44 protein-coding genes (1 of these 44 running past the window's edge) are annotated in these 57,671 nt (G+C 44.7%); 27 read left to right on the top strand and 17 right to left on the bottom strand.

Annotated elements, in window-relative coordinates; all coding sequences use genetic code 11:
- The 15 genes from rocF to F9K33_02965 form a co-directional block, all read left to right on the top strand.
- Positions 1–333, top strand: the final stretch of a protein-coding gene (rocF, locus tag F9K33_03035) for an arginase (protein ID KAB2881003.1). The gene continues 576 nt to the left of window position 1, outside the view; 333 of the gene's 909 nt are visible here — the last part of the coding sequence; its start codon lies off the left edge, out of view; it ends in the stop codon at positions 331–333.
- A 26-nt stretch (positions 334–359) separates the two neighbouring features.
- Positions 360–3,038, top strand: a complete 2,679-nt coding sequence (locus F9K33_03030; GenBank protein KAB2880949.1) for a hypothetical protein — start codon at positions 360–362, stop codon at positions 3,036–3,038.
- 17 nt (positions 3,039–3,055) lie between these two features.
- The gene (locus F9K33_03025; protein ID KAB2880948.1) at positions 3,056–3,631 is read left to right on the top strand and encodes an orotate phosphoribosyltransferase; all 576 of its coding nucleotides are present in this window, start codon (positions 3,056–3,058) and stop codon (positions 3,629–3,631) included.
- A 63-nt stretch (positions 3,632–3,694) separates the two neighbouring features.
- Positions 3,695–4,474 (top strand): MBL fold metallo-hydrolase, encoded by a 780-nt coding sequence (locus F9K33_03020; protein KAB2880947.1) that lies wholly within the window; start codon positions 3,695–3,697, stop codon positions 4,472–4,474.
- Between the two features lie 183 nt (positions 4,475–4,657).
- Positions 4,658–6,472 (top strand): hypothetical protein, encoded by a 1,815-nt coding sequence (locus F9K33_03015; GenBank protein KAB2880946.1) that lies wholly within the window; start codon positions 4,658–4,660, stop codon positions 6,470–6,472.
- Positions 6,462–7,055, top strand: a complete 594-nt coding sequence (locus tag F9K33_03010) for a DNA-3-methyladenine glycosylase (protein KAB2880945.1) — start codon at positions 6,462–6,464, stop codon at positions 7,053–7,055. The genes F9K33_03015 and F9K33_03010 overlap by 11 nt, the downstream gene beginning before the upstream one ends.
- 96 nt (positions 7,056–7,151) lie before the next feature.
- Entirely contained in the window at positions 7,152–9,851 is a 2,700-nt protein-coding gene (locus F9K33_03005; GenBank protein ID KAB2880944.1) for a valine--tRNA ligase, read from the top strand.
- Positions 9,852–9,921: 70 nt separating this feature from the next.
- On the top strand, positions 9,922–10,794 hold the full coding sequence (locus F9K33_03000) for a homocysteine S-methyltransferase family protein (protein KAB2880943.1): 873 nt from the start codon (positions 9,922–9,924) through the stop codon (positions 10,792–10,794).
- Between the two features lie 246 nt (positions 10,795–11,040).
- Positions 11,041–12,381, top strand: a complete 1,341-nt coding sequence (locus tag F9K33_02995; protein KAB2880942.1) for an NADP-specific glutamate dehydrogenase — start codon at positions 11,041–11,043, stop codon at positions 12,379–12,381.
- 237 nt (positions 12,382–12,618) lie between these two features.
- Positions 12,619–15,531, top strand: coding sequence for a response regulator (locus tag F9K33_02990; GenBank protein ID KAB2881002.1), 2,913 nt, complete (start codon positions 12,619–12,621; stop codon positions 15,529–15,531).
- Between the two features lie 550 nt (positions 15,532–16,081).
- Complete coding sequence (locus F9K33_02985) at positions 16,082–17,293, top strand: hypothetical protein (GenBank protein ID KAB2880941.1); 1,212 nt, start codon at positions 16,082–16,084, stop codon at positions 17,291–17,293.
- Positions 17,294–17,592: 299 nt separating this feature from the next.
- Positions 17,593–18,444, top strand: coding sequence for an NAD(P)H-dependent oxidoreductase subunit E (locus F9K33_02980; GenBank protein KAB2880940.1), 852 nt, complete (start codon positions 17,593–17,595; stop codon positions 18,442–18,444).
- 41 nt (positions 18,445–18,485) lie between these two features.
- The gene (locus F9K33_02975; protein ID KAB2880939.1) at positions 18,486–21,668 is read left to right on the top strand and encodes an NAD(P)-binding protein; all 3,183 of its coding nucleotides are present in this window, start codon (positions 18,486–18,488) and stop codon (positions 21,666–21,668) included.
- Positions 21,665–22,342, top strand: coding sequence for a 2Fe-2S iron-sulfur cluster binding domain-containing protein (locus tag F9K33_02970; GenBank protein KAB2880938.1), 678 nt, complete (start codon positions 21,665–21,667; stop codon positions 22,340–22,342). Before F9K33_02975 ends, F9K33_02970 begins: the two co-directional genes overlap by 4 nt.
- 19 nt (positions 22,343–22,361) lie before the next feature.
- Positions 22,362–23,942, top strand: coding sequence for an FMN-binding glutamate synthase family protein (locus F9K33_02965; GenBank protein KAB2880937.1), 1,581 nt, complete (start codon positions 22,362–22,364; stop codon positions 23,940–23,942).
- 155 nt (positions 23,943–24,097) lie between these two features.
- Here F9K33_02965 and ypdA read toward each other — a convergent pair whose 3' ends face one another.
- Genes ypdA through F9K33_02950 form a run of 3 tightly spaced genes read right to left on the bottom strand, consistent with a single transcriptional unit; the run spans position 24,098 to position 27,665 of the window.
- Complete coding sequence (gene ypdA, locus F9K33_02960; protein KAB2880936.1) at positions 24,098–25,096, bottom strand: YpdA family putative bacillithiol disulfide reductase; 999 nt, start codon at positions 25,094–25,096, stop codon at positions 24,098–24,100.
- Entirely contained in the window at positions 25,071–26,924 is a 1,854-nt protein-coding gene (locus F9K33_02955) for a DNA primase (GenBank protein ID KAB2880935.1), read from the bottom strand. The genes ypdA and F9K33_02955 overlap by 26 nt, the downstream gene beginning before the upstream one ends.
- Positions 26,925–26,948: 24 nt before the next feature.
- Complete coding sequence (locus tag F9K33_02950; GenBank protein ID KAB2880934.1) at positions 26,949–27,665, bottom strand: hypothetical protein; 717 nt, start codon at positions 27,663–27,665, stop codon at positions 26,949–26,951.
- Between the two features lie 240 nt (positions 27,666–27,905).
- Here F9K33_02950 and hisN point away from each other — a divergent pair, with 240 nt between their 5' ends.
- The 8 genes from hisN (at position 27,906) to F9K33_02910 (ending at position 36,346) form a co-directional block, all read left to right on the top strand.
- The gene (hisN, locus tag F9K33_02945) at positions 27,906–28,709 is read left to right on the top strand and encodes a histidinol-phosphatase (GenBank protein ID KAB2880933.1); all 804 of its coding nucleotides are present in this window, start codon (positions 27,906–27,908) and stop codon (positions 28,707–28,709) included.
- Positions 28,710–28,746: 37 nt separating this feature from the next.
- A complete protein-coding gene (locus F9K33_02940; protein ID KAB2880932.1) occupies positions 28,747–30,108 on the top strand; it encodes a PFL family protein in 1,362 nt (453 codons plus the stop codon).
- Positions 30,109–30,268: 160 nt separating this feature from the next.
- Entirely contained in the window at positions 30,269–31,549 is a 1,281-nt protein-coding gene (locus F9K33_02935; protein ID KAB2881001.1) for a Glu/Leu/Phe/Val dehydrogenase, read from the top strand.
- An 18-nt stretch (positions 31,550–31,567) separates the two neighbouring features.
- Positions 31,568–32,290, top strand: a complete 723-nt coding sequence (locus F9K33_02930) for a response regulator (protein ID KAB2880931.1) — start codon at positions 31,568–31,570, stop codon at positions 32,288–32,290.
- A gap of 196 nt (positions 32,291–32,486) precedes the next feature.
- Entirely contained in the window at positions 32,487–33,218 is a 732-nt protein-coding gene (locus F9K33_02925; GenBank protein KAB2880930.1) for a response regulator, read from the top strand.
- A gap of 42 nt (positions 33,219–33,260) precedes the next feature.
- Positions 33,261–34,343 (top strand): response regulator, encoded by a 1,083-nt coding sequence (locus F9K33_02920; GenBank protein ID KAB2880929.1) that lies wholly within the window; start codon positions 33,261–33,263, stop codon positions 34,341–34,343.
- A gap of 141 nt (positions 34,344–34,484) precedes the next feature.
- Positions 34,485–35,387 (top strand): 50S ribosomal protein L11 methyltransferase, encoded by a 903-nt coding sequence (locus F9K33_02915; protein ID KAB2880928.1) that lies wholly within the window; start codon positions 34,485–34,487, stop codon positions 35,385–35,387.
- Positions 35,388–35,395: 8 nt separating this feature from the next.
- Positions 35,396–36,346: a Ppx/GppA family phosphatase gene (locus F9K33_02910; protein ID KAB2880927.1), complete on the top strand. Its 951-nt coding sequence runs from the start codon at positions 35,396–35,398 to the stop codon at positions 36,344–36,346.
- 33 nt (positions 36,347–36,379) lie between these two features.
- On the opposite strand, the gene F9K33_02905 is transcribed toward F9K33_02910, so the two are convergent.
- Together F9K33_02905 and F9K33_02900 are read right to left on the bottom strand one after the other, a co-directional pair.
- Positions 36,380–38,203 carry a peptidase gene (locus F9K33_02905; protein ID KAB2880926.1) on the bottom strand — a complete coding sequence of 608 codons (1,824 nt, stop codon included), beginning with the start codon at positions 38,201–38,203 and terminating at the stop codon, positions 36,380–36,382.
- A gap of 108 nt (positions 38,204–38,311) precedes the next feature.
- Positions 38,312–40,165 carry a peptidase gene (locus F9K33_02900; GenBank protein KAB2880925.1) on the bottom strand — a complete coding sequence of 618 codons (1,854 nt, stop codon included), beginning with the start codon at positions 40,163–40,165 and terminating at the stop codon, positions 38,312–38,314.
- A 370-nt stretch (positions 40,166–40,535) separates the two neighbouring features.
- Between F9K33_02900 and F9K33_02895 the strand changes: the two genes are divergently transcribed.
- The 4 genes from F9K33_02895 (at position 40,536) to F9K33_02880 (ending at position 46,613) form a co-directional block, all read left to right on the top strand.
- Positions 40,536–42,206 (top strand): sodium:calcium symporter, encoded by a 1,671-nt coding sequence (locus F9K33_02895; GenBank protein KAB2880924.1) that lies wholly within the window; start codon positions 40,536–40,538, stop codon positions 42,204–42,206.
- Positions 42,207–42,399: 193 nt separating this feature from the next.
- Positions 42,400–43,272 carry an ABC transporter permease gene (locus F9K33_02890; protein KAB2880923.1) on the top strand — a complete coding sequence of 291 codons (873 nt, stop codon included), beginning with the start codon at positions 42,400–42,402 and terminating at the stop codon, positions 43,270–43,272.
- 71 nt (positions 43,273–43,343) lie between these two features.
- Complete coding sequence (locus F9K33_02885) at positions 43,344–45,497, top strand: S46 family peptidase (protein ID KAB2880922.1); 2,154 nt, start codon at positions 43,344–43,346, stop codon at positions 45,495–45,497.
- A 60-nt stretch (positions 45,498–45,557) separates the two neighbouring features.
- Entirely contained in the window at positions 45,558–46,613 is a 1,056-nt protein-coding gene (locus tag F9K33_02880; GenBank protein ID KAB2880921.1) for a YifB family Mg chelatase-like AAA ATPase, read from the top strand.
- Here the strand turns inward: F9K33_02880 and F9K33_02875 are convergent.
- The 12 genes from F9K33_02875 to F9K33_02820 form a co-directional block, all read right to left on the bottom strand.
- Positions 46,585–48,084: a recombinase family protein gene (locus F9K33_02875; GenBank protein ID KAB2880920.1), complete on the bottom strand. Its 1,500-nt coding sequence runs from the start codon at positions 48,082–48,084 to the stop codon at positions 46,585–46,587. The genes F9K33_02880 and F9K33_02875 overlap by 29 nt on opposite strands.
- Before the next feature lie 161 nt (positions 48,085–48,245).
- Positions 48,246–48,650, bottom strand: coding sequence for an NUDIX hydrolase (locus F9K33_02870; GenBank protein KAB2880919.1), 405 nt, complete (start codon positions 48,648–48,650; stop codon positions 48,246–48,248).
- Entirely contained in the window at positions 48,637–49,569 is a 933-nt protein-coding gene (locus tag F9K33_02865) for an NUDIX hydrolase (protein ID KAB2880918.1), read from the bottom strand. Before F9K33_02865 ends, F9K33_02870 begins: the two co-directional genes overlap by 14 nt.
- A 70-nt stretch (positions 49,570–49,639) precedes the next feature.
- Positions 49,640–50,044 carry a hypothetical protein gene (locus F9K33_02860; GenBank protein KAB2880917.1) on the bottom strand — a complete coding sequence of 135 codons (405 nt, stop codon included), beginning with the start codon at positions 50,042–50,044 and terminating at the stop codon, positions 49,640–49,642.
- A 97-nt stretch (positions 50,045–50,141) separates the two neighbouring features.
- Positions 50,142–51,197 (bottom strand): DUF2235 domain-containing protein, encoded by a 1,056-nt coding sequence (locus F9K33_02855; protein ID KAB2880916.1) that lies wholly within the window; start codon positions 51,195–51,197, stop codon positions 50,142–50,144.
- A 65-nt stretch (positions 51,198–51,262) separates the two neighbouring features.
- Positions 51,263–51,466, bottom strand: a complete 204-nt coding sequence (locus tag F9K33_02850; GenBank protein KAB2880915.1) for a YjzC family protein — start codon at positions 51,464–51,466, stop codon at positions 51,263–51,265.
- Between the two features lie 22 nt (positions 51,467–51,488).
- Positions 51,489–52,415, bottom strand: coding sequence for a hypothetical protein (locus F9K33_02845; GenBank protein ID KAB2880914.1), 927 nt, complete (start codon positions 52,413–52,415; stop codon positions 51,489–51,491).
- 36 nt (positions 52,416–52,451) lie between these two features.
- Positions 52,452–53,069, bottom strand: a complete 618-nt coding sequence (locus F9K33_02840; protein ID KAB2880913.1) for a hypothetical protein — start codon at positions 53,067–53,069, stop codon at positions 52,452–52,454.
- Between the two features lie 73 nt (positions 53,070–53,142).
- Positions 53,143–53,721, bottom strand: a complete 579-nt coding sequence (locus tag F9K33_02835) for a TIR domain-containing protein (protein KAB2880912.1) — start codon at positions 53,719–53,721, stop codon at positions 53,143–53,145.
- Between the two features lie 2 nt (positions 53,722–53,723).
- On the bottom strand, positions 53,724–54,113 hold the full coding sequence (locus F9K33_02830) for a TIR domain-containing protein (protein KAB2880911.1): 390 nt from the start codon (positions 54,111–54,113) through the stop codon (positions 53,724–53,726).
- Positions 54,110–54,571 carry a DUF4231 domain-containing protein gene (locus F9K33_02825; GenBank protein ID KAB2880910.1) on the bottom strand — a complete coding sequence of 154 codons (462 nt, stop codon included), beginning with the start codon at positions 54,569–54,571 and terminating at the stop codon, positions 54,110–54,112. Before F9K33_02825 ends, F9K33_02830 begins: the two co-directional genes overlap by 4 nt.
- Positions 54,572–54,591: 20 nt before the next feature.
- Positions 54,592–57,132, bottom strand: coding sequence for an AAA family ATPase (locus F9K33_02820; protein ID KAB2880909.1), 2,541 nt, complete (start codon positions 57,130–57,132; stop codon positions 54,592–54,594).
- Positions 57,133–57,671: the final 539 nt, after the last annotated feature.

Raw genomic sequence — 57,671 nt, 5'->3', positions numbered from 1 at the left:
GTGACCGTTTTTACCATGCGGGATATTGACGAACAAGGTATTCATGACATTATTGAAAAGGCCATTCAAATCGCATCCGGGGACACGGCCGGTATCCATCTTAGTTTTGATGCCGACAGCATTGATCCGTCGGTAGCACCCGGAGTCGGAACTCCGGTTCATGGAGGCCTGACCTACCGCGAGGCGCATTATGTGATGGAATCGCTGCATAATTGTAAACGCGTAGTATCTGCCGAATTTGTCGAAGCCAATCCGATTCTCGATACGAAAAATCAAACCGCCAAGATCGGGGTAGAGCTTATGGCTTCGTTTTTCGGAAAAAGAATCATCTAACTTGCAAAGAGAGGACTCTGTTGAATATGCATCGCTTTTATCCGCAGTTGCTCATTATTATTTTAATTCCATTCTTGATTCTTGGTTCATTAGCGCGCGCTGAAGATGATATTCGTTTTTATGGCGATAAAAACGGATATGATGAACAGTTGTTGATAAACCATCTATCTCTTTCGGAGCAGCGACTGCTGCTTGATCTGTCCGGTGAATGGACCATCACCATCGACGGCGTTACCCGTTCGATCAATGTTCCCAGTAATTACGATTACGAAGGGAAAGTGATTTACAGAAAAACATTTACTCCGGGGCCCGAATTCAGAAACAAGCACTTTCGTTTGGTCAGCTTTGGCATCAACTTTCGTTCCGAGATACGCATCAACGGCGACTTTATCGCCAATGTCAACAGCGCTTATCTGCATACGGAAATAGATCTTGATGAAACGCTGATCCATGCGGAAGAACCCAACACGATCGAAATTGTCGTAGACAGCCGTTTGGACTCGCGCACGGGTATACCGCGTTATGCCAGAACGCTCCAACCAAAATTATACGGCGGGATTTTCAGAGAAATATTTCTCATCGCGACGCCTAAATTAGCTATAAGCAAATATCATGTTGCATACGAAATCGCAGCGGATCAAAGAAGCTGCGATATGGTTTTGAATTTACAATTGCGCAATTATGATTTTGGCTTTCAGATCAAGGACACATCCGGAGTCGCGGGAATTATTAATAAAAACGAGAATGTCCGTTATCTTATAGAAATATTTAATGAAGAAGACCCTGAACCTGTTTATACGAATCGATACAAACGCTACCGTAATGTCTGGGAAATACCGAAGATTAGAGAATTGAATCAGGAAAATGTGGTTTCGGTTACGAATTTTACAAATTTTGACACTCGTTTTACCATAGAGAAACCTATTTTTTGGGCGACGGTAAATCCTTACCGTTATCGACTCATTATTTCCATCATGATCGGAAATGAGATGGTGGATCAGGTTTCCACGCAGCTCGGAATTGCCAGGTCCGAGGCGCATGAGCAGTATTTGTTATTTAACGCACAGCCTTTAAGTATCAAAGGCGTGGTTTATTATGAAGATTTTCCAGGAACGGGAAACAGCATCCCTTATGCGGTGATGGAGCAGGATATTCAGAAGATCAAGAAAATGGGAGCCAATACTATTTACTTTAAGCATCATCCGCCGCATCCCTATTTTATAGAACTATGCAACCGATATGGCATGTACCTTATGTACGAAGCGCCGCTGCATAGTCTGACTACTAATGTCATTCAGCAGCCGGCCTATGTGGAAGACCTGAAGAGCTATTTCAAGTCCATGATTCAGTATGACCGGATGAACCCGTGTATTATTGCATGGGGCGTGGGCAGCGCATCGGATCACAGTCAGAAGGCGTCGTTGGATTATTTCTCAACTCTGACCCAATGGATACGAACGCTGGATGATCGTCCTATTTTTTACACTTCGGTACTTGGCAGCCAGGACACGTATCTCGATAATGTCGATATTATCAATTTGGATATTCGCGGAAATAATCCTCTCTGGATCAATTCATTTATCAACAGAAGCTTATCGCGATGGCCCAACCGTGCAGTGATCTGCTTGTATGGAGCTCAGATATTTTCTAACAATCAGAACGGCTACAGCGACCCGATGTCGACCAAGTTCCAGGCCAAACACATAGTGGATATGTACAAGAAACTTGATGAATGGAAAGTTGCGGGCGGACTCATTCGTTCCTATAATGACTTTTCCGTGAACCGGCCTTATGTTCACGCTAATCCGCATTACGACGCGACTATTTACACTTCCGGCCTTGTCACCTATGACCGCAAAGATCGATTTGCTTATGACATTGCCAAATCGGTTTACAGTGATGACAAGTTCGATGCCATCGCAATAGGGTCGTATCAGACCATTTATCCCAAAACATATCCGTTAATGGGCCTTCTGCTTGTTATCGTATTTATAAGTTTTTACCGTCAAAGCGGAAAATTCAAGAACAGTGTTTTCAGATCGATCACGAAAATTTTAAGTTTTTACAGCGATATTCGTGAAAGCCGTGTTATCACGGTATGGCCGGCGCTTGTGATCGGATTTCTCAGCAGTCTTGCGCTGGCTTCTCATCTATCGATTCTTTTTTACGAATTGCGCCGACATCAGATATTTGACGAAGTGATGGCCAACGGGATCGTGGCCGATACATTGAAAGGCTGGATAGACGGACTGGCATGGAGCCCGGAAGCGTTTGTATTTCAGTTTTGGTTCATTTTTTGTTTTGCGTTCCTGATCATTTCTGTTATTATCAAACTGCTTAGTTTTGTTTTTTTAAAACCGCTGTCATTCCAGCAGTCGCTCATCGCGGGTTTGTGGAGCAGTTCTCATTATTTATTCCTGATACCCTGCGTGATCCTCTTTCAGCGCTTAATGAAAGTCGACGTTTTTCTTTATCTTTCCATTTGGATTTCTTTTGCCATGATCCTCTGGCACTGCGTTCGTCTGATGCGTATTCTCAAAATTCTCTACGATGTTTCGTGGTTAAAAGTAGTCGTGGTGTATGGCGGCTTATGGCTGATCTTGATTTTTACGTCAAGTTATTCATACTCCAAGAAATACGATTTTTTCAATATTATGGAATACGTAAAAGAAATTCACGACAGCAAAAATTATTCTTATGAATAACCGGAGGATCGTCGGCGTTGAATGATAACGAAGTACTCGATATTTTCCGTAAAAGCGGCGCTCTACTGGAAGGGCATTTCATCCTGACGTCGGGCGCGCACAGTCCTAATTATTTTCAATGCGCCAAGGTATTGCAGTACCCGAATTGGGCGCAGATCTTGTGCGCGGAGATCGCAATGTTCTTCAAAGACCACAAAATTCATGCGGTTGCGGCACCGGCGGTTGGCGGCATCATTGTCGGCCATGAAGTAGCGCGGACATTGAATGCGCGGTGTGTTTTTTCGGAACGGGAAAACGGCGTAATGAGTTTTCGGCGCGGTTTTGAGATCAAACGCGATGAAAACGTGCTGGTGGTTGAGGATGTGGTCACGACGGGCGGTTCGATCAAAGAGGTCGTGCAGTTATGCCGCGACGCCAATGCCAACGTGATCGGCGTGGGATTTTTGGTCGACCGAAGTAACGGAAAAGTGGAATTCGGCGTGCCGAAATATTCTCTCGTGTCCGTGGACGTTGTAAAATACGAACCGCGGGAATGTCCGCTATGTAAAAATGGCGAACTTCCGGCCGTCAAACCCGGCAGCCGCACGCTATAAATGAAAAATGTTAAATATTTTTGCATGTGAATTTTTAGATGATCAATTTTTCTATTAAACATTATGCCGTCTGATTTTTATATCTGCGTTCTCGGAAGCGGAAGCAAAGGAAACTGCGTTTATCTCCGCGCGGGCGGTGTGCATTTTCTGGTTGACGCCGGGCTGCGTTACAATGAAGTCGAAAATCGCCTGCGCGACATTGACGTGAGCACAAAAGACATTCAGCATGTATTCATCACGCATGAACATATTGACCATATCAGCGGTTTGAAGAAATTTGCCAAGAATAATACAGCGACGGTTCATGTAAACGCGCAGACCTATCTCCGTGTGAGTTCGGAGCTTCCAGCGCATTATCCTGTAAATGTATTTGACACGGCGTTCGAAATTAACGACATTAGAGTAACGCCTTTTGCGGTCTCACATGATGCCGTTGATCCAATGGCATTCAGTTTCAGCTTTTTAGAAAAAAAAATCAGCGTTGTGACCGATACGGGATACGCCACCAACTTGGTTAAGGAACAGATCAAGAACAGCGATGTTATGGTATTGGAATGTAACCACGATGAAGAAATGCTGAAAAAAGGCATTTATCCGTGGCCCTTGAAACAACGCATCGCAGGCAAACTTGGACATCTTTCCAATTTACAAGCTGCGCAAACGCTGGCCGAAGTTACGAGCGTGCGGTTACGGCATGTTTTTCTGGCCCATTTAAGCGCAGAAAACAATTCGCCGAAACTGGCATTGGAAACCGTCGGGTCGCATTTTTCTAATTTACAATTAAATTGTCCCGCGTTGATCATGACACATCAGAGTAGGGTTAGTGAATTAGTTTCTATCTGATAATTTCTCTTTATTTTAAGAGCCTATCGGGTTTACTCACATACGTCATGGCGGGCCCTTCGGCAGGCCTCAGGACAAGCTTGTCGAACCATGGCAAAGTATAGTAAATTCAGCCTTCGATTTTGCTCAGGCTTTCTTATTATGAGCCAACCCGATAAGCATGTTATTTTATTATAGGTATTCATGGACGAATCATTATTACAAACTCAGGAAGAACTTTCTGCATTGCGCGCGCAGGCCGATGCGTTGGAGCAAACGGATGCGAAGCTGTCGAAATCCGAAAGCGCGGCTCTGAAAGAAATTCTAACCAAATACTACCGCTTGCCGCTGCCGTATCAACTCGACGTTTACCGAAACTTTCTGGATCAGCCGGTTGAATTACGAATGACCATCCAGAACGATACCTTCTGGACCCGCGTCGGACGTTACATTCAGGTGCTTGATTTCAGCGAGCTGGAAAGACTAAAATTTGCCCGCGATTCGGAATGCCAGAATCTCATGGTATTTTTGTTGTTTGAAAAAAACCTTGAGGTATTGGACGCTGTCTTCAATAATCCAAGGCTTCCGACAAAAGTTCTGATGGATTATATCAATCTGATCAAGGAACGCGACATCGATCGTGAAGACGATAAGATATTAAAAACGGCGCAACGTGTGATGAAACGCCGCAGCCGGCGCATTGTCAAGGCGAGGGAAATTCACGGGTTGGCTTTCCAGAGCCTGAGTATTGAAAATGCGGCCATTTTGTTTTCGTATCTTATTGACGAAGATCCGCAGATCCGACAAGCTGCCGCCAATGTTATTTCCATGATGTCGATCAAATTTCTGCAAAAAATAATTAAAAGCGATGAATTTGCAGATTTAATGCGGCAGAGGCAACCGACGCTTTTGGGCAACGAGTTTTTTGATATCATGCAGTCCGCCGTCAAGATCATTCTTACTTCCAAAGACACCAGCAAAATGATGGAAGAGGAAGAAGAAATTGAAATTGAAGCGGATTTGACCGCCGACCTAAATGAGAGAAAACTTAAGACCCTCGAAAAGAGTAAAGACGATCCGTCTGACTTTTTCAATTTGAGTGTGATCGTGTACATGCATTTGGAAAATGATGAAGCGGTCAGCGATATTGCGCAGGACGTTTTGTCATTGGATGATATATTTGATTTGCTGAGCGACGATTCTACTCCGCGCCATGTTTCGGTAACGATTTTGAAGATGCTGGAAAGGCATCCGAACAAACAAATTCAGGCGCGGGCGCAGGAAATTCGGATCAAAGGAGCCGAAAAGCTGAATAAAAAAATGAAAGAAATCGAAGTCAGCATCAATGCGTATTTCGATGTCATTTTTCAATCGCTCAATTATTCAAAAATTAACAATGAAAAAGAAGCGGCGCAGAACCTTCGCATTGCGTTAAACTATCTTCAGCAGTTTGCCCAGGAATCCAATGACCTGGAGCAGAGCGCGGTGACGGTGACGCAGGGCGTGCTGCGAAAAGCGATCGAACATTTTGATCACTCTGTTACAGACCTGTACGGAGACACGAAAAAAGAAGTTTTCAGTGAAATTGAAGAAATTCAAGGCATGGTGCAGCATATTTTGGATTTGAAAAATTTCAAATTCGAAGAGGAGAATCAAAAAGCCGAAGACGTCGATGAGGAAATACTGAATAAAGCCGTCATGATATGGCGCGCCACCATCAGCGTATTTCTGGGACGTGTCAAGGACCTCGAGGAAATGCTTCGCATGAAATGGACGAAACTCATCAGTGAAACTAATTCCAAACAGAAAATGGAAGCCATTGAAAGCGAATTATATGAAGCCTTTGGCGAAATTGAAGCTGCGCATAAAAACGACGTGGAGTGTAAGTTAAAGATACCGTGCCGTGAATGTAAGCGCCGCGGATGCGCGTCGGAGCGCTTTCTGCACCAGGTCGATTTTCTTCTCGACGAGATCAACGTTAATTTCGGTAAGCAAAAATCCGCCAATCATGCCCGCTAAGCTCCCCCGTTCTTTTTATAGCCGCCCTACTCTTGATGTGGCGCCGGACCTGCTTGGGAAAATTCTTGTTCGCATCAAAGGTAAAACGGTAACCTCCGGACGTATTGTAGAGGTTGAAGCCTATCGTAATGCCGACGACCCGGCGTCGCACGCGCATCCGGGAAAAACGCCGCGCAATATCCTCATGTTCGGCGAGGCAGGGCACGCGTACGTTTATTTTATTTACGGCATGTATTTTTGCGTGAATGTAGTGACGGAAAGGACCGGCACTGCCGGGGCTTGCCTGATCCGGGCATTGGAACCTTTGGACGGAATCGGCGTTATGAAAAAGCGGCGCCATATTGAAAAAACAATAGACCTCGCAAACGGGCCTGGAAAATTATGCCAAGCGATGTCAATCAATCTCGCTTTGAATGGGGAAGATTATTTGGGGAACACTTTGTTCATTGTTGATGACGGTTACGCCGGTTTCAGAATCAAAAGATCCCCTCGCATCGGCATTCAATATGCTGTTGACAAACGCTGGCGTTTCTTTATTCATGGCAACAGTTATGTGACTAAAAACAAGTTTAATGCTTTGTAAGCTGGAAAGCCAAACCGAACATCCTGTTTGAAAATGAAAAAACTTTTTTTATATTGCGCCTCGATTAGAAGGGAACTGATTTATAACGGAGAATGAATGAGCGATTTGATCAAAAATACAACACAAGAGATTCCGAAAGCATACGATCCCAAAACGGTGGAAGATAAATGGTATGCCTATTGGATGAAGCACCGTCTGTTTCACGCCGAAGTGAATAAGAATAAAAAGCCGTTCACGATTGTCATTCCGCCGCCGAATGTAACCGGGGCATTGCATATCGGCCATGCGTATAATAATTCCGTGCAGGATATTTACGTTCGCTTCAAACGTATGCAGGGGTTCGAAACGTTATGGTCACCGGGAACGGATCACGCGGGTATTGCGACGCAGACCGTCGTGGAGAAACAACTAAAATCCGAAGGAAAAGACCGGCGGCAAATGGGACGCGACGCGTTTGTCGGTGAGGTTTGGAAACATAAAGAAATTTACCGTGCGCGTATCATCGGGCAATTGCAGAAAATGGGATGTTCCTGTGACTGGGACAGGGAATGGTTTACGATGGATGAAACGTTGTCCGATGCCGTGCTGGAAGTATTTGTTCATTTCTACGAAAAAGGATGGATTTATAAAGGAAATTATATTGTCAACTGGTGCCCGTTTTCCCAATCCGCTATTTCCGATGAGGAAGTGGAATATAAAGAGGTGAATGGGAAACTCTGGCATTTCAAATATCCTGTGAAAGACTCCGACGAATTTATGATCGTGGCAACCACGCGCCCGGAAACCATGCTCGGCGATACCGGCGTGGCTGTTCATCCCGACGATGAACGCTACAAACATCTGAATGGAAAAAAAGTTATTCTTCCAATTGTAGGTCGGGAGATACCTATTTTTGCCGATGCCTACGTAGATAAAGAATTTGGAACCGGAGCCGTTAAGGTAACGCCATCGCATGATCCGAACGATTTTCAAATGGGCAAACGTCATCAGTTAGAGTTTGTTAACATCATGAATGTGGATGCGTCGCTGAATAAAAATGTTCCGGAACGGTTTCAAGGCCTCGATCGTTTTACCGCGCGTAAAAAAGTCGTAGAGGAAATGCAGCAACTCGGTTTTCTCGAAAAGATCGAGGATCATCTTAACCGTGTCGGTTATTCTCAGAGGGGAAATGTTCCAATCGAGCCGCTGGTATCGGAACAATGGTTTCTCAAAATGGATGAACTCGCCAGACCGGCGCTGGAGGCGGTTCAAAACGGCGAGATCAAAATTCATCCGGAGAAATGGATAAAGACGTACGAACATTGGATGACATCCATTCGCGACTGGTGTATCTCGCGTCAACTTTGGTGGGGGCACAGAATTCCTGCGTACTATTTGCCTTCGGGAGAAATGGTTGTGGCCAAATCGAGAGAAGATGCCGCCGAAAAATTTAGAATTAAGAATTTAAAATTCAAAATCGAAGACATCCGTCAGGATGACGACGTACTGGACACATGGTTTTCTTCCTGGTTAGTGCCGTTTTCCTCCATGGGTTGGCCTAAAAAAACAGAAAATCTGGATTATTTTTATCCGACCAATTTGCTTGTGACCGGCCCGGATATCATTTTTTTCTGGGTGGCGCGCATGATCATGGCAGGACTGGAGTTCACGAAGAAACCGCCTTTCACGCAGGTTTATTTTAACGGCATTGTACGTGATGAAAAAGGGCGTAAGATGAGCAAATCGCTCGGCAACGGCATCGACCCGATCGCGGTGATCAATACCTATTCTGCTGATGCGTTGCGTTTTACACTCGTTGACTTGAGCGCAGAAGGGCAGGATATTAATTTAAGTGAAAAGCAGTTTGAGATCGGAAGAAATTTTTCAAACAAAGTATGGAACTCATTTCGATTTATCGCAATGCAGATGGAAAATTGCCCGCAGGCGAAACCGCAATTACCCGACGCATCCAAGATCACGGAACTGGCGGATCATTGGATATTGAGCCGATACAATCGGGCAGTTGCCGGCATAACGGATGGATTGGAAAATTACAAATTGCATGAGGCCATGAATTCCGTTTATCAGTTTTTTTGGAATGATTACTGCGACTGGTATCTCGAAATGATCAAAGAACGAATGTATAACGGTTCCGAAGAAGTAAAAATTCAGACACTGTCCACTGCGCTGTATCTCATGGAAGGAATCATGAAACTCATGCATCCGATCGTTCCTTTTATTAGCGAGGAAATTTGGCAGCGATTGGCGCCGCGAAAAGACGGTGAAAGCATCATGACGCAAGCATGGGAAAAGACCGATTCAAAACGAGTGAATTCGGCGGTAGAAAAAGAATTCGAACAGATTCAAAATATTATTGTGTCGATTCGTAATATCCGTTCCGAAATGAATATTTCACCTGCAAAAAAAACCGATGCGTTCATCGTAACCGATGATGACCAAATGACCGCGCTGCTGCATAGCGCAGATTCATACATCAAGAATCTTGCGCGTGTGGAGAATATGACCACGGTGGCAACACTTCAAAAACCAAAAAATTCCGCCAGCGCGGTGGTGGCGGGTGTGGAATTGTACATTCCGCTCGAGGGTATAATTGACGCCGAAGCGGAACGCGCGAGATTGAGCAAGGAGATTGCCCGGTTGGAAAATCAGGTAGAAGGCATCTCAAGAAAACTTGATAACGCGGATTTTGTTGCCAAGGCTCCGCCACAGGTGATTGAAAAAGAAAAAGCAAAATTACGGAATTTCCGCGAAACGATAAAAACGTTACGCGGAAGTTTAGAACAGTTTAAGAGTTAATGCCACGGCTCCTCCCCCTAATTCGATAGAGATGTGAATACGTTTTATTCATATCAAATCTTATCAATTTATGACCTTTTCAGAGCGACTCTCTCAGCCATCCATTATTATTCTTGACGGCGCGACGGGTAGTGAACTCGAGGCGCGTGGAGTCAAGACCCTATTGCCTTTGTGGTCAACGGTCGCTTTGCTGAGCCGCGAAGGGAGGCAAATTCTGCGATCGATTCATCGCGATTACATTCGCGCGGGAGCGGAAATCATTACCGCAAACACGTTTCGCACCAATTACCGCGCGTTAAAAAAGGAAAGCATGGAGCCGCGCGCCTTTGATTTGACGCGTATCGCCGTTGATGAAGTTCGATTTGCCCGGGAAGAATCAAAAGTAACCTCACCGGTTCTTATCGCCGGTTCCGTTGCGCCCGTGGAGGATTGTTACTCGCCGGAACTTGTTCCAACAAACGAAGAACTTTTCGACGAGCAACGCCGGCACATTGATAATTTATATAATTCCGGTGTGGATATTTTTTTAATTGAAACGATGAACACGATTCGCGAAGCGGTCATCGCGCTGGAGTATGCGAAACAGACGGAGTTGCCCGTTCTGGTTAGTTTCATCTGCAAAGACCCGGAACATCTGCTGAGCGGTGAGTCTTTAGAAAACGCAGTTGAAAGCTGTGAACTCTTCAAGCCCGATGTCATTTTAATCAATTGCGTTGAAGTAAATTTGATGGAAAGAAATTTGGAAGCGCTTCGAAGTCTGACGAGTTTACCTATCGGCGGGTATGCGAACATTCTCAAAAAAGGATATACGGCGGAATCTGATGTAACGGCGCAGGATTATGCAAAACGTGTCAAAGACTGGATCAACCGCTTTCAAATGAAAGTCGTCGGCGGATGCTGTGGAACAACACCGAAACATATTCAGTGTCTTATAGAAGCATAGTCACTTTCCCGCGGATGGCGCAAATTTACGCAGATAATCCTATTGAGTAGTCAATGTAAAATAATTTAAGTGTTGAAATTCTCCACATAATACATTTTCTAATTAGATCCGTTAATATTTGTTTTTTTTATAGATAGAATTATTTTAGGAACATGACAAAAATCATTTACAAGTGACTAACTTATGCTTAAATTGCCACCACTTAGACTGATACGCTAACTTACAATAAAAATAAACGAGGCATTTATGTCTGATTACACGAAAAAAATAATTACACATGTAAAGGCAAAAAATCCATCAGAACCCGAATTTCATCAGGCAGTTGAAGAAGTCGTCGAATCGCTGGACTTAGTTTTAGAAAGACATCCGGAATACCGTTCCGCCAAAATTTTGGAAAGAATGGTCGAGCCGGAACGCGTCGTAATGTTCCGAGTTCCATGGGTTGACGATCAGGGAGAAATTCAGGTCAATCGCGGATTCCGTATTCAAATGAACAGCGCGATCGGGCCATATAAAGGCGGCTTGCGTTTTCACGCATCGGTTACATTAGGAATTTTAAAATTTTTGGCATTTGAACAGGTTTTCAAAAACGCACTGACTACGCTCCCGATGGGCGGCGGTAAAGGCGGATCGGATTTTGATCCTAAAGGTAAGAGCGATAACGAAGTGATGCGTTTTTGCCAAAGTTTTATGACGGAACTTCATCGTCACATTGGCCCGAATGTGGACGTACCTGCGGGCGATATCGGCGTGGGTGGGCGCGAAATCGGATTTCTTTTCGGACAATATAAGCGCCTGACACGCGATTTCTCCGGTGTTTTGACGGGTAAAGGATTGAACTGGGGCGGCTCACTGATTCGTCCGGAAGCAACCGGTTTCGGCGTAACGTATTTTGCGGAAGAAATGCTGAAGACTAAAGGTCAATCGCTGGCAGGTAAAATTGTCGCAGTCTCAGGATTTGGCAACGTTGCCTGGGGTGCCGCGAAAAAAGTTACTGAACTCGGCGGGAAAGTGGTCACGCTCTCAGGCCCCGACGGATTTATTTATGACAAAGACGGAATCAAAGGCGAGAAGATCGATTACATGCTTCAGATGCGCGCCAGCGGAAACGACCGTGTGAAAGATTATGCGGATAAATTTAAAACGGAATTTTTTGCAGGCAAACGTCCATGGAGCGTCAAAGTGGACGTTGCTCTGCCCTGCGCCACCCAGAATGAATTGGATGAAAACGATGCAAAAGAATTGGTAAAGAACGGATGCAAATGCGTTGCAGAAGGCGCGAATATGCCGACAACCATTGCGGGCTTCAAAGTATTTACCGATGCGGGAATCCTTTATGCTCCCGGCAAGGCTTCCAATGCGGGCGGCGTAGCCACATCAGGACTTGAAATGTCGCAGAACAGCATGCGCCTGCCGTGGTCGGCTGAAGAAGTGGACCATCGCTTACACGAGATCATGAGGAATATTCATCAAACCTGCGTCGATACCGCTGCGAAATACGGCACGCCGGGCAACTATGTGAATGGCGCGAATATCGCGGGATTTCTCAAGGTAGCCGATTCGATGCTGGATCAGGGTCTTGTATAATTTCGATTTTCATACAGATTGCATTAATGATCGGAGCGCCAAAACGCTCCGATTTTTTTTCTCAAAAAAAAGAAACTATTGCGCGAAAGAAGAACATCAGTTACTTTTATTTTCAAATTGTGAGTAAACCGGGAATGCATAAAAAATAATATGTACCGCGATCTTAGCTCAAATAACTTGGATCACAGCCCGCAGAGCGGAGGCTACAGCACGCGTATTCACCGTTTTCAAAAACTGATGCGCTTTAAAGTACGGGATATCCTGCTCGTGTCAAGTTTGTACGACTCGTACTTATTCGAAGAAGACGGACGCCTGTTCGAATTGATCTACAACGAATATCAAGGCCTCAATCTCAGCCATGCGCCGGAGATCACGCACGCATTAAACGGCAAAGAAGCGTTGGAACTGTTGAGTGAGGAAAATCGATTTGATCTGATCATCACATCGATGCATATCGAAGATATGCATGTGGTTAAACTGGCTAAAATGATCCGCGAGGCCGGTTTTTCAGCGCCGATCATTTTACTGGCGTATGATAACCGTGAACGTAAGGAACTGGTATCTAATTTCGACACATCGATCTTTGAAAATATTTTTATCTGGCAGGGTGATTACCGTTTACTCATCGCGATTATCAAATTGGTTGAAGACAGAGCCAATGTCGAGCACGATACGCAGACTATCGGCGTTCAAACGATCATTCTGGTGGAGGACAACGTTAAATTTTTTTCATCTTATCTTCCGCTGATCTACAAAGAGATACTCAAACAATCGCAGGAATTAATATCCGAAGGTGTTAATCTGAGCCATAAATCCTTACGTATGCGGGCGCGCCCGAAAATACTTTTATGCACCAACTACGAAGATGCGTGGGCATGTTTTGAAAAATATCAGGAAAACGTGCTGGGCATCATTTCCGATATCAATTTCAAACGTAACGGGGTCAAGGATCCCCTGGGCGGTATTTCATTCGCAATCAACGTGCGTGAGAAACATCCGGATATTCCAATTCTTCTCCAATCAAGCAATGCGGGATTTGCCGAGCGAGCGCAGGAGATTGGATGCGCTTTTATTCAGAAAGGTTCGCCGCGGCTTCTGCACGAACTGCGGAGTTTTATGGTCAACAACTTCGGTTTCGGTGACTTTGTTTTTCGACTTCCTGACGGAACGGAAGTCGGCCGCGCGCATAATCTGAAAGAGCTGGGAGAACAACTCTGCACGGTTCCTGAGGAAAGTATTCGATATCACGCCGACCGTAACCATTTTTCAAACTGGTTAAAAGCGCGCACGGAATTCTGGCTTGCACAGAAATTAAAGCCGCGAACCGTATCAGAATTCAATTCTATCAATGACCTGCGTGAAGTGCTGATCAATTCCTTACGATTGTATTTGGATCTACGCAAGCGCGGAGTCATGACCGATTTTTCAAAAGAAACTTTTGATATTCGAAATGGGTTTGCGCGAATCGGCGGCGGATCTATCGGCGGTAAAGCTCGAGGTTTAGGCTTTGCCAATGTATTAATTAATAATTACGATGTATATGAAAAATTTGAAGACACCCATATCACCGTTCCGTCTGCCGTCGTCATCGGAACGGATGTGTTTGATCAGTTTTTGCATGAAAATAATCTTGAAAGTTTTGCGCTCCAGTCTAATGACGATGTGGAGACCAATCGACGCTTTGTCGAGGCAAAAAAATTTCCGAGAGAGGTCATTCGGAAATTAAAAGACTATCTGGAGTTGGTCAAAGAACCTCTCGCTGTGCGTTCTTCCAGTCTATTGGAAGATTCACAATACCAGCCGTTTGCCGGGGTCTATGAAACGTTCATGATTCCTAACAACGATAAGAGCCTAAAGATTCGTCTTGATGAATTGCTGGACAGTATCAAACGTGTTTATGCCTCGACCTTTTATAGGGCTGCCAAGGATTATATGAAAGTCACTGCGCATCGTCTGGAAGAAGAAAAAATGGCGGTTATCGTTCAGCGGATGGTTGGATCGCATAACAACGGCCGATTTTATCCTACTTTTGCCGGTGTAGCCAAGTCATACAATTTCTATCCTGTGCCCCCCCAAAAGGCAGAAGACGGAATTGTGCTTTTAGCTTTAGGATTAGGTAAGACGGTTGTTGAGGGAGGGAATACCGTGAGATTTTGCCCCAAATATCCACGGCACCTGCTTCAATTTTTTTCTACCAAGGAAACGATCAAAAACGCCCAGCATGATTTTTTTGCGCTGAATATGAATTATCGCCTATCTAAAAATGTCATCGAAACGCATGACTTACTTGTTCAGCGATTTGATCTCACCGAGGCTGAAAAAGACGGTACGTTACACTGGGCAGGCTCAACTTACTCTCCCGAAAACGAAATGGTATATGACGGTATTTCGAGAGCGGGGACTCGCGTTGTCACGTTTGCACCTGTTTTGAAACACAAAATTTTTCCATTGCCTGAAATATTAGACCTTTTGTTAGAATTAGGAAGTTGGGGCGTTGGAACGCCCGTTGAAATCGAATTTGCGGTGAACATGAATGTGGCATCCGGCGCGCCCAAAGAATTTTGCGTTTTGCAGTTGCGGCCGTTGGTATTGAGCCAGGAATCGGAAGAATTAAATGTCGATAATTCCAGTTCGGACCAACTGGTGTGTTACAGTCAGCATGCGTTGGGCAATGGGGCTATCGACGATATATTTGACATCGTGGTCGTCGACATTGAAAAATTTGACAGGTCGAAAAGTCAGGAAACGGCCGAAGAGGTTGGAAAATTAAACGCAAAATTGCTTTCGCTTAAACGGCCTTATATTCTCATCGGCGTGGGACGCTGGGGTTCACTTGATCATTGGTTGGGGATTCCTGTGACGTGGGATCAGATTTCCGGAGCCAGCGCAATTGTAGAATCCGGGTTCAAAGATTTTGACGTGACGCCTTCGCAGGGTTCTCATTTTTTTCAAAATATTACGTCATTTAGAATTGGTTATTTTACGGTCAATTCTTTTTTGCACGAGGGGTTCATTAACTGGGATTGGCTGACACAGCAAAATGCAGTGGAAGAATTGCAGTATACGCGTCATTTGCAGTTTGATTCTCCGATTGTTGTTCGGATCAACGGGCATCAAAACAAAGGAGTCATCCTAAAACCGGAAATCTGAGCACACGTTTCCATAAAACCAGCCTTAATAAAAAACGATTATCATTTTATTTGCTTTTAAATTAAAATGATAATATATTCACATGAGTAAACACTTGCTTCCTGAAACGGCCCTGTTTCCGGGAATATCCTCATGCTGGATAGTGGATTACAAATCACCTACCTGAATCAATCTCTCCCTTTTATTTGTGCGCCCGCCTTCGGCGTAGATGGCAAATTCGACAGTTACGTCAGAGTTGGGCGCAATACCTTTTCGCAAGTTGAGATGGCCAAGAGAACGCCATCCATGATGAAAATAAAGAAAAGAATATAAATTGTAATTGAAGCAAATGAAATTGAAAAACTGTATTTATCTATCAATAGTATGTGATATGATTGATACCAAATATTATTTGTTGAGCAGACAAAGTCTGATATCGATTACAGAATATATATATTCTGAGGAAGAGGAAAATTCATCTGAAAAGAATAAAGGTTTCAAATTATATTCAAGTTAGCATGAGCTTATCAACAAAAAATAAACTCTTATCAATTAATGAAAGGAGTGCAAGATGAGCATACCTTCTTCTGGAGTCATCAATCCTTTTGCGATGGCAGAGGCTCTCGAGGGCAAAAAAATACGTTGGGCCGATAATCCTCAACCGCAGCTTGAAAAGGCATTTGGTATGCCGATTTCACAGCTGCTAAAACCTACAAAGGGTAGTCCGATATACGCTGGGCTAAATGTCTCCAAAACCAATGTAAAATTTAATTCGCCATTTAAAGATTTAAAATCCCTTGATGAAGACAGTGCTTTCCAAAAAATAAAGCAGGGTAAAATTCATGGCCTTTCATCCAAGTGGGTTTCATCACTTCCTGATAAAAAACAAAAAAGGCTCTTACATCTTTTCCGTGCTACACAATTTGCTGAATCCTCTCCTACCCCCCCGCCCCCTTTTGTTTGGAAAGATCCAGGTAGCTTTTATGGTTCTGGAGGAAGTAGTGACAAAGAAGTTACGGACCCTGTGCAAGGTGCTATAGGGGACTGCTACTTCATTTCCGCGATGTGTTCTGTCGTATGGGTTAAAAAATCAAAAATTTATCGTCAAACGGTAAGTTCAAATCCGGATAAAAATAAGGTAAAGTTCTATGCTGGCAGCAATCCAGTTTATATAACTTGCACTGAAAAGGTTCCAGTTGCGATAGCAACTGATTCTCTTGTGTATGCTCGATCTTACGATAACGATGAATTCTATCCCTCCTTCTATGAAAAAGCATATGCAAAATGGAAAAATAATACTAGCTCCGATTATCCCGATTATTCAGTAATTCATGGCGGTAGCCCTGGGGGAGCCCTCACAGAGCTTACAGGGGTTAGTAATAAGGCATATAACACAAATACTGCTACTCCACATAATGTTACTACGCAGATAATGGTAAGATGTGATCCAATGACTAAAAAAACACTTGTACCGATTACTGCGACAACATTTCCCTCTGGGAGTGATTATGGTGGTACGAATGGCATCTACGCATGGCATGCGTATTCTGTACTGGGTTGGATGAAGGAAGATTCTAATTTCTATATAATTCTGAGGAACCCCTGGGGCAAAGCAGGTGCCAAGAAATATCGTCCTAGTGCAACTAAATGGACACTTACTACTCCAGATCCGAACGATACTGAAACGGTAATTGAACTAAATAAGAATGGAATCTTTGGATTGCGTGAAGATAAGTTTAACGAGTGGTTCTCATGCATTGAATATACAACTAAAGCAATCTAATCTTAGATCCGATTAATAACTCGGATGGTTAATCTAAAGGAACTACCTCGAGGCAGGTAAGGGGTAGTTCCAAATGTAATTAAAGAGGTTCTATCTAACGGTATTGTAAATAAGTTGCGACTATTTGAGACCATGAATCAATGTCCATCCCACGGAAGATACTGCAATCTAAACTTGAGAAAAAGTACAGACACACAACAACGTATAAATACTCCGCTGACGCTTCGGGCTTCGCCACATTTTGCTTTCACGACGCTCCAGCAAAACGTTATTTATATGCGAACCGATAGAGGTACACCATGAACACCGATGAAATTATTCCGGTTATTCAGAAATTCCAGGAGCGCCGTGGAGGATTGATCTCGATACTTGAAGAAATACAATCCAAATACGGCTATCTACCTGAAGATGCATTACGCCAAGTGGCCGATAAAACCAATCACGACATGGTGGATATCTACGGCGTGGCGACGTTCTACCGAGCTTTTCGCCTGAAGCCGCGGGGACAGCACCTCGCATCCGTATGTCTTGGCACCGCTTGCCACGTCAGAGGTGGCCCCGGCATTGTCGAAGAATTTGAATCACGATTGAAAGTAAAAGGCACGGGTCAGACAACAACGGATAAAGAGTTCACACTCGAAACGGTCAGATGTCTGGGAGCCTGCGCGCTGGCGCCTATCGTGGTCGTGGATGGGCATTACTTTCCGAACGTTAACACTTCGCAGGTTGATGAGATCATTTCAAAAACCAGGAACGGACTGGATAAAGTTACCGTTGATCACGATGAAAGAATATTTCCCTTAGAAGTTAATTGTCCGCTGTGTAACCACAGTCTTGCAGATCATAAACATCTGATTGACGGCCATCCGTCGATTCGTTTGACCGTTTCTTATAGAGCTGAACATGGCTGGGTTAGACTGTCCTCGCTCTACGGAAGCTACACCATCGAGTCGGGTATTGAAATTCCAATAGACGCCGTAGTGCATTTTTTCTGTCCTCATTGTCATGCTGAACTGATCGGCGCATGGAATTGTGTAGTCTGTGATGCCCCCATGGTTCCAATGATCGTACGCGGAGGCGGCATAGTACAGATTTGTTCACGACGAGGTTGCAAAAGCCACTTGTTGGACCTGGAAGGGAAACCAGGATAAGTCAAGATTTGAATATTCCAAGATTATAACGGAAATCACTTATGGAAAAGATCAATTCAATTCGATCACTTAGGGAATACCGAGAACAATTAATAAATCACAGAAATCCAGAACTTCCAACCATAATCATCCCCGCAGGAACATGCGGCCAGGCGAGCGGGGCCAATGATCTCATTCGCATCGCCAAACGGGAGATCCTTTCCAGAGGCCTTCAATCAAAAGTCTACCTCAGGGTAACCGGATGTCACGGATACTGCCAGATGGAGCCGTCCGTACTGGTCGAACCGCGCGGCACGTTGTATCCAAGATTGCGCGGCGAGCACATGGTGCGTATAGTGGAAGCTGTCGAAGCCGGTCGAATTCTCGAGGACTTGCTGTACAAAGATTCCGCAACCGGAGAACTCACCGAACTGCAGCGGGATATTCCTTTTTTTAAAAAACAGACTCGCACTATTCTTTCCAGGAATGAGGCTGTAGATCCCATTAAGATTACCTCTTACATCGAAGCGGGCGGGTATGCCGCCCTTGAGATTGCCCTGGAGCGGGGTGATGCGTCATGGGTAGTGAATGAGGTGAAAGTATCCGGGCTTCGCGGACGCGGCGGGGCCGGGTTTCCAACAGGCTTAAAATGGGAAATGATGGCGGCACAGAAGAGTGCCGCTGGAAAATTCCTCGTCTGCAATGCGGACGAAGGAGACCCTGGCGCATACATGGATCGCAGCGTGCTGGAAGGCAATCCTCACAGTATCATCGAGGGTATGATCATCGGCGCTTACGCAACCGGTGCTACGGAAGGTGTCGTTTATGTTCGTCATGAATATCCGCTGGCCATCAAGCATCTGACGATTGCTCTGCGGCAGGCTCGCGAACTCGGACTGCTTGGATCGAACATTCTTGGAACCGGGTTTTCATTTGATATCGGAATTATTAAGGGCGCCGGTGCCTTTGTTTGCGGTGAGGAAACGGCTCTCATAAGATCCATCGAAGGAAAAACAGGTGAACCGCGCCAACGGCCACCTTACCCAGTACATCGGGGAATACAGAAAAAACCTACGGCCATCAACAATGTCGAGACTTGGGCTAATATCCCCGTGCTGATCGGCTTATCCGGAGATGAATACGCACGAATCGGCACGAAGAAAAACTCCGGTACCAAGATTTTCAGCTTGGTAGGTAAGGTCAGGAACACTGGGCTTGTGGAGATCCCGATGGGAGCGACGATTAACACGATTGTAAACGATATCGGCGGCGGTCCAGTCAGCCACGCAAAGATCAAAGCGGTCCAAACCGGCGGACCTTCGGGCGGATGCATTCCTGCGAATATGTTTGATCTGCCTATCGATTATGACAGCCTGAGCGCCGCAGGATCCATTATGGGTTCCGGTGGCATGATCGTGATGGATGACAATACGTGTATGGTGGATGTCGCAAAATATTTTATGAGCTTTCTGAAAGATGAATCCTGCGGCAAATGCTTCACATGCCGCAAGGGTACCCAACGTATGTTCGAAATTCTTGAGGATATTTCCAACGGCACCGGGAATGAAAAGACATTGTTGCTGCTCGATGAATTGGCTCAAGTTGTGAGGGATACCTCCATGTGCGGATTAGGCCAATCTGCACCTAATCCGGTGCTCAGTGCGCTGCGATATTTTCGTGAGGAATTCAGACGGCATCTTTTTGATAAACGGTGCGATGCTTTTGTGTGCAAAGGGTTGGTCGGCGCTCCGTGCGCAGCCGCATGTCCGGTTGGAACGGAGGCATGGAGGTACATTGCCCACATCGAGCGCGGAGAATTTGAAGAGGCTTATCAAGTGATTCGTGAAGCGAATCCATTTCCATCGGTTTGCGCCCGTGTTTGTAACCACCCCTGTGAGGATCGATGTAAGGCCGGCACGAATGGCGGCCAACCGATCGCCGTCCGCGCTCTGAAACGATTCATTACCGATCGTATCGATCCCTCCGTTTATCGCCGGCCGGTCCGCGAAACTTCTTCGGTTGGTCTTGGACCTGTAGCTGTTGTAGGTGCAGGGCCTGCGGGACTTACGGCGGCGCATTTTCTCTCGTTGAAGGGTTATGAAGTTACCGTATTCGAATCCGACGCTCAACCCGGAGGCATGCTCTTCAGCGCAATACCGTCTTATCGGCTTCCGCATAATATCATCAAAAAAGAAATCCAATCCCTTTTGGACGAGAACATCACCATCACATGCAACACAACGCTTGGGCGCGACATTACACTTGATAGTCTTTTTGCTGATGGCTACAAAGCGATCTTTGTTGCCATCGGGGCGCACAAAAGCCTGCGGCTGCAATTGAAGGGAGAAGAGTTGCCGGGTGTATATCCCTCCATCCAATTTTTAAAAGCATTCAATCTCAACGGCGAGCAACTCGCCAAAGGATGCGTCGGCGTGATCGGCGGAGGCAACTCGGCGGTGGATGCGGCGCGCATTGCCATTCGGCAGCCGGGGGTGGTAAGTGTGACCATTTATTATCGCCGAACGCTCGAAGAAATGCCCGCATTCGCCGAAGAAGTGGAAGCTGCGCTGCAGGAAGGCATCGTGATCGAGACGCTGATGTCTCCAACCGGAATTCTTTCCAGGAATAACCACTTATCCGGAATCGAGTGTATAAAGAATGAATTGGGCGAATTGGACGCCACCGGTCGCCGTCGCCCGGTCGCAATTCCCGGAAGTCAGGAAGTGATCAATCTCGACACGTTGATTGTTGCGATCAGTGAAGGTTCCGATACGGATTGCGTTACCGTTGCAGGAGCCAATCGGCTCGACATTGACAGCAAAAGGAACACGGTCATCGCCGATCCCAACACTTTATGCACCAACCGCGAGGGAGTTTTCGCCGGGGGCGATGTGATCACCGGTCCCAATACGGTAGTTGACGCCATTGCTGCAGGGAAGAAAGCCGCCATCATGATCGATCGTTATTTATGCGGCGAAACACTCCGTCAGCCGGCCGTACATAAATTACCTAAACAATATCTCGCTCCATCTAACATCAATGGCTCTCATCTATCAACTAAGCGGGCGGATGTTCCGAGGATACCGGTTTACCAAAGAACCCGGTGCTTCGAAGAAGTGGAAAAGACGATTTCTCCCGAAGAGGCGGCCAATGAAGCCCGGCGCTGTCTTAGATGTGATCTGGAGTTTACGCAGAAGAATCACGATAAACACGAACTTCAAGAGATAAAGGAACAACTTATATGATCACGCTGAATATCAACGGATTACGGGTCAGTGTGGAGGAAGGATCGACGCTGCTCGAAGCGGCGCGGTTTATCGGTTTTCCCATTCCGACGCTTTGTCACATGGATGGGCTAACGCCTTACGGGGCATGCCGGCTTTGCGTCGTGGAGATCGGTGAGGGTTTAAAATCAAAACTGGTTTCGTCTTGCACTTATCCTGCCGAAGAAGGATTAAAAGTGCGTACCGCTTCCGAACGGGTCATGCGCTCCAGGAGAATGGTGATCGAACTTCTGCTGGCAACCTGTCCGCAGTCCAAGACCATTCAGGATATAGCTGCGCAGTTTGATGTGCGTCAGCAGAGATTCCGGCAGGAACATGAAGACTGCATTCTGTGCGGGCTCTGCGTTCGAATCTGCAAAGAACAAATGAATGCAGGCGCTATAGGCTTTCATGGACGAGGCGACCACCGAAGCATCGGAACTCCCTTCGACATCAAATCGGAGAAGTGCCGTACGTGCGGAGCCTGCATTTATGCTTGTCCTGCATGCCAGTTGCGGTGTACCTATACCCAGCCGGAACTTGCGGTGTGCGGCGGCTGCGCTAATATCAGCCCGCCTTGCCTGGAAAAAGATATCTTTCACGACATGATGTGTTATATGAATCCGTGCGCTGCCTGTGAAATCAAACGAGATTAAATGAAAAGGAGATCCAGCCATGTCACTCTCAAGAATTAACGCGACCGCTGCTACACTTACAAAGAATCGAACGGACGGTTCGGTAGTACCTACTTCAGGTATGTGTGTTACTTGTGTAGACGGATGTATAGGAATGTGCGAAATCGGAAAGTCGGCCTACCGGGGCCATGAATGCATTTATCCGCAACCGTTCGGAGTCATTACAACCGCCGGAGAAAAAGCCTATCCAGTCGACTATTCTCACTTTAACATCATGGGCACGGCAGTCGGCGCACACGGCATCGAGGCGGACAGCGACAAGGCCATATTCCCGAACGTCAACCTGGAAGTTCGTATTGGACATGATAAAGGACTGAAGTTCCGCTATCCGTGGATCATTCCCGGTATAGGATCGACTGACATTGCAAAAAACAACTGGGAAGGGCTCGCTATTGGATCCGCTATTTCCGGAACAGGTCTTACGATTGGCGAAAACGTCGTAGGGATGGATATGGAGGCTGTGATTTCCAATGGCAAAGTAATTGACACCATGGACTTAAAACGTCGTGTGAATCTGTACAAGGACCATATGCGTGATGGATACGGAGCCATTATCGTTCAGGCCAATGTTGAAGATACCCGGCTTGGCGTGCAGGAATATGCGATCGATAAACTAGGTGTTCAGGTTGTCGAATTAAAATGGGGACAAGGCGCAAAAGATATCGGCGGCGAAGTAAAGATCAAGAGCTTAAAAAAAGCCCAGGCACTTTATGAGCGAGGATATGTCGTACTTCCAAACCCCATGGATGAGAATATAATCAAAGCGTTTGAGCGCGGCGCGTTCAAGGAGTTCGAGCGCCACTCGCGCGTCGGGATGGTGACGGAAGAATCCTTTGCGAAGAGGATTGAAGAATTACGTAAAGCCGGTGCGAAGTACATTTTTCTCAAGACCGGTGCGTATCGGCCGGCCGATCTGGCCCGCGCAGTGAAGTTCACTTCTAAATATAAACTTGATCTGCTGACGGTAGATGGCGCGGGCGGAGGTACCGGAATGAGCCCTTGGCGGATGATGAACGAGTGGGGCGTGCCGCCCGTGGAACTGCACTCGCTTCTTTATTCCTATGTACTGCAACTGTCCAAGAAAAAGCTGCATGTTCCCGCGTTGGCGGTTGCCGGAGGATTTGTATTTGAAGATCAGATTTTCAAGGGATTGTCCCTTGGCGCTCCGTTTGTAAAATTAGTCGGTATGGCGCGCGCGCCCATTGCGGCGGCCATGGTCGGGAAGACCATCGGTTATGCCATTGCAGAGGATGAATTACCCGTTTATGTCGAACGATTTGGCAACACCAAAGATGAAATATTCGTAACGGCCAGCATGTTACGCCAGGAACTTGGCAACGATGAATTCGAGAAAGTACCGGCCGGCGCGCTGGGATTATATACCTACTATGAACGGCTTGCGCAAGGGTTACGTCAACTCATGGCCGGCAGCAGGAAATTTACCCTTGATCACATCACACGTGATGATATTGCATGCCTTACAAAAGAATCTGCGGAAATGACCGGAATTCGATACGTCATGGATGTGGACAAGGAGGAAGTGGAAACCATATTGGCTTGAAAGGATCTACATAAAAAATAGAAATTCCAAATCACAATAATATTAAATCCAAATAGATTCAAATTTCTGAAATTAAGTCAAATCGGTTTGGCAATTTGTGTTTGTTCATGACAACCCCCTAGCCCCCTTGGCTAAGGGGGAATAATACGCGAATACTACATAATTCTTTTTGCAATCTGTTCTGCAATGATCTTCCCGTGAAATCTCCCGTTTTCAATAAATAATTTATTGGTGTTAATTCCCGCCGAGACGGACCCCGCCACATACAACCCTTCTACATTTGTTTCAAGCGTCTCCGTATGATGTTGTGGAACAAACGTTACCGGATCCACGGCGATATTACAGGACTTCAGAAATGCGGCATTGGGGCGGTAGCCCGTCAATGCAAATACAAAATCATTTTTTATTTCCAACGAATCGTTTGTATACAAATTTCGGATTGAAACGGCCGTTTTCGTAATACCGGTTACGATGGAATTGAGATGCAGCTTTATAACGCCTTCCTTCACGCGATTTTGAATGTCCGGCAGTATCCAGTATTTAACGCTTTCTTTGATTTCGGCTCTTCGATGAACCATGGTCACGCGCGCGCCATAACGAAATAATTCCAATGCGGCGATGCAAGCGGAATTTTTCCCTCCGATGATCAAAACATCTTTATCAAAAAAAGGATGCGGATCGGTATAGTAATGTGAGACCTTTGAAAGCTGTTCACCCGGAATGTTCAGCGCGTTGGGCTGATCATAGTATCCGGTAGAAATAATAACAAACCGTGAGCGATAATTGGAAACTTCACCGTGCTGGTTTTGCGTTTGTATTGCGAACTCGTTTCCATTCTTTTCAATGGACACCACTTTTTCGAACGTATGAATATTGAGGCCATGATGCTGAACGACTCGTTTGTAATAATTCAGTCCTTCCTCGCGCGTCGGTTTAGGGTTTGTTGTCGAAAAAGGAATATCCCCGATCTCCAATAGATCCGACGTAGTAAAAAAAATCATATTTGATGGAAAATGATAGATCGAATTAGTCAGCGATCCTTTTTCGATCGTAAGCGCGTTCAAGCCGGTTTTTTTACATTCGACGGCGCAGGAAAGACCGGTCGGGCCCGCGCCAATGATGATGACGTCAAAAAGGGGTGTGGCTGTGTTCAAACGTTATTCTCTCCTGTGCAGGCGTGTCGCGAACGGTGATGAGTTGTTTTTTTGTTTTCAGATTGAATATCTGTTTGATAAGCAGGCTCGACACTTCCTCAAGCTGTGTCGTGTCCTCATTCTGTTCCTCCATCGTTTTTATAGTTTCGCGAAGAGCGGTCAATTTTGTTTCCAATTGAGCGTACTGAATAGTTGCAACGCAGTCGTGCATGTCGAATTCCAGCAACTCATCCATGCTCAAACGCAGTATCGCTTTTTGAATATCTTCCGGAAATGAATTAACCACATCCGACTCACTATAGGATTCGTTTAGATTCCATTGAGTATAAATAAACTGAACGACTTTTTGGATTGCAGAGTTCTGAAAATCATCCGGCCTTAGGAATGAAAAAATTTTTTCTGCTCCCGGTAAACCTCCATCCAAAAGCAATTTCAACAAACCGCGTTCTGCTCTTATGATGTTTACAGGCAATTTTTCCCGATCGGGAGATTTTGTATGCGCCGTCGTTATGGCGCTGCGTAAGGAATCATGGCCTTTGGAAACTTTTTTCAGTTCCTGATATATCAGCGATTCATTAACCCGAAGTTTTTCTGCGATCTCGGATGCGAATAAACTGACTTTGATCGGGTCGCGTATGTTGGCGGTCACATTGATCAATTCCCGCGCGGCAAAAGTTCGTCCGTTAACCGTGTCGAGCTTCTTATCCTTATGCCATTGTTCGATTCGAAAATCAATGTACTGTTTTCCCTGTTTGATCAGTTCGCGAAACGCTTCGGCGCCCTTTGCGCGAACGAAAGTATCCGGATCGTGTTCTTTCGACAGAACCACGATCTTCACTTCGAGGCCCGCTTGCAGCATGATTGCGCCGCCGCGTTCCGCCGCATGAATGCCGGCATCATCTCCGTCGTAGATCAGCGTCACGTTTTGTGTGTAACGTTTGATCAGATTGGCCTGATCCATGGTGAATGCCGTTCCGCTCGACGCGGCCGCGTTGGTAATACCGAACTGATGAAGCGACATGCAGTCGGCGTATCCTTCGACGATGATGATCTCGTCCTGTTTTCGGATCGTTTCTTTAGCCTGGAACAACCCGTACAGGACTTTTCCTTTTTGATAAATCGGATGTTCCGGCGAGTTTACGTATTTCGGTGAAGTTGGTTCCTGACGCAGAATCCGTCCGCCAAACGCCATCACGCGGCCTGTTGCGCTGAATATCGGAAACATGATCCGGTGGCGAAACCGGTCGTAATATCCGCCGTCGTTTTTTTTCATAATCAGTCCCGCTTTTTCCAATGACGGCATGTCGAGCGACTGGGATTTAGCAAAAGTGAACAAAGAATCCCATGTATCGGGTGCGTAGCCCACGCCGAATGATTTCAGAACGGGCTCGCTGAATCCACGCTGATTCAAATACTCCCGCGCGATCGTACCGACCGAACTTTGAAGCTGATCGTAAAAAAACCGCGCCGCCGCTTTGTGAACATAGAACAGCGTTTCAATTTCCGATTTATCTTTTTCATCCTCGTCGGAAGCAAAACGCGGCAATTCTATATTATACCGGTCCGCCAGAAACCGGATCGCCTCGGGATAATTGATCTTCTCATAATTCTTGATAAATGCAATCGCATCGCCGCCCACGCTGCAGCCGAAACAATAGAAAATTTGTTTGTCCGGACTGACGGTAAACGACGGCGTTTTTTCATTATGAAACGGACAGAGCCCGACGTAATTACGCCCGCGCAGTTTGATCGCAACATACTGCGATACCACTTCCACAATATCTGCGGCTTGCTTGATCTCGTCTATTTTAGATTGAGGGATTTTCATTTGGTAGTATTAAATATTTATGGATCACATTATGAACGTCATAAAGGCATAGTGTACGGCAACAATCATATCTGTCGAATTTACTGGAATTTGATTCTGCAAATGACTTACCAGCATAAGTTCCATAATACTTCCGCTGATGATCGGTATACGCAGATTATCGCTGGTGCGCATCGGAAGCAGTTCAATTACTGCCGCCGCCAAAGCGCCCGTGAGTCGTATCGACATCGGAATATAATTGAAAAAAAATCCGATTCCGACCGCGATGATCAAAAAAGCTAAAGTTCCTTCGAGCGTTTTGTTGAACAGTTTTGTTCTGCCGAATGTTTTTCCGATGATCGCCGCGAAACCGTCGCCGAAAATTAAAAAAAGCAAACAAAGGATCGCGATCTCTTTGTGAAAAACAAGGATCACGAGAAAAGAGGAAATCAGTAAATAGGTTGCACCGGAATAATGAAACGATTCTGTATCGCGGAGCATAGAGCCGAATATTTTATGAAAGAAACGGTTGATCGAAGTGTGGGCCAAACGCGCATATTCGATCAAAACGGCAAATCCAAGTAACGCGCCTATAGTCCACAATGCCGTAGCATAATCCGTAAGGTAATATCCGATAGGAATTGCTGCCGATAAGAAATGAAATCCTTTCCGCTTGATCTCATTGATCAGATTCGAATCGGCATTTTCCATTGTGGACGCCGGTTTCGCGGGAACGGTTATTATTTCGGGTTCTAAACTCATGAACTTTATTTTTTTGAATTCGTCCCAATATAAACCTGGTATGGCTGGAATGCAAAAGCTAAATTGTGATGCGGATTGTGAATTCATGGGAATTTTTACCGAAAAGCTCGTAGGGATAAAGCCTGATTTCCTCCGCGATTTTTGCGTCCTTTGCGGTTAAGGTATTTTCCGCGGAACTTCTTAATTGATTATCATAACGAAGATCAATAAATTGCGCCAGAGTTTTTACACGACATACCTATGCCCGAAAACACCGTTCTTAAGGATCTGCTTGAAGCTGCTTCGGAAGCGGCTTATCAGGCGGGGAAAATTACTTTAAGTTATTTTCAAACCGCGCATATTGAAGTGGAGACCAAGGCGGACGACTCGCCGGTGACGCTGGCTGACAAAAAAGCGGAACAATTCATAAGGCAGTTTATCCAGACGCGTTTTCCGTATCATGCAATGCTCGGAGAGGAATTTGGCGAGATTCCTGGAACGTCGCCGTATCGCTGGATCATAGACCCCATCGACGGAACAAAATCTTTTATTCACGGCGTTCCGCTTTACGGTACCATGATCGGGATCGAAGACCGGCGTATCGAAGACGCAGTGGCGGGCGTCGTTTATTTTCCGGCGCTCAACGAATTGTACTCTGCGGCAAAAGGGCTCGGCGCTTATTGCAATGGGAGGCGGATACAGGTTTCTTCAGTGCAGAAGTTAAAAGATGCGGTAGTATTGGTCACGGATATGACGCAGGCATACGATCATCCAAAAGCGGAGTGCTATGACGCCATTCAAAGAGGGTCGAAGTTTGTTCGCACCTGGGGCGATTGTTACGGACACATGCTGGTGGCTGCGGGGCGCGCGGAGATCATGCTTGATCCGAAAATGCATTTATGGGATGTTGCCGCGCTGAAACCGATCATCGAAGAGGCCGGAGGAAAATTTTTTGATTGGAATGGGACAAACGGATTGTATATTGACGATGCGCTCGCATGTAATGCGGAGCTGGAGCATGAGGTCGTAGAGTTATTGGATATTCAAAATTTGTCAGATTTCTGAAATCCGGCAAATTTAACGTTTAATTTTGGAGTAAAGTATGCCATTTGAAATTCAGGAAATTCTTGAAACCGTTCGAATGACCGAGGTCGAACATTTTGACATTCGAACGACGACGATGGGCATCAGTTTACGCGATTGCGCGCGCGGCTCGGCTCAGACCACGATCCAGGCAATTTACGACAAGATATGTAAGTGCGCTGAAAAGCATGTTGCGACGGCACGCGAGGTGGAATTGAAATACGGTATCGCCATTGCCAATAAACGCGTATCCATCACGCCGGTATCCATTCCGTGCGATTCGTTTACAACGAATGAATTTGTTTTGCTCGCGCGTAAACTCGATGAGGCCGCGGCCGTGATCGGCGTTGATTTTCTTGCCGGTTTTTCAGCGCTGGTTCAAAAAGGATTTACCAGAGGCGATAAGGCTTTTATCGACTCGATACCGGAAGCTATCGGCACGACGAAACGCGTCTGCTCGTCCGTTAATATCGGTTCCACTAAAGCTGGGATCAATATGGATGCCGTCATCGCTATCGCTAAAGTAGTCAAGGATCTGGCCGAACGAACGGCGTCGGAAGGCGCGATCGGATGCGCAAAGTTCGTTGTTTTCTGTAATGCGGTAGAGGACAACCCGTTCGTAGCCGGCGCGTTTCACGGTGTCAGCGAAGGCGAAGTCGTGGTCAACGTCGGCATCAGCGGACCCGGCGTGGTTCTGACTGCGATCAAAGAAGCGCCCGATGCGGATCTGGGCGAATTGTCGGAAATTATCAAACGCATGACATTTAAGATCACTCGCGCGGGAGAATTGATCGGGCGGGAAGTTGCAAAAATGCAGCATGTCGATTTTGGGATTGTGGATCTTTCACTTGCGCCGACGCCTGCGGCGGGTGACAGCATTGCGGATATTTTGGTTGAAATGGGTCTAGAGGACGTAGGCGCCTGCGGTACTACGGCGGCTCTTGCAATGCTGAATGACGCGGTGAAAAAGGGCGGGTTAATGGCGTCGTCTTATGTCGGCGGATTGAGCGGAGCGTTTATTCCGGTGAGCGAAGATCAAGGCATGATCGCGGCGGTTGAAAAAGGAAATTTAACCATGGAAAAGCTGGAAGCGATGACCTGCGTTTGTTCCGTCGGCCTTGACATGGTGGCCGTTCCCGGCGACACGCCATGGGAAAACATCGCGGGACTGATCGCGGATGAAGCGGCTATCGGCATGATCAATAATAAGACCACGGCAGTCCGGATTATTCCGGTTCCGGGCAAGAAAGTCGGAGATTCCGTGGATTACGGCGGATTGCTCGGCCGGGCGCCGATCATGGCATTACGGACGCTCTCTCCGAAAAAATTCATCACCCGCGGAGGACGTATTCCCGCGCCGACCGGCGGGTTGACCAACTAAAATACTTCTGCAGGCGTTAAATTCGCATTACACCTTCCGAAAAAAAAATTGATTTTAAAATCAATTCTTAATATGTTCAAAACGCCCGTATTATATTGATTCCGACGACAGTTGCGGCGGTATCCTGAAGGTATTATTAATGATTGCAACGGAGAAGCTCATGGCGCAAGACGCGCAGGCTCCTGTAATAGCGGGCGATGATAAGCCGTTTGAATCCATGATGCGGCGGTTTGATATAGCCGCAGATATTCTGGAATTGGATCCTGGAATTTATGAATATTTGAAGACGCCGGAGAAACAGGTAATCATTTCCATTCCGATCGCCATGGATGACGGCAGCATTCAGGTGTTCAAAGGATATCGCGTCATTCACAGCACGGTTCGCGGCCCGTCGAAAGGCGGCATTCGCGTAACAAATACAGTGAACCTGAACGAAGTAAAGGCCTTGGCGGGTTGGATGACGTGGAAATGCGCCGTAGTTAATATTCCGTTCGGCGGAGCGAAAGGCGGCATTAAATGCGACCCGTCTCGCCTCACGGAAACGCAATATGAAAAAATTATCCGCCGGTATACGGCGAATTTAAGTGAAATTTTCGGGCCGGATAAAGACGTTCCTGCGCCGGATGTCAATACCGGTGAACGCGAAATGGGTTGGCTGATGGATACGTACAGCATGCACGTGCGACATACAGAGACCGCGGTCGTGACCGGTAAACCGGTGATCATGGGCGGATCGCACGGACGACGGGAAGCAACGGGGCGCGGCGTGATGATTGTTACGCTCGCTGCGATGAGAAAGTTGAATCTGGATCCGAAAAAGTCAACGGTCGTTGTGCAGGGGTTCGGCAATGTCGGATCGGTTGCAGCCCAATTGCTTCAAACCCAAGGTTGTAAAATCATCGGTATCAGCGACGTGACCGGAGCATATTATAATAAACAAGGGATTGATATTTCTGATGCCTTGGCGTTTGCAGCAAAAAATAAACGCACGCTGGCCGGATATACAAAAGCGGAAAAAATCACGAACGCGGAATTACTGGAACTCGAATGCGACGTACTGATCCCGGCCGCGCTGGAAGATCAGATCAAAAAGCATAATGCAAAAAACATTAAGGCGAAAATCGTCTGTGAAGGAGCTAACGGGCCCACCAGCGCATTGGCAGATCCGATCTTACAGGAAAAAGGAATCATGGTCATTCCGGATATTCTGGCGAATGCCGGGGGCGTGACCGTGTCGTACTTTGAATGGGTTCAGGATCGTATGGGATTTTTCTGGACAGAGCAAGAGGTTAATGAACGGCTTGAAAGAATCATGGCGGAAAGTTTTGAAGCGGTGTATGCCACCGCGATGACGCACAAACAACCGCTGCGGATCGGTGCGTATGTCTTGGGAATTGATCGCGTAGCACAAGTATTGAAATTGCGCGGAATTTACGCGTAAGGTAATAAGGAAAGTAGTATGCCAAAAAAGATTTTAATCGTGGATGATAATAAAACCGTTCGCACCCTGCTGAGCATAAACCTTCGAAAGGAAAATTTTGAAGTTCTCGAAGCGGAAAACGGCGTGGAAGGACTTGAAGTTGTCAATGAACAATTACCCGATCTCGTGATCTCCGATATCATTATGCCGCAGATGGACGGATTTGAATTTTGCAAACAGGTTCGCACCACCTCCAAAGTTCCGATGGTTCCCTTTATGTTCCTGACCTCGATCGATCAGGTTGCCACCGAGTTACGCGGGCTACGCACCGGCGCGGATGATTATCTGATCAAGTCAAATATCAAAAAAGAAGAACTGGTCGGCAAAGTTCAGGCGATGCTCAATAAAGCGAATGAGTACAAGCAAGCAGAGCAGGAAATTCAGGACGGGTTATACGGGAAATTCAGCGATTTGAGCCTTATCGACGTTCTTCAGTTGCTCATCATGAATAAAAAAACGGGCATTCTCACGATCACCCGTGACGGTGAAAAGGCGGAATTGTATTTTGATGACGGTAGAATGCTTCACGCGGAGTACAAAAAATTTGTAGGCGAAGAAGCGGTGTACAATTTAGGCGAATGGAAAGAAGGCGTATTCCGTTTTGAACGAACGGACGTAAATGTGTCGCCGACTATTCACACGGTGACTATGAACTTATTGATGGAATATTGTCGCATCACCGACGAACAGAAAACAAGATAGGATTAATTTTTCGTGCATGTCCGGTTGACTCACAAATGGAAAAGATAGGTTCAGCCCGAGCGCAGTCGAAGGCTGATTTTACTATTTGTCATGGTTCGACAAGCTTGTCTTGAGCCCTGTCGAAGGGCTCACCATGAAGTAGGTGGGTAAAGCGGATAAGCGCATTCATTTTTCATACGTTGTATAAGGCCTTCATATGGTAGAAACAAAAAAAAGCCCCTGTAAAATCCTGATTGTGGATTCCGATGATTCGACGCGCGCGCTGCTAAAAGAGAATCTCGCAAAAGAAGATTACATAGTTTTTGATTCCGGCAACGGAAACGTTGCGTTTGATATTGTGAATCGTGAAAAGCCCGATCTCGTGATCAGTGATATTTTTCTTCCGGAAATGAACGGGTTTGAATTATGTCAGCGAATCCGGGATACCAGCAATATCCCAACCGTGCCGTTCATTTTTTTTACGGCTATTGACGACATGCTCACGGAGATACGCGCCTTTCGGGCAGGCGCCAATGAGTACATGGTCAAACGTAATACCAAACGACAGGATCTCCTGGTACGGATTGACGGCATGCTCAGCAATGTTAATGCATTTGAAAAAGAAAAAGCGACACTGCGCGAAGGGTTTCTTGGAAAATTGGGCGATGTCAGCGTAATTGATATTCTGCAACTGCTTTGTAATACCAATAAGACGGGAAATCTGCTGATCTCCGACGGAACGGTCGAAGGCAACGTGTATTTTATGAAAGGCCGTATTTTTTACGCCGAGCTTGGCCAGGTTAAAGGCGAAGATGCAATTTACGACATGATCTTTTGGGAGGACGGGTTTTTCAGATTTAATCAGGGAGAAATTCCGCGTCAGGATATTATTGCGTCGCCGACCAATAAGATTCTCAGCAAATGCCAGCGGTTGCTTGGCAAAGCCTGATTTTCTATCTACGCTTTTCTTAACATCCGAGGTTCTGAATTCATGGTTACAAAAGATACCGTACTTGTGGTCGATGACGAATTTGACGCCATTGATCCGCTGATAAAAGCTTTGAAGCATGACGGATTTGAAGTGCATTATGCCGCCGACGGCATTCAGGCATTGGATCTGGTAAAAAAAATTCCGTTCAACCTGATTCTGATGGACATTATGATGCCGCGACTGAACGGATACGAAACGCTGGAAAGATTGCGGGAAGACGAAGAGACGGCGTATATTCCGGTTATTTTTGTGACCGGGCATTTTAACGCGGAGGAGATCGTGAAAGGGCTCGGTTCCGGAGCTGTTGACGCCATCAGCAAACCGTTCCATATTTCGGAAGTTATCATGCGGAGCAAAGTTCGTATGGCGGAAGCAAAACTGAAACGGCGTTACACCGCGGTCACCCATTTTTTTTCGGAAGCTCAGGAAAAGGAACAAAGCCGCCGCACCGGATTGTTTGAATTTTACGATCACGCAAAAACCAAGATCGGCGACATTTATGTTGAGGATGGCAAAGTCGTTTACGCTACGAGCCGTGATGCGATCAAAGACGACGCGTTCCTTCAATTAGCTTCAACCCGTCATGCATGTTATATTTTCCAGGACGATGTAAAAACTCCGACCAAGTCCTTGTCCGCTAATATTACCAGCCTGATTCTTGAAGCGTCAAAGATCATAGACGAACTGGAGGCCAAGGAAATTCGCGATGATAGTCAGAAACGCGTATTAGTGATCGATCCCGACCGTATTCCGCGTATACTTGCCAGCCGTGCCTTGAAAGCAAGCGGGTACAATACCATGGTAACGAGTACGGAAGAAATTAGTGCGGAAACCGTCCGCAAGTACAACCCGGATGTGATTGTCGTCGATCATGGTCACGCCGAATTGATCCTGAACAAAATCAAAAACGGCATGGCGCCCAAAAATGCTGCGATTATCATTTACAGTGATCAGGACCATCTGGATCAATTTGACGGAATGGATCACATAGGCGAATTTAAAATTGATGCATTTATTTCAAAAACCCAAATTGATCAGTCCCTGTCGCACGTGGTCTATCAGGGATTGAAAAAGATGGCCTGAATTTTGGGTTCTTATCCCGTTGTACTCCCGTCACTCATGCTGAGTTTGTCGAAGCATGACGAGAAAATCAACAAAATCAGCCTTCGAACGGCTCAGGCTGACTATATTCTGCACGGATTCTTTCCCTAGTATCCTCGCGCGATGAAAAAAAATAAAAATAAAGCTCCAAAGAAAAAATCGAAAGCAAGAAAAGCCCAATTATTTTGGTGGGAAGCTTCGTTGTATGATGTTGGCAACAGGGACGCCGTGCAGGAAACACTTTTTCGGTTAGGCTCCACAGGGCTGGTGGAAGAAACATCGCACCTGACAGCATACTTTGAAGCTGCCAAGTACCCGCATTCAGGTAAGCTGGCTGAGGTTCTGCATCAGGCAACGCAATGCCGCATCAAGATTAATAAAATTCCCGCGCAGGACTGGGAATCGGAATGGAAAAAAAATTTCAAGCCGCGAAAAATATCCAAACGATTCGTCGTCAGGCCTTCCTGGGAAAAATATAAGAAGAAAAAAAACGAACTCGTTCTCGTAATAGACCCTAAGATGTCCTTTGGCACAGGAACCCATGAAACGACGCAATTAGTATTGCAGTTGATGGAGCATCATATCAAGAAAGGGTATGTGCTGGATATTGGAACGGGTACCGGCATTCTGGCGATTGCATCGGCCAAACTTGGTTGCAAAAAAATATTCGCATTCGATGTAGATGAGCATTCGTACGATAATGCCGTTGAAAATATTACGCGTAATCGGTGCGGGCGGCGAATTGAAGTATTGCAGGGACAAGTTCGGCAACTGTCACCGGCCTGGCCAAAAAAATACGATATGGTATTGGCCAATATTCAGAAAAGCGTTATCCTGGAAATATTGGATACGATCCGCAGCTTACTGTCGAACGACGGGATATTGCTGGTTTCAGGTATATTAACAGTTGAGGATGAGAGCATGCGCCAAGCATTTGCAAATCATGGACTCAATTTAATCGAATCAAAACAGGACGGCGAGTGGGTTGCATACGTTCTGCAGCACGATTCGATGCATTACGTCTAAGGAATCGCATGAAACAACTCCAACGAATAGCATCTATCGACATTGGGACGAATACCGTGCTGCTTCTGATCGCAGACGTGAACCCCGAAGGAAAAATTACGACCGTTCATGAGGAACAGAGGATCATTCGACTCGGAAAAAATGTGGACACCAATCGCAATATCGGTATCGAGGGGTTAATGAAATGCGTAGGTGTGTTGCAGGCTTATCGCGCGATCGCAGAAAAGTACGCGTGCGTTGAATTAACGGCTTGCGGCACCAGTGCGTTGCGGGACGCCCACAACCGAGATTGGTTTTTAGAGGAAATCAAAAAGCAATCCGGCGTGCAAATAGAAATATTGAGCGGCGACGATGAGGCGTTGTGGACGTATCATGGAGGATGTCTGGTTTTGCCCAAAACGCTGATCGATGATCAGAATACGCTGGTCATTGATATCGGCGGAGGTAGTACGGAATTCATCGTAGGGAACAAAACGGGAATCGAGCACAAGATCAGCCTTGATATCGGCGCGGTTCGTCTGACAGAAATGTTTATCAAAAACGACCCCGTAAAGCCACAAGAGGAACTCTCCCTGCAACAATTCGTTGCATCTTTACTTACGGAAAAATTGGAACATTACAGGTTGAACAAAAATATTCGATGTATTGGCGTTGCGGGGACAATCACTACGCTGGCGGCGATGGAACAAAAGATGGAGCAATATCAACCGGATAAGATTAATGGTTATGTGCTGTCAAAAGACATTCTTAATAAGATTATTATTGATTTAAGGCCGATGACGATACAGGACAGAAAAAACATAAAAGGGCTGCAACACGAACGCGCCGACGTGATCTTCGCCGGAGCAGTTATTTTAAAGGAGGCGTTGGCGTACTTTCAACTGCAGGAAGTTCTGGTGAGTAATTATGGACTTCGTTACGGATTAATCTTACGTAAAATAAAAAATCCCCTTGTTTGAATTTACAAGGGGATTTTTATTGATAAATAAACTCTATCGATTGCTAAGCCACCACTTCCTGAATTCCATTTGTTCCTTGGTCGGTTCCGTCATGGATACGATGCGGTGTTTGACGCTCACTTCTTTTTGCCCGGCCTGCGCGGTCAATTCAAACTCCGTCCCATCTCTCATAACAATCCATGTGAAAGTATCGCGCGGCTGAATAGACTTAATCAGGCGCTGTGTTTGCGGATCAAACAGCGATAACGTTTCTTCTTTGTATTTTATTTTCATTAATACATCCCCGTTTTGAACTCCCAACTGCATATTGACGCTGTCGGCGGGGTTGACGTCTCTTATGACCAGCGCATTATTTATGAAATCAACTTTAAAGTCCCCACGGGAGGACGTAAACCGGCCTGTTTTATAGTCGGCCATATATTCAAATCCGGCCAGGGCCAACGTATTTTTGAGCGGTAAAGTTTCTACGCCTTTGATGTATAGGTTAATAAAATCTGAAATTTCCGGATAAGTCATTTGTGTGAATTCATCAAAAAAATCTTTTTCCGAAAACGCTTTTTTTGGCCCGTATTTCTTGGATAATTTTTGAATCACCTCGCGCAGCCCGCTTTTTCCATGAGATAGTTCCAGTAACCGCATATCCAGCATCATGGCGGTCACGGCGCCCTTCATATAGATATTGGTATACTGACTTGTCAGTTTGTCATATGAACCTAAACTCAAATCGACCAAGCTGATATCTTGTCGAAAAGCATCATTGATATTTAATTTCTGGGCAATTCTTTGCGTAAATTCATCTTGCGATATGAGGCCTCCCCTGATCTGCATCATCTGCGCCGCCCACTCTGTTGTGCCTTCATACAGCCACAGATGCTGCGACGGAACCGGTTTTTCAAAATTGAACCGTTCAACGATTTCGCTGTGAATGTTTAGCGGCGTAATAATATGAAAGAACTCGTGCGATGCAAAGCTCAGGATCTGTTCGGCAGATTCGCGGAAAGGAGTTTCCGGCATTGCATAAAAAGATGAGTAACTGTGTTCCCATGCCCCGTAGGCTGGCGGCAGGTCTTTTCTAAAATGGAAGAGAAACGTATAATGCTTGACCGGCAGTTTACCGATGAATTTTTCAGCAGCAGTAAGCATGTTCATCATGCCGGCTTTCAGAGAGTCCGCTGTGATCATTCCGTTTTGGGAATAACAATAAATATGAATACTGGTTCCGCCAACATTAGAAGCAGCGTGCGACAGGTTTCCAAACATGAAAGGGGAATCAACGAGTTCATCATACGTTTGAGCTGAATATATTTCTTTGTTCTCTTCGAGTGCAGTTCCAACTTTCCAGCCCTTGGGGTAATTAAATTTTATCTGGATCGGATTAGACTGATGACCTTTGATAAATCCGAATACCATTTGACTGTTGACCATTGCGTTGTCGTTTTCAAGATTGGAACCGGACATGGGGTATACCGGGTGTTCCGTGATTTGCGAATCGTAGGTATCTTCGACCTGGTAACTGATTCGGCCAAGCGTTTGTGCGTTTTTGATGACGTATTGATTGGTGCTGATTCGGTAGACCGGTAAAGCAATTCCGGACGAATTGAACGCTTTGAAATTTCCCGTAAATCGTCCGACGTCCATCACCTGATAGGTTCCTGGAGCCGTAGATGCAAATTGAAAAATGGCGCTGTCGGAGGAAAACCCCTTGATATCCAGATTAACAAAAAACGAATCCGTTTCGAGTTTAGTTAGATCCACATGATATATCAGCTTCAGTTTATTTTCGGATGCAGCGGCCTGGTTTTCTAAACTAAACCCAAAAAGGCAAAGCCCCGACAGAACGCAAAACACAAAACGCATAAAGACCCCTCCAATTAGAATGAACTTTAATATGACTGTAAACCGCTTACGGAGGTCAAATTATAAAGTTGCGGGTCATTTTTGGGGTATAGAAGTCCTAGGATGAAGTTACGGGCGGCCAAGCCACCATGAGCAAAAACGCTTTTGTTCCGCGGTAAAGGAAGGGCGGGATTTGATGACATGATACTCTAAAATATCCCGTTGTCCGACAAACGCTTTCAAACGGAGTTTAGAGCCACCTCTCATGACGACCCATTCGAACGGTTCGCCAATGAGCGCAAAATTCATCGCTCTTATCATAGCGGTGTCTCGCATGCGAAGGTCTACACCGGCATAATTCAGTTTTTGAATAACGTCGCCTTGGTGAATGCCGAGCCTTTGATTTACGCTGTCCTTCGTGTCAACATGCGAGACGATGATGCTGTCGTTTTTGAGATCGAATGAGAATTTTCCGAGAGTGCTTTCATAGAGGCCCGTTCGCGCTTCTGCCTGATAATTATAACCTGCCTTCAATAAATATTCGTTTACCGGCAGGGACTCAGTTCCTTTAATGTAGCGGTTTATAAAATCTTCAATCTCAGGATAGGTAAGCTTAACGAGTATGTCAAAAAAACCATTCTCAGGAAAAGGCCGCGCGGGGCCGAATTGTTGAGATAATTTATTGATAACATCACGCAAACCGGTTTTACCTTCTGACAATTCCAGCAATCGCATGTCGAGCAACATTGCCGTCAGAGCGCCTCGTTCATAGATATTTCCGTACAATTTTTCATAACGGTCATACGAACCCAAACTCATATCGACCAGGCTGACGGAATTATCATAATAATCATTACGCCTCAGTTTTTCAGTGATCTGATCCATCAGTTCCGTGTCGCTCATCGTGCCGAAGCGAACCTGCATCAGGTCGCTGGCCCATTCCGTCACGCCTTCGTAAAACCATAAGTGCTGTGACGGAACGGTCTTTTCAAAATTGAACGGCACGATAAGTTCGCTGTGGATATTCAGCGGAATCACGATATGAAAAAACTCGTGTGCAGCCATGCTGGTGATCGTTTGGGAAATATAGGATTCGTTCCACTCCGGGATAACGTAAAAAGAAGAATAGTTATGTTCCCAGGCTCCGTAAACCGGGCCGGTATATTCACGAAAGTGGAATAGAAAAACATATCGATCAACGGGTAAACCGCCGAGAAACTGATCGGCTGCACTAAGTACGTTATTTAAACGCGCCGCTACAAATTCTGCATTGAACTTCTGGCTTTCAGAGAAGGTATAAATGTCAATTTTTGTTTTTCTCATTTTGATCGTTGACCGGCTGATGTTGCCGAACATAACTGGTGAGTCCACGAGCTCATCAAAAGACACCGCGAAGTATTCGCCGTTCTTTTTTTGCAGTGCGGTGCCGACGCTCCAATTTTCCGGATAGACGTACCTTACGGAAATCGGATCGGATTGATGGCCTTGAAAAAAACCAAACACCATTTGCCCGTTGATGACCGCATTGGTGCGCTCGATATTGGTGCCGCTCATCGGAGCGACGGGATTGTCCGGCAGCGGTGAATCGAATGTATCGTCGACGCGGTACGTAACGCGTGAAAGTTGACGCGCCGGATATATCAAAAATTGATTAACGCCGGCGCGAACGATCATCAAAGGGTTCCCGGACGTATCCATTGCTTTGAAGCTCCCTACAAAACGCCCGGCATCGAGTATCGAATACGTACCGGGCGCGGTGACGGCAAATTGAAATACCGCCGTGTCCTTATCAAAATTTCTTACATCGAGTTTTACAAAAAAAGAATCTTCGTCAAATTTTGTAATGTCCACCGTGTAACTAAGTGAGAGTTTCGGCGTATTGGGAAACAGAGGAACGGCGTTTAGTATTAACAACAAAACAAGTATGACGTAAACAGATTTTCTCATGAGGGTGCACCGATCTTCCAATTGGTATTTCTCCATATTAAAGAATGATTGAGCGTTTGTCAACGAATAAACTTGAAACAGGCTGGAGGGCTCCTTGAAAAAACCGGCACACGCTTTTGGATATTACCCAAAATGTGGATTGACTTTTTAACATGCCTTAACTATAATAATACGCCTGCGATTGATGTATCATCTTTTGTGCACAATCCAACAATCATATCCGAATCACTTAATCTGTGATCACATGTTCTCGAACTTCTCCGGTAAAAAATACATTTCAATTATTCTCGAAGCCGGAATCATTAATTAAATTTTTGATCATGTTCATTTAATACGCTCAAAGTGCAATTTATCAAACGGCCAGAAAATTAAATAACGAAAACATCAACTAAAAGAAAATGAACGCATGAGTACCAACAAAGAAGCATGGGGTTCGCGTGTAGGACTAATTCTTGCCATGGCGGGTAACGCCGTAGGACTTGGGAATTTTCTACGATTTCCCGTTCAGGCAGTTAATAACGGAGGCGGTGCGTTTATCATACCTTACCTCGTATCGTTTCTGCTGATGGGCATTCCGTTGCTATGGATCGAATGGTCGATGGGGCGATTCGGCGGAAAGTCGAATAATCATTCCACGCCGTATATTCTCGACAGCATGGCCAAGGGAAGGCTGTTTAAATATTTCGGCGTCTTCGGTATTTGGACGAATCTTGCCGTCGCAGCCTATTATTGTTACATCGAATCATGGACTATGTCTTATGTGTACCATTCATTGGCGCGCACGTTCGACGGGTTATCACAAACACAAGTTGCACAATTCTTTGTCGAATATCTTGATGTGAGCAGCACGCATAGCGGTATTCCGTATGAAGCAGTTATTTTTTATGTTCTATGCCTGTTGCTCAACACATGGATTCTCTCTCGCGGCCTCAGCGGCGGCGTGGAAAAAACTGCTAAAATAGGAATGCCGCTGTTGATTATATTCGGATTTTTTCTTGCGATAAGAGGCGTCACGCTTGGCACGTCCGGAGCATCACCTGAGCATCCGGATGCGAGCGCCTGGGCCGGCATCAATTATTTATGGGATCCGCAGTTTGATTCTCTCGGCAATCCCAAAGTTTGGCTTGCAGCGGCCGGGCAGATTTTCTTTACTTTGTCGGTGGGTATGGGAACCATTCATTGTTATGCGGCATATATGAAATCGAAAGACGATGTTGCATTGAATGCCATGAGCGCGGGGTGGATGAATGAATTTGTAGAAGTATGTTTGGGAAGCTTGATCGTAATACCTATCGCGGCCGGTTATCTCGGACTGGACTGGGTAAAAGAAAATGCGAGCTTTGGTATGGCGTTTCAGACGATGCCGTTTCTTTTTGAAAATTGGGGACCTTTTCTTGCGACCTTGTCCGGCGTGTTCTGGTTCGGGCTTTTATTTTTTGCCGGTATTACATCCTCGCTTGCCATGGGCACGCCGTGGATGGGATTTATGCGCGACGAATTTCAATGGGGCCGTGAAAAAGCCGCATGGTCATTTGGCCTGATCGTCCTGATCCTCGGCTTGCCGACCGTGTTCTTTTATAATTACGGAGTCTTTGACGAATACGATTATTGGGCGGGGACGGTTTCGCTCGTCGTCTTTGCGCTTGCCGAATCTATTCTCTTTGCATGGGTTTTTGGTATGGACAAAGGCTGGAAAGAAATTACGGACGGCGCAGACATGAAAGTGCCCGATTTCTACAAATTTGTTATTAAATGGATCACACCTCTGTTTTTGTTGATGGTCTTTGTCGGTTCTATCTTTTCTCCGCACGGCGGCGATTGGACGGCGGCGTTTTCAAGCTTTTTGAGCGGAAATGGCTGGCCGTTGGACGACGGATCTATTATTCGACAGCTTTTCAACAGCGGCTTGCGTGAACAGATTGCGGCAGCGACAGATATGGATGCGAAAGAGGCATTGGAGACGCGCCTGATGTATATTAGTTTTGCGCGAGTATTATTAACAGCGGTGTTTGCAGGTTTATGCGTTGCAGTCTATCTCGCATACCGGCGACGCCACGCTAACGGGAGAACAACATGAAAACTTCAGCTTTGATCATGATGATAGTGACCATGAGTACGGTGATTTCGTTTACGGGATATTTTTTTTACAGGGTATTAAATACGCCGCCAAAAAAAGATTCTGATTCGTAATTATACGGAAGATTGATCCAAATATGGATTGGTACCTGGAAAAAATTTAAGTTACAGCGTTATTTGATTGAGGAATAAGATTGAGTTTCGGATATATCATCAAAGAAGGTTTCAGCGGGCTGCGAAAGGCCACGCTGTCGAGTTTTGTTGCGATCACGATCATTTGCATTGCGCTAAGCCTTCTCAGTTTTTTTCTGATCATCACGTCAAATATTTCGCGCGTCATCGAAGATATCCGAAGCAGGGTTGAACTCGAAGCGTTTCTTGACAAATCGCTGGACGTCGAAGCATCAAAAAAAATTCAACAGGCCATTATTCAGATCGACGGCGTCGACTCTACGCATTTCATTTCCAAAGCCGAGGCGGCCGGCATCCTGAAAAAAATCATGGGCGAGGATGATATATTCGATCTGGTCGAGAGCAATCCTCTGCCCGCTTCGTTTAAGATCCGTTTGCGTCCGGAATTTCGCAATATGAAAAGCGCCGCATTCGTCGCGCAGCAGTTGGAAAATATCGACGGCGTCGAAGAGGTGAGTTATCAGAAAGAACTGCTGCAGGTTCTGGATGAAAAAATTGAAACCTACCATTATATCAGTTTGGGGCTGGGATGTATTGCCGCACTGGCGGCTATTCTTCTGGTATCCAACACCATCAAACTGAGTATTTATTCCAATCGCGATCTTATTAAAACGATGAAACTGGTCGGCGCGACGAACGCCTTCATTGCAGGGCCGTTTCTGATGGAAGGTATTATTCAAGGTGTTATGGGCAGCGCATTGGCTGTGGGTATATCTTATGGTCTCATTCGCGCCGTGCAACGGTATGTTTTATCCAGCGTCACCGTGCAATACGAAATTTTTTTGGTCGTGCTTGGCTTTGGAATTCTGCTCGGTTTCATCGGAAGTTTTATTGCCATTCGGTTCTTTTTGAAAGAGCGTATCAGCGATATGTAGCTGCCAATTTAAATTACGAAAGTATCAGAAAACTCTATTGTATCCGAATAATCTCTTAATGATTTAAGGAAATGATTATGAAAAGATTGATGGCGTTGTTGCTTGTGATCTCAGGTATGCTGCCTTTGCGTGCAGACGAGGGCATGTATCCTATTAGCGAGATAAGGAAACTTAATTTACGTCCAAAAGGATTGCAGCTAGAGACTTCGCAGATATTCAGTATGGACAGTATCGGCATCGCCCATGCGATCGTTATGGTTGGCGGATGTACCGGTTCATTTGTTTCACCCGAGGGTTTGATCCTGACGAATCACCACTGCGCATTCGGCGCCGTTCAGAACGCAAGTAACGTGGATAACGATTATATTCAAAACGGTTTTTATGCTAAATCACGGGCGGAAGAAATTCCGGCCAAAGGCTATACCGCACGTATTATGGAATCCTATCGTGATGTGTCAGCAGAAGTTCTGGGAACGGTCAATGACAGCATGGAATGGTCTGTGCGCAGCCGGACGATTACTTCCAAAATGCGAGCTATAGCCGCTCAGACGGAGAAACAATATCCCGGTAAAAGCGCCGAAGTTGCCGAGATGGTGATCGGTCAAAGCTATGTGTTGTTTATCTACGCCATGCTTCGCGATATTCGTATGGTTTATGTACCGCCGCGATCCGTAGGGGAATTTGGCGGCGAGGCGGATAATTGGGTTTGGCCCCGTCATACAGGCGATTTTTCGTTTTTACGCGCTTACGTTGCGCCGGACGGCAGTCCCTCCGGCTATTCTCCTGAAAATATCCCATATACGCCGAAAAAACATTTGAAAGTACATTACGAAGGCGCTGATGAAAACGATTTTGTGTTTATCCTCGGTTATCCCGGCCGCACATTCCGCCATCGTACATCGGATTATTTGCAGTATGAAGAAGATATACGATTGCCCTACGTTGCGCAATGGTATGATTGGCAGATCGGCGTGATGGAATCGATGGGTAAAGAGGATCGTGCGGTTGAAATTCTGCTTGCATCCCGCATCAAAAGTCTGGCGAATACGATGAAAAATTATAAAGGTAAACTGAAGGGCATGAATCGACTCGGATTGGTTAAACAAAAACGAAATGAAGATCGCGCGCTTCAATCCTTTATTGATACGGATGCCGTGCGTCAAAAAAAGTACGGCGGAGCCATCAAAGAGATTCGCACGGTTTATGAAGATATGAAAAAGAAAGCATCGTATGAAGCAACGCTTGATTTCCTGGGATCTTCCCGTCTGTTTAATCTGTATTATCTGTTGAATAACGCCATCGGTCAATTGCAAAAGCCGGACAGCTTACGTTCTTCCGCTTTTCAAGCCGTTAATTGGGACCGTACCAGACAATCACTGCTGGACCATTACAAAAATCATCACGAACCGACGGACCAACTTATTCTCACCGAGATGTTATACCGCGCATCGGCGCTTCCGGCGGATGAGCGAATCGAACCGTTGGATGAATTATTAAAGGGAAAGACTTCGCATGATAGGATCTCCGAATGGGTGCGCAAGGCTTATGTCAAATCCAATATCCGTACTGCCGCTGAACTGGAATTGTTTTTGAAAAAAACTCCGGGGGAAATGGAGAAACTCAAAGATCCAATGATCGATTTAGTTCGCCGATTAACGCCTTTGATTTTGGCGCTGCGCGAAACGAAAGATCGGCGGGACGGGGTTTTAAATAAATATTATGGATTGTATGCAGAAGCCAAACAGATGTATCAAAAAGCCGATTTTATTCCCGACGCTAATCGTACATTGCGATTCACATACGGATTTATCCGCGGATACGCGCCGGCGGATGCAACGTATCATCTGCCATTTACTACAGTTTCAGGAATAAAGGACAAGACAACCGGAACCGAGCCGTTTGACACGCCAACCCGGTTGCTGGATTTATTTAATGAAAAAAAATTCGGTTTGTTTAAACACAAACGATTGAACAATCTTCCGGTTGCGATGCTATACAACACGGACACGACCGGAGGTAATTCCGGAAGCCCTGTGTTGAATGCGCGCGGAGAACTGATCGGGCTGAATTTTGACAGGACGTTCGAAGCGACGGTCAACGATTATGCATGGAGCGAGGCCTACAGCCGTTCTATAGGAGTGGATGTTCGCTATGTTCTGTGGGTCACGTCGCAATTCGGCGGCGCAGGACATTTGTTACAGGAAATGAACGTGCCTCTTCAATAGCCCGTACAAAACCATAAACCGCTGTGTGTCTCCGCGCTCTTTGCGGAAAAAGAGTATGCTATGTTGTCACAAGTTCTAAGCGCAACTACATTCGGTATTGACGCTTACATCGTTGAAGTCGAAACGCATCTGGAAGGCGCCGCGCCTTATTTTATTACCGTCGGCCTTCCCGACGGCGCGGTGAAAGAAAGTAAAGAACGCGTCAACGCCGCAATCAAAAATTCCGGATTCATTTTTCCGCTTAAACGTATTACGATCAATTTAGCGCCGGCAGATATTCGTAAAGAAGGATCTGCGTTCGATCTGCCCATTGCAATCGGTATCCTTGCCGCCAATGAACAAGTTAAAAGCGACATGCTCAAAGGTTTTGTGATTCTCGGCGAACTTAGTCTGGACGGGAGTTTACGTCCGATAACGGGCGCTTTGTCGATCTCGGTGAAAGCACAATCTGAAAAATTGCGAGGCCTTATCCTGCCCGCGGAAAACGCCGGCGAAGCTGCCATGACCAGCGGGTTGGATGTATATGGCGTGAAATCGTTGCAGGAAGCTGTTGCTCTGCTAAACGGTGAGCTTCATATTGCGCCGACCAAAGTAGACGTAAATGCCCTGTTTGAATCCAACCACCGTCACGTGATAGATTTTCTCGATGTAAAGGGGCAGGAACATGCCAAGCGCGCGCTGGAGATCGCGGCGGCCGGCGGGCACAATATTATCATGATCGGCCCTCCCGGCAGCGGCAAGACCATGTTGGCCAAACGATTGCCGACCATATTACCCAACCTGACTTTGGAAGAATCTCTCGAAACGACAAAGATTCACTCTGTAGCGGGGCTTTTAGAAAAAAACGAAGCTTTGATCACGACGCGCCCTTACCGCTCACCGCATCATACGATTTCCGATGCCGGGCTGATCGGCGGCGGGCATATTCCAAAACCGGGCGAGGTCAGTCTCGCGCATCACGGCGTTTTGTTTCTGGACGAATTACCCGAATTCAAAAAGAATGTTCTCGAAGTAATGCGCCAGCCGCTCGAGGATGGGAAAGTGACGATCAGCCGCGCGGAAGTTTCGCTGACTTATCCGGCGAATTTCATGTTGGCCTGTGCGATGAATCCGTGAGGTTGCGTTGACTTTCTGTTGGCAATTTATAAGGAGAGGGAGAGTAGCAGAACTGTATTTTGATGTCCTCTTGTCCTACTTCAATCTTTTCTGTCACTGTTTCAATAATATGTCTTTTGTCTTCAGTAGAAAGGTCAGGCCATCTGGTGTGAAGGTCTTGAGCTTCGTTCAAAACTTCATCTCCCGAAAGATACTGAATTTTGAGGAAATCGATTTCCCCTTGGAGAGTAGGGATTTGCTCCTCCAGTTGATTGAATCTCTCTTCCATGGGCTTGTAATGCCTTCCAAAGCCATCTTTAGGTATCTCTCCGTCTAAGTGAAGTCGAACCAATTTTTCCATTTCTTCTTTGACTTTTCTGGATTCCTTGACCAAAGACTCTATTAGTTCTTCTTTTTCTTTGATAGTTTCATCGGCCTTACTGAGGTAATCCATGATGTCCTCTTTTGAGAACAAAAATGATTTTAGTTGTTCTTGGAATATCGTCTCCATATCAGAACTGCCAATCTTATTCCTGCATTTGACACAGGTGTATTTTGACGAATCTGAGGGTATATACATTCTTCCTCCACAAGAGCAATGGAGGATACCGGTAAAGAGATGGACCGGTTTTGGTCCCGGGGCTTTATGGTTTTTCCTTTGATCGTCTAGAATTTTATTACATTCATTCCATAATTCTTCCGTCACAATGGGTTCTATATCCAAAAAGACCCATTCTTTTTTTGGTTTCATCACCCATTTCTTATTGTCCCCAAGGGATTTAGTATAATTGGCACGGCGCTTTCCTTTTGCTGATGGATCGCGGAGGAGTCTATCTACGGTTGTATCTGAAAACTTACCGCCATTTCGAGTTCGATAGCCTTTCTCGTTGAGCAACCGGGCAACCAATTTTTTTCTCTTATTCTTAAGAAATAGTTCGTAGATGAGTTTTCTTACAGGTGCTTCTTCCGGATGGGGAATGAGTTTTCGATCTACCCACTGGTAGCCAAATGGAGCTGCACCACCAAGTGGTTTACCAAGTTTTGCTCGTATGGGAACGGAAGCGGCAACGCGCTCTGCAATTTCTTCCCTTTCCCATTGCGCCATAGCGGCTATCATGGTATAGAAGAGTCGACCCGCAGGAGTTGATGTATCTATGCTTTCTTGAAGGCTTATGAGATCAGCTTCATTTTCTCGAAATATGTCCGCAAAGTCGAGAAGTTCTTTTGTGTTTCGAGCGAGACGAGCGAGTTTAGAGAAGATGATTCCTGTGATCTTTCCCGAACGAATATCTGAAAGCATTCTCTTTGTTTCAGGATAAGCCATCACGCTCTTACCACTTAAGGCGTCCAGTCGATAAACCTCTTTTACTTCCCAACCTTTGGACTCCGCATAAGCTCGCGCACGCTTTTCATGATGTTCTGGGCTGTCTCCTTTGACCTGATCTTCGGTAGAAACGCGAAGCCAGATGCCTATTTGTTTACTTGAAGTCAACTTAAAAAAATAAGACCTACCTCATTTATTATTCAAAATATAAATCAATTAGCTTCTAAACGTAAAAGAATTACTGAATTTAATTTTGCCTATTCAGACCCTCAACACTATAACCTTAATTCCCATTTTCAAATATGCTGATGATATACTCTTTGAAATAATTAAACTTTTACTACTTTCTTCAAATATTTGTCCACAGGTTCAAACAAATCAGAAGTGATTATGCTTCTAAGCTCGTGATATGAACACCATTTTAAAGTTTCAACTTCTTCACTATTTCTGACCCTTTGACATTTCGCAGTCTGCTTGCACAACCAATAATAAATCTCAACATTTGTATTAGGATGTAATCGACTTCCTAATTTTTTTACTATTTTACATCTAATGCCTGTTTCTTCACGAACTTCTCTGACTGCTGCATTTTTTGGTGATTCATTGGCTTCGATTTTTCCTGCAGGAAACTGCCAAGTAAGGATTCCTTCCGGCTTCCGACGTTTTATCAGAAGGATTTTTTTCCTCCTAATTACAATACCGGCTGCTATTCCTTGAATATTATTTTTTGGCATGATTAAGAAGTTGCTTAACTGGTTGATATAAATTTGAAGTAATGAGCCTTTTCGCCTCTTGAGCCGTTACCCACTTGGCTTTCTTTAATTCATGTGGTTGTCTAATTCGAATCTTCCCATCAGTATAATCACAAAAATAGTAATGTGCAAACACATTAGTATCGGGGTGCAACCTGCGTCCCATTTCATATTTTGCTTTTATTTTAATGTTGGTTTCATCGTAACATTCCCGTTCAATGGCTGATCTTGGTGTTTCATGCGGTTTGATTATGCCAGTTGGGAATGACCATTCTAAGGACCCCTGTGTTTGTTTTCTCTGGGTTATCAAAAAACAATTATTTCTTTGAACAATGCCAACCGAAACCTTAAGAGGTTTCTGATTGGTTTTTAATTTCTTTTTCAATCCAAGTTCCTGAATCCAATCTATTACTAAGTCTTCTATCTGCAGTCTATCAGAGTAGCTTTTGTGAATACGACTTATTAAATCAAAGGGCTTTTTTTTCAATATTTGGTTATTGATTATTATCAAACAAGGTTTATCATCCGCATGAATAAAACCTAATTCATAACAAACGTTAGGGTTATAGAGCTGACCTTTTTCGGGCTCATCGAATAGAGCTATGCCATATTTGCAGCAATAACTAACGGCAATTGAGTTGTAAGTGTCATCAGTAATACTCCACTCTTTCATATCGGCTCTGACGCCATTGAGGCCTTTCTTTTTAAGGGCTCTCAATATTACGTCGCTAATTTTCTTGTTTTCATCGCGAAATTTCATCATAAGAAAAACATTGCGAGCGTATTCTGTTTCCATCAATTTTTGTTTGATGCCATCTCTGTAGCTAATTAATGGTTTGTAATTAATGTTTCCTAAAATTTGTTTGATTTGGCTTTTGGTATTCATCCGACCTTTCTGCATATAAGACTCCAAACTTATGAAAACGATTGGAAAATATATTGCTATATTCAATAATTATGAGAATACGATTCTAAAGACATCTGTTTGACTTCCAGACATCATCAAACTGGTCTGGGAGCTCGTCATTATTTAAGTCTTTTAATCTCTTTAACTCGTTACAAATTGTGTATTTTGCTCTTTCAACTGCCTTGTCTTTAGAAGTGTCATCGTTATTTGGATCGGACAGTGATTTAATTAAGTCTTCTGTTGCCTTTTCTACGTTGCCTCTGATTACGTCCAATATTTTGCTATTAATAACTAAGTTAAATTGATAGTGTGATTGTATTGATTCCGTCTTAATTTTTATGAAATTATTCCGGACTTCGTTTGGACCAAGTGTCTCGTTTCTATTTCGTGCTTCACTCCAAGTTTGAATTACAGAGGACAATGCCGATACTCCCGAGAAGATAGTGTTAAGGATAATGTCTAGACTCATAATTTACCTCTTATGTAATGGTTGAATCTGTCACAGTTAAAAAACGGGTTCAATAAATGTTCTTAAGATTTAATTATTGATGTTTCAATAAGGTCATTCATTTGGTTTTAGGTCGTTTTTCTGGAAATTGTATGAAATAGACTTCCAAATTTTTTGGCCTATATTTTTGATCATTTGAATATCGAACTAAAACGGATTCGTGAAGGGATTCGTTGGTTATTCCTTTGTTTTGGTCAGCATAATTATTAATTGGGCGATAAAAAGAAGGGATTGTGAGATAGAAACTCTTGCGAGATTCTTTCGGGGCTTCCAGGGGATCCTTGTTTAGAGAAATTGAGTTTAATAGTAGACCACAATTCGCTGCCTTTTGTGCTAACCAGTCCAGTGCAATATCCGATAAACCAGTTGACTTATACCCTCCGCCGACATTTGAGTGTACGCCAACAAACCAAACCTGTTCAAGTATTTGACCATCAGAATGAGCTTGTTTGTGCCACATCGCCGCCTTGAAGTGTCGTCGTTTTTCGTCAATTGCCAGAGCTTGATACGCATTATCAATTGTCGAACTTAATTCCGTATCGTGAAACCGATTGCGCCGACTGAGTATTCCATTTAACAACAGTGGATTACCTAGAGAACCTACTGTATCCCAAACACCAATAAACTTGATTCGAGTTATATCGGAGACGGCATAGGTCCGACGAAAGAGGATCGCTTCCTTCTCCTTCGGGTGCGTTGATTTCCTTCCCGAACGGTATAATTCATATGCGCGGTTTGTCATTTCAGCAAATTCAGGGCGTAATATACCGCAGTTGCGAATCAATCCGGCAAGGCTCCGCACGGTGTAGGCGCCACGGCTGAAACCAAAAAAGAATAGTTCATCGTCTTTATGGTAGTTCAGAATTAAATAATAGTAAGCTTCAAGAATATTTCGAGACAAACCGGTGCCGGTAGCACCGTCAAATAACTTCTTGAACCAATTACCGCTTGTTCCAACTCCTGGGTCGTAATACATAACCTGTTCTATGCCGGTAGGATCAAGTGGCAAAACAGCTTGGGCTAGTTTTACGACATTAGTTGTGATTGGAACTCCGTCTTTTTCTTCATCGGGCGAATTCCAAGTACCATCACAGCAAATCACAATTCGTTTCATCACTGATCTCCTTGCATCATTACGTCTACATGATGCTTGTTCTTGATGCGTGGTATTTCAACCTACTAAATTATCCTTTTCAACATCCACCACGCTGCTTTTGCTGCTGACCTAATTGGAGGAAAGGTTTCTCCTCGGCTCAATGTAATAACCCGTTCTTCATTGGTTGGTGCAGGGCTATTTGTGTTATCGGTATATCCATCAAAAGCATACACACCTGTATCGGTGCAGGTTTGTCCAGTTTTAAAACGATCTCCAATTTGTGCCATGATAGTTGCTCCTATTTTAAGTTCACTCGGAAACACCGTAAATAATTAACTGTAGCGGATTAATTACAGTAACTTGTTGACCATTGCTTCTATTAGCAGCCTCCAACAGACTTGATGGATTAAGGCTAAATAGCACTAAAACTTCTCTTTTGATCTTTTGTCGTCGTTTTCCAAATAGTTTATTTAAATTCTTGTCAACCAAACTACCCTCAACGGTTACACAGTCCACATCAACCGATTCTCCAGTAAAGTTAACACTTCCCTTCAGGGAGTGCCCGCCGGCTTCCTTTTTGATTAGACTCTTTTCTAACTGTAGCTGAAGAGTAGTGAAATTGCCGATTCTGCTTGATTCAAATTCAATTTCTACTTCGTTTCCTTCTTTTCTTACCATTACTGACAGAGTTTTAATAATTTTTCTTGCTGATTCCTCTTTTACACCTCCCTCATATTCTCCGGGAATGTATATGAATTCTGAGAAATCAAATGTCTCTTGAGGGGTAATGATTTTTGTCACGGGATGAATTTCAAGAGCATGATTTGGGTTTGATGGACTTTCTTTTCCGGCTAAATGCTCTGGCCAAATCCTTGGAACACCTTCCACAGAAACTTTCCTATTTTTCAATTGTTTGGCAAATTGATTCCAATCGGCATTGCTTTGTTCTTCTTTATTGAAATATGGCATATCGCACAAATTCATAGGTTCTAGGACCAAACCTCGCGGATCTCCATTGTAGTCATCACACGTCGCTCCAAAGTGCATTTCACAGTCATCTTCAAGTGCATGAACATTAGAATTTCCCGTTATCTTAACGTTGTCCAATCGAATTGTGATTCCCTTGGTGCATTTTTCAAGAAAATCGTATGGAACAGAAAATATTTTTTGAGCGAATGTTTCTTGATTGAGAGAATTAATAAGAATGAAAAAGAGAAATTGGAGTACATATCTCATAAATTTTATCCTCGTTTTAATAGTGAGTTGAACGGACTACTTATTCTCAGAAGTTTTCAGACTTAGATATGTTCCAGAACTAATTCCCATCAGAATAAGCTCGGTCTCTCCGAACTCAGGCATCCGACCGTCCTGGACCACTCGATAGATGAAAAGTATCCCGAAAATAGCCGTGAACATCAAGTTTTGTAAGCGGTGAATACTAATTCCTTCTGTGTCAGACAAGATGTCTCTGAAAAAACCACCTGAAGCTTCATCTTGATGGCGGTGTCTATCGATATGTGGGTTGGCATAGGTCTTGCTTGGTTCGCTTTCGCCTGTTTTGTTTTCATCTTTGTCTGAGGGCGTTTTGAAAGCTCCCTCGTTAGCATCAACTAATCTCGCAAAAGCAGTTGTGGAAGTGCTAATGCCTAATAAGATGAGAACTGAATAATTCAGAAGATTAAATTCCTCTATATGTGCGTATATAAAGATGTAGGTAATGAAAACGATCAATGTCCACCATAGCAATTGGACACGGCTAAAACTGTATGGCCTTATTTTGGCAGAGCTCATGTCTTTGATGATATTAGTACGTTTCACCAAAAACCAAGAGCTAGTCAGGATTAAAATGCTAAATCCGATAGCTGACCACCAAAGAATTGGATTGACCATTGTAGTTCCTCCTAATTATTTAAGTGTAGAAGTTCCTTACTGCTGGTATCATTTTTCCATATTAAAAAAATAATCAGCTTCTTCTTGCTGCTGCTCTTTCAATTACAGCGGTGATGTTGTCTAAGTTCCATTGTGCTATCGGCGCATTATGCTCACGCAAAATTTGAGGAACGCGACCGCGAGATCCCTTGAGGCGAATTCCACAAACACCCTTATGCATTAGATAAGCGGTGTTAATCTCCCAATCCACCCAATCTCGCCATGCTGTACCATTCCCGATAAGACAAACTAAGATGGAAGCCTTTCGAATTTTTTCTCTAATAACCATTTTTATATATGATGCGGTGTCGCTGTTTATTGCTTCCCTTACACTATTATCATAAAAATCAAAGTTGACGTATTTGTTATGGGCCATGAGACGGAATCCTGTAACTTGAATTCGGTCTTCAGCGTGGAAACTGAGAAATAGTTTACGCGTCCGCGATGGATTAGAAAGTTGACCATGATATGCTCTGAGCAACTGCGATAAAGAATCAAAACCCCGTTCAAGGAGCAGGTTCGCAAGTCGCATATCAGCGCGTGCATTTAACTCTATTCCATAGGTGTTTTCAATAGATTCGACGGTTGTATCTGATCTCTTAAAGCGGAACATTACTACAGACCTAATGATTTCATAATCTCTTCGCGATCCCAATTGATAGGTCTTATACTTGATAATTCTGGAGGTGGCGCTCCCGTCGTCCCAGGATGCCGAACCACGATCCGCTTAACAGCTAAAGACTCTGCTAACTTTGCCTCTCTTTTAATCCAGGGGCTATTGTGGGCATTATCACCAACGAGAAATAAAGCTACAGAGCATTGTCTGATTTGACTTCTGATTTCATTATCGATAGCATTTTCTCCGCTGTTACTCAAGTCTGTTTCAATATAGTGCCATTTGATACTCAACTCACTGATTCCAAGTCCTTTTAGATTTCCCACCATCTCTTTATCGCTATAATTGAAAGATACAAACACACTCATTGACACGGTTTCTCCTTTCAATTCTTGTTTTCCTTCTCTGTCCGTGATATGGACAGCCAGAGGGTGTTTTCTCTTGAGATAAGGCTCTCCACTCTTTCAACGAACAGTTTTTCCTTCTCAGCTGTTCTCCCGTATTCCCCAACACTTGCGTTATACAGATGAATTTCTTTCCTGAGGGTTTCGCATGTTGTTCTATAATTGATCCAGGTTTCATGAAACTTGAAGGTTTTGAGAAGTGTCGTGATAATTGCTACAGCCGTTGAAAGAGAGATGGCCACCAATTTCCAATAATCGAATTCTCCCGACCTACTCATGTTTGATTCTTGGCTTATGATGACTGGAGTCAAGGTCGATAGTATGATGACTGAAAATTGAAAGCGAGTATAGTAGGTCTTGTATTTTTGGGCTTTATGATCATACCAATTTGTTTCTTTATTGTAGCGCTCTTCAATAAATTTTGAGAATTGTTCTTTATCCATATTTTTCCTTTTATCTTGAGTTATTTCTTGATTACCCCTTTTTTTCCTGCATTGCTGTTATTTTTTACATCTATTTTCGTTTCAAATCCTGTCAAGAGTTGAGGCCACAATTTAATGGTGCCATCAAAACTACATGAAACGATGAAATCGTTGCGATTTGACCAGGCGACCCCCGATATATAATCAGAGTGGGCTTGCTTGATTACTTTAACCCGTTCTCCAGAATCAACCTCCCAGATAATCAATGAGGAATCAGTTCCTCCTGATACCATGAAAAGCCCGGAGGGTGAAAAAGCAATGCTCCACACAGAACCGCCTTCTACGCTCATTGTTCGAATTATTTCACCAGATGTCACTTCAACTAAGACGATAGAGTTAGCTGCGGTCCCGGCGGCCAATATTTTGCCATCAGGTGAAAATGCTAGACACCAAATAGTTGATCCTAGAGTCCATTTTGCAACTTCTGAACTATTATCGCGGTGCCACACAGTAACGGTTTGATCTCGCCCTCCTGCTGCAATATACTCTGATGTGGTCGCAACAGCTTGAGGCCATGAGTTTGGTCTCGAAAGTACGACGCTTTGCTGTGTATTCAATTCTGTAATTCGAATTGTCCGATCATAGCTTGATGAAATAACCGAGTTGCCGCTGATTCCGATTGATGTAATTCCTGCGGAATGGATGGTTAGAGGTTTTAACAAGGGACTCGAACTATTAATGCTCCACCTATATATACTCCAATCCCATCCACTTGAGACTAATGTTGTTGTAGAGAGAAATTTCACACAAGACACGCCATTCTCGTGCCCGAGTAAAGTCTGATAGAGTTTTCCATCTAATGTCCATAATCGAATTGTCTTGTCGGCACCGGCTGAGGCAATCTTGAGTCCATCTGGCGAGAATTCGACATGTTGAATATGTCCCTGGTGACCAACAAATAGTTTCAGGGAATTAACAACTGGGGCATAAACAACTTCCAATGGAACGGAAGTCGTATCGTTTCGGGACGAAATTAAATCTAATGACCAATGGTTGGGCGACTGTCTTTCGAAAGAACCTTCATAATTGATAATTACAAGAGAGTCTGTGCGTGTGAATGTTTTTAATTTTAATTTTTCTTGGTTCTTTAAATCAATCTGAACAATATCGTCTAGAATTGGCATTTTAATCTCGAAACCCGGTTGTTCCGTGGTAAGACTTAAAGTGTTTTGGGAAGAAAAAAGGAGTATTTTTGATTCAAATTTTTGTGAAGGAAATGATCCAAAAAGGTATAGGGTCTTCTCTACAGGTTCATCAAATTTATCAATATGTATTGAGGTTGAAATAAAACCAGTCTTTGAATCTGGAAAAATTATTTGAGCGTCAAGTATTCCAAAGTAGATTTCCTCGTTGACCGGTATCTTAATGACAACTTCATCTGCCGTAGTGTACCTAGTAATTCTCGAATATGATTCAAAATCTCTAGTTCTGTTGTCGTACAAGAAATAACCGACGAAAAAAAACACCACAGGTAATATCGTCCACCAGAAACGACGGTAAAAAGGGACATCTATGATTCCATGAGAAATAAATTGTTTAGCTCCTTCCGCTGTTTCGAAATTTCGCACCGTTTCATCACGATTGCCTGGAACGATAAGTGCTTTAACTCGATGCGCCGTAATATAACCAGTTAGTGAAACCATCGATCTTAGTGGAGATAAGGAATCGTTTTGATCTTCCTTGAAAACGGCAAGCGTTTCAAAATATGAGTAATATGCTTTATAAGGTATCTGAGTTTGACTCCAGTAAGCTTCTTTATCGTGATCAGTAATAAATTCGCCGAGCATTTCCTGTGCATACGTTTTTCTCATTTCTAGAATTTTGCTCTCTGAATTGTCTATTCGTGTTAATACTGGCCAAATTGTCACGGGCCTGTTTGACTTTTTACGTTGTCCAGAAACAGAAAGCGCTACTTGTCGACAGCCGTCAATACTCTGGTTGTTTAGTGTTGCGAAAACAACCAAAATGTCTGGCATCTGAACTGTACAAATACCGGAAGTGTCGCTTACACCGGTTCGGCTATCTATCAAGACGTAGTCGTACTCATATTTTAGAGTTTTCCGTACTTTTTCAAGGAATGACCACCCAGACAAGTTTTCATAAAAAGTCTTCCAGTCGAATGAGTTGACACGTGAGCCGTATGCCTCATTCTGGGCTCCTGGACAAAGAAAATCCACCTGCCCGTCATTTTGAAACTCCCATTGAAGAGTTACGGCCTCATTCTGAAAATTGCATAACTCATCTTGTATTTTTCCTCGTTTTCTGATTCCGTCGGCTCCAGCGAAGCTGTCACTGTAATTCCAAATAAGATCAATAAGCCCGCGCTTCGAAGTTAATTTAGGATCCAACAAAAACGGATAGAAATAACGATTAAGTCCAGGTGCTTCTAAATCCCAGTCAATCACAAGTACCTTTTTACCGACCGATGCCATGATCCAAGCAATATTGGCTGTTGTCATTGAGCGGCCAGTTCCACCTTTATAAGAGTAGAAAGTAATTATTTTACCATCTCGGTTTGGCATAACTCACCACCTAAAGCTGGGGTAGACTAGACAATTTCTCTGTTTCAAGGGTTTTGTAAATTCTGTTTTTAACCTTGTATAACGATTCTAGTAATTTTGATTGGAATTGTTGCGCCCCGACAATATTACTTTGAAAATAGATAGTCACATCACCATCATCTTCAGCTACACATCTCAGAGGAAAGGCTTTACGAACCAAGGATTCGAGAATCAGTCTGTCTTTGATAGTCTCTTCGTCTTCAGAGTTCCATACAAGGAATATAAGACATCCGTTATAGTTGGTTTTGTCAAGATGGTTTAGAACATTTTGATTGGTAACGCCTTTTAGCATCCATGGGTCAATGACAACAACTGTGATCTGTTTTTTTTGTTCCGCAGCTTGAATATGATCAATAATACCATCTGGAGGTACTCATGATGGTGTAAAGGGTTCGTTGAGAATCGTAGAAATACTGATTTTGTAAATTTCTTCATTGTGTGGAGGCAAAAATGCTTTCCATTCAGTTGGATCGTTACCGTAATGATCGACCTTAGTGCGC

The sequence above is a fragment of the bacterium genome, from assembly GCA_008933615.1.
Taxonomy (GTDB): domain Bacteria; phylum CLD3; class CLD3; order SB21; family SB21; genus SB21.
The sequence above is the reverse complement of the archived record's forward strand: the minus strand, read 5'-3'. Positions and strand labels throughout refer to the sequence as shown.

Coding starts and splice junctions, on each gene's coding strand:
- F9K33_02970 (KAB2880938.1), top strand. CDS start 21,665: ATGATCACGCTGAATATCAACGGATTACGGGTCAGTGTGGAGGAAGGA.
- F9K33_02850 (KAB2880915.1), bottom strand. CDS start 51,466: ATGGCACAAATTGGAGATCGTTTTAAAACTGGACAAACCTGCACCGAT.
- F9K33_03000 (KAB2880943.1), top strand. CDS start 9,922: ATGACCTTTTCAGAGCGACTCTCTCAGCCATCCATTATTATTCTTGAC.
- F9K33_02915 (KAB2880928.1), top strand. CDS start 34,485: ATGAAAAAAAATAAAAATAAAGCTCCAAAGAAAAAATCGAAAGCAAGA.
- F9K33_02870 (KAB2880919.1), bottom strand. CDS start 48,650: ATGCCAAAAAATAATATTCAAGGAATAGCAGCCGGTATTGTAATTAGG.
- F9K33_02900 (KAB2880925.1), bottom strand. CDS start 40,165: ATGGAGAAATACCAATTGGAAGATCGGTGCACCCTCATGAGAAAATCT.
- F9K33_02835 (KAB2880912.1), bottom strand. CDS start 53,721: ATGTTCCGCTTTAAGAGATCAGATACAACCGTCGAATCTATTGAAAAC.
- F9K33_03015 (KAB2880946.1), top strand. CDS start 4,658: ATGGACGAATCATTATTACAAACTCAGGAAGAACTTTCTGCATTGCGC.
- F9K33_03030 (KAB2880949.1), top strand. CDS start 360: ATGCATCGCTTTTATCCGCAGTTGCTCATTATTATTTTAATTCCATTC.
- F9K33_02930 (KAB2880931.1), top strand. CDS start 31,568: ATGCCAAAAAAGATTTTAATCGTGGATGATAATAAAACCGTTCGCACC.
- F9K33_02840 (KAB2880913.1), bottom strand. CDS start 53,069: ATGGTCAATCCAATTCTTTGGTGGTCAGCTATCGGATTTAGCATTTTA.
- F9K33_02825 (KAB2880910.1), bottom strand. CDS start 54,571: ATGGATAAAGAACAATTCTCAAAATTTATTGAAGAGCGCTACAATAAA.
- F9K33_02940 (KAB2880932.1), top strand. CDS start 28,747: ATGCCATTTGAAATTCAGGAAATTCTTGAAACCGTTCGAATGACCGAG.
- F9K33_02990 (KAB2881002.1), top strand. CDS start 12,619: ATGCGCTTTAAAGTACGGGATATCCTGCTCGTGTCAAGTTTGTACGAC.
- F9K33_03020 (KAB2880947.1), top strand. CDS start 3,695: ATGCCGTCTGATTTTTATATCTGCGTTCTCGGAAGCGGAAGCAAAGGA.
- F9K33_02910 (KAB2880927.1), top strand. CDS start 35,396: ATGAAACAACTCCAACGAATAGCATCTATCGACATTGGGACGAATACC.
- F9K33_02985 (KAB2880941.1), top strand. CDS start 16,082: ATGAGCATACCTTCTTCTGGAGTCATCAATCCTTTTGCGATGGCAGAG.
- F9K33_02925 (KAB2880930.1), top strand. CDS start 32,487: ATGGTAGAAACAAAAAAAAGCCCCTGTAAAATCCTGATTGTGGATTCC.
- F9K33_02855 (KAB2880916.1), bottom strand. CDS start 51,197: ATGAAACGAATTGTGATTTGCTGTGATGGTACTTGGAATTCGCCCGAT.
- F9K33_02995 (KAB2880942.1), top strand. CDS start 11,041: ATGTCTGATTACACGAAAAAAATAATTACACATGTAAAGGCAAAAAAT.
- F9K33_02880 (KAB2880921.1), top strand. CDS start 45,558: ATGTTGTCACAAGTTCTAAGCGCAACTACATTCGGTATTGACGCTTAC.
- F9K33_02860 (KAB2880917.1), bottom strand. CDS start 50,044: ATGAGTCTAGACATTATCCTTAACACTATCTTCTCGGGAGTATCGGCA.
- F9K33_02885 (KAB2880922.1), top strand. CDS start 43,344: ATGATTATGAAAAGATTGATGGCGTTGTTGCTTGTGATCTCAGGTATG.
- F9K33_02845 (KAB2880914.1), bottom strand. CDS start 52,415: ATGAGATATGTACTCCAATTTCTCTTTTTCATTCTTATTAATTCTCTC.
- F9K33_03010 (KAB2880945.1), top strand. CDS start 6,462: ATGCCCGCTAAGCTCCCCCGTTCTTTTTATAGCCGCCCTACTCTTGAT.
- F9K33_03005 (KAB2880944.1), top strand. CDS start 7,152: ATGAGCGATTTGATCAAAAATACAACACAAGAGATTCCGAAAGCATAC.
- hisN (KAB2880933.1), top strand. CDS start 27,906: ATGCCCGAAAACACCGTTCTTAAGGATCTGCTTGAAGCTGCTTCGGAA.
- F9K33_02920 (KAB2880929.1), top strand. CDS start 33,261: ATGGTTACAAAAGATACCGTACTTGTGGTCGATGACGAATTTGACGCC.
- F9K33_02955 (KAB2880935.1), bottom strand. CDS start 26,924: ATGAAAATCCCTCAATCTAAAATAGACGAGATCAAGCAAGCCGCAGAT.
- F9K33_02975 (KAB2880939.1), top strand. CDS start 18,486: ATGGAAAAGATCAATTCAATTCGATCACTTAGGGAATACCGAGAACAA.
- F9K33_02965 (KAB2880937.1), top strand. CDS start 22,362: ATGTCACTCTCAAGAATTAACGCGACCGCTGCTACACTTACAAAGAAT.
- F9K33_02865 (KAB2880918.1), bottom strand. CDS start 49,569: ATGCAGAAAGGTCGGATGAATACCAAAAGCCAAATCAAACAAATTTTA.
- F9K33_02820 (KAB2880909.1), bottom strand. CDS start 57,132: ATGCCAAACCGAGATGGTAAAATAATTACTTTCTACTCTTATAAAGGT.
- F9K33_02980 (KAB2880940.1), top strand. CDS start 17,593: ATGAACACCGATGAAATTATTCCGGTTATTCAGAAATTCCAGGAGCGC.
- F9K33_02950 (KAB2880934.1), bottom strand. CDS start 27,665: ATGAGTTTAGAACCCGAAATAATAACCGTTCCCGCGAAACCGGCGTCC.
- F9K33_02905 (KAB2880926.1), bottom strand. CDS start 38,203: ATGCGTTTTGTGTTTTGCGTTCTGTCGGGGCTTTGCCTTTTTGGGTTT.
- F9K33_02935 (KAB2881001.1), top strand. CDS start 30,269: ATGGCGCAAGACGCGCAGGCTCCTGTAATAGCGGGCGATGATAAGCCG.
- F9K33_02895 (KAB2880924.1), top strand. CDS start 40,536: ATGAGTACCAACAAAGAAGCATGGGGTTCGCGTGTAGGACTAATTCTT.